Source organism: uncultured Friedmanniella sp. (genome assembly GCF_964244005.1).
GTDB lineage: Bacteria > Actinomycetota > Actinomycetes > Propionibacteriales > Propionibacteriaceae > Microlunatus.
Genome location: NZ_CAXTHG010000038.1, coordinates 1 through 40,553, shown reverse-complemented (window position 1 = coordinate 40,553; position 40,553 = coordinate 1). Strand labels below are relative to the sequence as shown.

The 40,553-nt window shown below is 71.2% G+C and carries 34 protein-coding genes, 2 tRNA genes and 1 pseudogene; 12 read left to right on the top strand and 25 right to left on the bottom strand.

Features of this window, described 5'->3' with window-relative positions:
* Window positions 1-456 precede the first annotated feature (456 nt).
* The 5 genes from ACFE76_RS18630 to ACFE76_RS18610 form a co-directional block, all read right to left on the bottom strand.
* Entirely contained in the window at window positions 457-1,416 is a 960-nt protein-coding gene (locus ACFE76_RS18630) for an ABC transporter substrate-binding protein (protein ID WP_375433281.1), read from the bottom strand.
* A 17-nt stretch (window positions 1,417-1,433) separates the two neighbouring features.
* Entirely contained in the window at window positions 1,434-2,222 is a 789-nt protein-coding gene (locus tag ACFE76_RS18625; protein WP_375433280.1) for an ABC transporter permease, read from the bottom strand.
* Window positions 2,219-2,953: an ABC transporter permease gene (locus ACFE76_RS18620; protein ID WP_375433279.1), complete on the bottom strand. Its 735-nt coding sequence runs from the start codon at window positions 2,951-2,953 to the stop codon at window positions 2,219-2,221. Before ACFE76_RS18620 ends, ACFE76_RS18625 begins: the two co-directional genes overlap by 4 nt.
* On the bottom strand, window positions 2,950-3,810 hold the full coding sequence (locus tag ACFE76_RS18615) for an ABC transporter ATP-binding protein (protein WP_375433278.1): 861 nt from the start codon (window positions 3,808-3,810) through the stop codon (window positions 2,950-2,952). Before ACFE76_RS18615 ends, ACFE76_RS18620 begins: the two co-directional genes overlap by 4 nt.
* 158 nt (window positions 3,811-3,968) lie before the next feature.
* Window positions 3,969-4,727, bottom strand: a complete 759-nt coding sequence (locus ACFE76_RS18610; RefSeq protein WP_375433277.1) for an SDR family oxidoreductase — start codon at window positions 4,725-4,727, stop codon at window positions 3,969-3,971.
* Window positions 4,728-4,853: 126 nt separating this feature from the next.
* Here ACFE76_RS18610 and ACFE76_RS18605 point away from each other — a divergent pair, with 126 nt between their 5' ends.
* Entirely contained in the window at window positions 4,854-5,642 is a 789-nt protein-coding gene (locus ACFE76_RS18605) for an SDR family NAD(P)-dependent oxidoreductase (RefSeq protein WP_375433276.1), read from the top strand.
* A 205-nt stretch (window positions 5,643-5,847) separates the two neighbouring features.
* Here ACFE76_RS18605 and ACFE76_RS18600 read toward each other — a convergent pair whose 3' ends face one another.
* Both ACFE76_RS18600 and ACFE76_RS18595 read right to left on the bottom strand, forming a co-directional pair.
* Window positions 5,848-8,334: an ABC transporter gene (locus tag ACFE76_RS18600; protein ID WP_375433275.1), complete on the bottom strand. Its 2,487-nt coding sequence runs from the start codon at window positions 8,332-8,334 to the stop codon at window positions 5,848-5,850.
* Window positions 8,335-8,388: 54 nt separating this feature from the next.
* Window positions 8,389-9,330, bottom strand: coding sequence for a ring-cleaving dioxygenase (locus ACFE76_RS18595; RefSeq protein ID WP_375433274.1), 942 nt, complete (start codon window positions 9,328-9,330; stop codon window positions 8,389-8,391).
* On the opposite strand from ACFE76_RS18595, the pseudogene ACFE76_RS18590 reads away from it, so the two are divergent.
* Window positions 9,329-9,814 (top strand): annotated as a pseudogene (locus tag ACFE76_RS18590) (peptide deformylase); the annotation flags it as partial. The gene ACFE76_RS18595 and the pseudogene ACFE76_RS18590 sit on opposite strands and share 2 nt — an antisense overlap.
* Window positions 9,815-10,017: 203 nt before the next feature.
* Here the strand turns inward: ACFE76_RS18590 and ACFE76_RS18585 are convergent.
* Both ACFE76_RS18585 and ACFE76_RS18580 read right to left on the bottom strand, forming a co-directional pair.
* Window positions 10,018-10,091: transfer RNA gene (locus ACFE76_RS18585), tRNA-Ile, on the bottom strand.
* Between the two features lie 244 nt (window positions 10,092-10,335).
* Entirely contained in the window at window positions 10,336-10,692 is a 357-nt protein-coding gene (locus ACFE76_RS18580; RefSeq protein WP_375433273.1) for a PRC-barrel domain-containing protein, read from the bottom strand.
* Between the two features lie 271 nt (window positions 10,693-10,963).
* Between ACFE76_RS18580 and ACFE76_RS18575 the strand changes: the two genes are divergently transcribed.
* The 3 genes from ACFE76_RS18575 to ACFE76_RS18565 are packed head-to-tail and all read left to right on the top strand — an operon-like array spanning window position 10,964 to window position 14,132.
* Complete coding sequence (locus tag ACFE76_RS18575; RefSeq protein WP_375433272.1) at window positions 10,964-12,292, top strand: ABC transporter substrate-binding protein; 1,329 nt, start codon at window positions 10,964-10,966, stop codon at window positions 12,290-12,292.
* Complete coding sequence (locus tag ACFE76_RS18570) at window positions 12,289-13,239, top strand: carbohydrate ABC transporter permease (protein ID WP_375433271.1); 951 nt, start codon at window positions 12,289-12,291, stop codon at window positions 13,237-13,239. Before ACFE76_RS18575 ends, ACFE76_RS18570 begins: the two co-directional genes overlap by 4 nt.
* Window positions 13,239-14,132 (top strand): carbohydrate ABC transporter permease, encoded by an 894-nt coding sequence (locus tag ACFE76_RS18565; RefSeq protein WP_375433270.1) that lies wholly within the window; start codon window positions 13,239-13,241, stop codon window positions 14,130-14,132. The genes ACFE76_RS18570 and ACFE76_RS18565 overlap by 1 nt, the downstream gene beginning before the upstream one ends.
* Before the next feature lie 10 nt (window positions 14,133-14,142).
* Here ACFE76_RS18565 and ACFE76_RS18560 read toward each other — a convergent pair whose 3' ends face one another.
* Window positions 14,143-15,012 carry an aminoglycoside phosphotransferase family protein gene (locus tag ACFE76_RS18560; RefSeq protein WP_375433269.1) on the bottom strand — a complete coding sequence of 290 codons (870 nt, stop codon included), beginning with the start codon at window positions 15,010-15,012 and terminating at the stop codon, window positions 14,143-14,145.
* A gap of 69 nt (window positions 15,013-15,081) precedes the next feature.
* Here ACFE76_RS18560 and ACFE76_RS18555 point away from each other — a divergent pair, with 69 nt between their 5' ends.
* Window positions 15,082-15,294, top strand: coding sequence for a hypothetical protein (locus ACFE76_RS18555; protein WP_375433268.1), 213 nt, complete (start codon window positions 15,082-15,084; stop codon window positions 15,292-15,294).
* A gap of 293 nt (window positions 15,295-15,587) precedes the next feature.
* On the opposite strand, the gene otsB is transcribed toward ACFE76_RS18555, so the two are convergent.
* Window positions 15,588-16,415, bottom strand: a complete 828-nt coding sequence (otsB, locus tag ACFE76_RS18550; RefSeq protein WP_375433267.1) for a trehalose-phosphatase — start codon at window positions 16,413-16,415, stop codon at window positions 15,588-15,590.
* 110 nt (window positions 16,416-16,525) lie between these two features.
* Between otsB and ACFE76_RS18545 the strand changes: the two genes are divergently transcribed.
* Window positions 16,526-17,956 carry a trehalose-6-phosphate synthase gene (locus tag ACFE76_RS18545; protein ID WP_375433266.1) on the top strand — a complete coding sequence of 477 codons (1,431 nt, stop codon included), beginning with the start codon at window positions 16,526-16,528 and terminating at the stop codon, window positions 17,954-17,956.
* Between the two features lie 167 nt (window positions 17,957-18,123).
* Complete coding sequence (locus ACFE76_RS18540) at window positions 18,124-20,964, top strand: S8 family serine peptidase (RefSeq protein WP_375433265.1); 2,841 nt, start codon at window positions 18,124-18,126, stop codon at window positions 20,962-20,964.
* 41 nt (window positions 20,965-21,005) lie between these two features.
* Here the strand turns inward: ACFE76_RS18540 and ACFE76_RS18535 are convergent.
* From ACFE76_RS18535 to ACFE76_RS18525, 3 genes are all read right to left on the bottom strand, one after another.
* A tRNA-Asn gene (locus ACFE76_RS18535) sits at window positions 21,006-21,078 on the bottom strand.
* Between the two features lie 64 nt (window positions 21,079-21,142).
* Entirely contained in the window at window positions 21,143-21,697 is a 555-nt protein-coding gene (locus ACFE76_RS18530; RefSeq protein WP_375433264.1) for a hypothetical protein, read from the bottom strand.
* Window positions 21,679-22,530 carry a sigma-70 family RNA polymerase sigma factor gene (locus tag ACFE76_RS18525; protein WP_375433263.1) on the bottom strand — a complete coding sequence of 284 codons (852 nt, stop codon included), beginning with the start codon at window positions 22,528-22,530 and terminating at the stop codon, window positions 21,679-21,681. The genes ACFE76_RS18530 and ACFE76_RS18525 overlap by 19 nt, the downstream gene beginning before the upstream one ends.
* Before the next feature lie 500 nt (window positions 22,531-23,030).
* Here ACFE76_RS18525 and ACFE76_RS18520 point away from each other — a divergent pair, with 500 nt between their 5' ends.
* Window positions 23,031-23,171 carry a hypothetical protein gene (locus ACFE76_RS18520; protein ID WP_375433262.1) on the top strand — a complete coding sequence of 47 codons (141 nt, stop codon included), beginning with the start codon at window positions 23,031-23,033 and terminating at the stop codon, window positions 23,169-23,171.
* 18 nt (window positions 23,172-23,189) lie between these two features.
* On the opposite strand, the gene dnaG is transcribed toward ACFE76_RS18520, so the two are convergent.
* Window positions 23,190-25,055, bottom strand: coding sequence for a DNA primase (dnaG, locus tag ACFE76_RS18515; RefSeq protein WP_375433261.1), 1,866 nt, complete (start codon window positions 25,053-25,055; stop codon window positions 23,190-23,192).
* 53 nt (window positions 25,056-25,108) lie between these two features.
* On the opposite strand from dnaG, the gene ACFE76_RS18510 reads away from it, so the two are divergent.
* Window positions 25,109-25,552 (top strand): thiol-disulfide oxidoreductase DCC family protein, encoded by a 444-nt coding sequence (locus ACFE76_RS18510; RefSeq protein ID WP_375433260.1) that lies wholly within the window; start codon window positions 25,109-25,111, stop codon window positions 25,550-25,552.
* On the opposite strand, the gene ACFE76_RS18505 is transcribed toward ACFE76_RS18510, so the two are convergent.
* The 10 genes from ACFE76_RS18505 to ACFE76_RS18460 form a co-directional block, all read right to left on the bottom strand.
* Window positions 25,439-26,398 carry a hypothetical protein gene (locus ACFE76_RS18505; RefSeq protein ID WP_375433259.1) on the bottom strand — a complete coding sequence of 320 codons (960 nt, stop codon included), beginning with the start codon at window positions 26,396-26,398 and terminating at the stop codon, window positions 25,439-25,441. The two genes, ACFE76_RS18510 and ACFE76_RS18505, sit on opposite strands and share 114 nt — an antisense overlap.
* On the bottom strand, window positions 26,395-26,853 hold the full coding sequence (locus tag ACFE76_RS18500) for a hypothetical protein (protein WP_375433258.1): 459 nt from the start codon (window positions 26,851-26,853) through the stop codon (window positions 26,395-26,397). The genes ACFE76_RS18505 and ACFE76_RS18500 overlap by 4 nt, the downstream gene beginning before the upstream one ends.
* A complete protein-coding gene (locus ACFE76_RS18495) occupies window positions 26,846-27,010 on the bottom strand; it encodes a hypothetical protein (RefSeq protein WP_375433257.1) in 165 nt (54 codons plus the stop codon). The genes ACFE76_RS18500 and ACFE76_RS18495 overlap by 8 nt, the downstream gene beginning before the upstream one ends.
* A 93-nt stretch (window positions 27,011-27,103) precedes the next feature.
* Window positions 27,104-27,580, bottom strand: coding sequence for a hypothetical protein (locus ACFE76_RS18490; protein ID WP_375433256.1), 477 nt, complete (start codon window positions 27,578-27,580; stop codon window positions 27,104-27,106).
* A 100-nt stretch (window positions 27,581-27,680) separates the two neighbouring features.
* On the bottom strand, window positions 27,681-29,876 hold the full coding sequence (locus tag ACFE76_RS18485) for an alpha-galactosidase (RefSeq protein ID WP_375433255.1): 2,196 nt from the start codon (window positions 29,874-29,876) through the stop codon (window positions 27,681-27,683).
* An 81-nt stretch (window positions 29,877-29,957) separates the two neighbouring features.
* A complete protein-coding gene (locus tag ACFE76_RS18480; RefSeq protein ID WP_375433254.1) occupies window positions 29,958-31,064 on the bottom strand; it encodes an HD domain-containing protein in 1,107 nt (368 codons plus the stop codon).
* Window positions 31,065-31,110: 46 nt separating this feature from the next.
* On the bottom strand, window positions 31,111-32,304 hold the full coding sequence (gene dusB / locus ACFE76_RS18475; RefSeq protein ID WP_375433253.1) for a tRNA dihydrouridine synthase DusB: 1,194 nt from the start codon (window positions 32,302-32,304) through the stop codon (window positions 31,111-31,113).
* Window positions 32,298-33,701: a glycine--tRNA ligase gene (locus ACFE76_RS18470; RefSeq protein ID WP_375433252.1), complete on the bottom strand. Its 1,404-nt coding sequence runs from the start codon at window positions 33,699-33,701 to the stop codon at window positions 32,298-32,300. The genes dusB and ACFE76_RS18470 overlap by 7 nt, the downstream gene beginning before the upstream one ends.
* A gap of 146 nt (window positions 33,702-33,847) precedes the next feature.
* Entirely contained in the window at window positions 33,848-36,112 is a 2,265-nt protein-coding gene (locus ACFE76_RS18465) for a glycoside hydrolase family 3 C-terminal domain-containing protein (protein WP_375433251.1), read from the bottom strand.
* Window positions 36,113-36,223: 111 nt separating this feature from the next.
* Complete coding sequence (locus ACFE76_RS18460; RefSeq protein WP_375433250.1) at window positions 36,224-36,547, bottom strand: antibiotic biosynthesis monooxygenase family protein; 324 nt, start codon at window positions 36,545-36,547, stop codon at window positions 36,224-36,226.
* Between the two features lie 283 nt (window positions 36,548-36,830).
* Between ACFE76_RS18460 and ACFE76_RS18455 the strand changes: the two genes are divergently transcribed.
* Both ACFE76_RS18455 and ACFE76_RS18450 read left to right on the top strand, forming a co-directional pair.
* Window positions 36,831-39,128 (top strand): glycoside hydrolase domain-containing protein, encoded by a 2,298-nt coding sequence (locus ACFE76_RS18455; RefSeq protein WP_375433249.1) that lies wholly within the window; start codon window positions 36,831-36,833, stop codon window positions 39,126-39,128.
* A gap of 56 nt (window positions 39,129-39,184) precedes the next feature.
* Window positions 39,185-40,504, top strand: a complete 1,320-nt coding sequence (locus tag ACFE76_RS18450) for a glycosyltransferase (protein WP_375433248.1) — start codon at window positions 39,185-39,187, stop codon at window positions 40,502-40,504.
* Window positions 40,505-40,553: the final 49 nt, after the last annotated feature.

The following is a 40,553-nucleotide window of genomic DNA, read 5'->3' as shown; positions in this document are numbered from 1 at the left end:
CCTACCCGGTGACCGACGCGCCAACCATCTCTACACCCTCACCTGCGAAGAGCCCAGATACCTCATCCTCCGCAACTGAGAGTGCACGAAGAGATCCGCTCCCCCGGGTCGGATCATGTCAGTTCCTTCTGTTGACGATCAACCCGCTTTGAGTTGAGCGGGGTGAAGGGTGCAGACCTGCAAGCCGAGGAATCACGTCCGCTCCTCGTCCATCTCGGCCGGTAACGCACCCAGCCGACTCGCGGCTGACTGAAGGAACGCAGTCCATCGTAGATAGTCTTGTCGCGGCGTGGTCGCCAGTTCTGGTGCCGAGCCGGCGACGCGTCCAGGGATCGCGGCGTCGTTCGTCGCGTCCCACTGACCTTCGGCTGACGGTGTCATCGCCGCGGTGGAAGGTCGGCTCGCCCACAGTCGTGCTGGCGTCCCGGCCGCGCGTCCGCGCGGCCGGGTCACCAGCTAGAGCAGACCCTTCTGGGTCAGCCACTCCTTGGCGGCGGCGTTGGCCGACGCCTTCTCCTTGCCCTCGACCCGGTCGCGCAGGGCGATCAGGTCCTCGGTGGTGAGCGCCGCGGACACCTTGTTCAAGATCTCGCCCAGCTGGTCGGTGTAGACCGAGTCAGCGACGAGCGGGATCACGTTCTGCGACGAGATCATGTTCTCCGGGTCACCGAGCACCACGAGGTTGTTCGCGACCAGGGCGGGCGACGTCGTGTAGATGTCGGCCACCTGCACCGAGTTGTCGACGAGGGCCTTCACCGTGTCGGGTCCACCGAAGTCCTCGATCGGGACGAAGGTGACCTCCTTGGCCTTCGTACCGACCCCGTACACGCCTTTCAGGCCCGGGATGCCGTAACCCAGCTCACCGAACTGCGGGTTGGAGCCGAGCTTGAACGGGACGATCTTGCTCAGGTCACCGATGGTGCTGAGCTGGTTGTCGTCCGCGGTCTTCTTGGTGACGACGTAGGCGTCCTTGTCCTCGGCCTTGGCCGAGTCGAGGACCCGCAGCTTGTCGGCGGTGACGGCGGTGTCGAGCGCCTTGTCCACGTCGGCGGTCGTCCGCTCGGTGTACTTCGGGTTGTAGAAAGCGAGCAGGTTCCCGTTGTACTCCGGGATCAGGTTGATCGAGCCGTCGCGCAGAGCGGGGATCGTCTGCTGGCGCGGGCCGATGTTGAACTTGGTCTCGACCTGGATGCCCTTGGCCGTGAGCGCCTGGGCGTAGATCTCACCGAGGATCTCACTCTCCGGGAAGGCGAACGAGCCGACGACGACCTTGCCGGCGGGCGCAGACGACGCGGGCGCGGTGGCGGTCGGGTCGCTCGACCCGCAGGCCGACACGGTGGTGAGCAGGGCGATCGCGGCGGCAGCGGCCGCCACGCGGACGGACCGGAGGACACGTCCTCGGTTGGGTGTGGGCATGGGTGGTTCCCTTCGTCTCACGCGGCGGTCCGCGTGCTGGTGTCCTGAGTAGCGGTGTTCGGGGTGGTGGGGTTCAGCGCGCGGGCGGGTCGGGCGCGACGTCCGGCCGGGCGGTCGGACAGTCCTCGGGTGGCGGTGGCTCGTTGGACCAGGGCGAACACCCCGTCGAGGGCGAGTGCGAGGGCGGTGACGAGCAGGGCACCACCGAGAATCAGATCGTAGTCGTTGAGCCCGATGCCGCTCGTGATGATCCGGCCCAGACCGCCGAGACCCGCGTACGAGGCGATGGTGACGGTGGCGACCACCTGCAGCACGGCGGCACGGATGCCGCCGACGATCAGCGGCAGGCCCAGCGGGATCTCGACCTGGGTGAGGATCTGCCACTCGCTCATCCCGTTGGCCCGGGCGGCGTCGATGGTCTGGCGGTCGACCGACTCCAGACCGGAGTACGCCCCGGCCAGCATCGAGGGGATCGCCAGGATGACGAAGGCGATGGTCGCCCCGATGATGGGTGCGGTGTTGTAGGACAAGAAGTAGCCGAACACCATCAGCAGGAAGAACAGCAGGCCGAGCGTCGGCAGCGCCCGCATGGCGCCGGTGAAACCGATCACGAACTCGCGGCCGCGGCCGGTGTGGCCGATGGAGAAGCCGAGCGGTAGGGCGATCAGCGCGGCGATGACGATGGCGATGGCGGTGTAGGTCAGGTGCTCGACCAGCCGGTCCTGGATCGGCAGCGGGCTCTGGCTGCCCGCGACCCAGTTGGTGGGGTCGAAGATCCAGGCCAGGGCACTGAGCAGCAGCTTCATCGCGGACCCCCGCCCACGGTGGCGGGTTCGGCGGCCGGGCTGGCCGCGGCGACGCGGGAGCCGACCGGCGTCCGCGGTCCCCTCGTCCGCTGCCGGCCGGAGCCTGCGTTCCAGGGCATCAACAACCGTCCGATCCCTACGATGATCAGGTCGAACGCCAGGGCCAGCAACAGGCTGATCAGGATGCCGACCACGACCTCGGCCAGGATGCCGCGCTGCTTGCCGTTCTGGAACAGGTAGCCGAGGTTCGCCGAGCCGATGATCACCCCGACCGAGACCAGGGCGATGGTGCTGACCGAGACCACCCGGATCCCGGCGAGCAGCACCGGGCCGGCCAGCGGAAGCTCGACCCGGAAGAACCGCGCTGCGGAGGAGAAGCCGATGGCGGTGGATGCGTCGAGGGTCGGCGCGGCGACGGAGGCGAGCGCGTCTGAGGCGGACCGGGCCATGATCGCCACGCCGTAGATGGTGAGCGCCACCACCAGGTTGGTCTCGTCGAGGACGCGGGTCGGGATGATCAGCGGCAGGATCACGAACAGCGGCAGCGACGGGATCGTGAACAGCAGGCTGCCTCCGGTGATCACGACCGAGCGCAGCACGCGGTTACGGTTCGCGAGCCAGCCCAGCGGGATCGACAGCACGAAGCTGGCGATGATCGGGATCACCGACAGCCTGACGTGGTTGAGGGTCAGCGTGCCGATCAGGTCGAGGTTCTCCAGGGCCCACCTCACGGGCCGACACCCTGGCCGGTACGGGTAGCGGCCGCGGCGTCGTCCAGGATGCCGAGCGGACGGCCGTTGCCGTCGACGACCAGGGTCAGCCCGTCGTCGCCCGGCCGCTGCTGCAGGTGCAGGTCACGGCCGCCCTTGTCGGCGCCGATGAAGCTGGCCACGAAGTCGTCCGCCGGGGCGGCGAGGATCTCCGCGGGCGTGCCCGCCTGGGCGATCACGCCGCCCTTCTTGAAGATGATGACCTGGTCGGCGAGCACGAACGCCTCGTCGATGTCGTGGGTGACGAAGATGATCGTCTTCCCGAGCTCGCGCTGCAGCCGGTTGAGCTCGACCTGCAGCTCGGCCCGCACGATCGGGTCCACCGCGCCGAACGGCTCGTCCATCAGCAAGATGTTCGGGTCGCTCGCCAGCGCGCGGGCGACCCCGACGCGCTGCTGCTGGCCGCCGGAGAGCTGGCGGGGATAGCGCTCGGCCAGCGACCGGTCGAGGCCCACGAGGTCGAGCAGCTCCAGCGCCGCCGCCCGGGCCTCGGCCTTTCCCTGGCCCTTGAGGATCGGCACCGTCGCGACGTTGTCGACCACCTTGCGGTGCGGCAGCAGTCCCGCCGCCTGCAGCACGTAGCCGATGCTGCGCCGCAGCTCGACCTTGTCCCGGCTCGCCACGTCGACGTCGTCGATCAGGATCGACCCGGAGGTGGGGTCGACCATCCGGTTGATCATCCGCAGCAGCGTGGTCTTGCCACAGCCCGACGACCCGACCAACACGGTCGTCTGGTGGGACGGAAGGACGAAGCTGAAGTCCTCGACGGCCGTCGTGCCGTCCGGGAAGGTCTTGCTCACGGACCGGAACTCGATCATGGGCAGCGCTCATTCTGTAGCGGGAGTCGTGCACCGTACCGAACAGGACAGCGAGCGAAACAATACGCGACCAGGTGCGGACGGGTCGTCGGCGCTCGCCGACGGTGGGAAAACCTACCGCGCCAGTAGGAATTGGAGCCAGCGAGGCCGGTTAGCGGTCAGCCCTGCTTCTTCGTGGGCGTGACCACCAGCTCGTTGATGCACACGTGGGACGGGCTGTCGAGGACGAACTGCACCGTACGGGCGACGTCGGCGGGACTGAGCATCAGGGCCCGGTCACCCTCGCCCGGCACGACCGGGCGCATCGCCAGGAACTCGGTGTCGATGTCGCCGGGGCAGACGGCGCAGGCGCGGACACCGTGGCTGTTCTCCTGGAAGTTCAGGTGCGCGGCCAACGAGGCGAGAGCGCTCTTGCTGGCGCTGTAGGCGACCCCGGCGTCCGGGAAGAACTGCCAGCCCGACACCGAGGACACGAAGACGACCACGCCGTCGCCGGCCGCCCGGAGATCGGGCAGCGCCAGGTCGACCGTCGCGGCGGCGGCCGTCAGGTTCGTCTCGACGATCGCCCGGAACTCGGTGATGGACTGGTCCCGCCAGTAGCGCTTCGGGTGGTTGAGGCCAGCCGCGAGCACGAGGTCCGTCGGCGGCCCCCAGGTACTGGTCAGCGTGGCGTACGCCTGCTGCAGCTCCTCGGACCGGGTCGCGTCGCCGACCAGCTCGAGCGCCTCGCCGCCCGCCGCCCGGACGAGCTCGGCCGTCTCGGCCAGCGCTGCGGGCCGACGCCCGGTCAGCGCGACCCGCCCTCCCCCGGCGGCGACCGAGACCGCGACCGCTCGGCCGACGCCACTACCGGCGCCGGTGACCCAGACCGTCCGGTCCGTGGCCTGCGGTCCGGCTGCTGTCTGCTCTGCTGACACCTGGCGCTCCTCGTCGTCGTGCGGGCTGCCATGGTGCAGCGGTCCGGCCGGGCTTAGTGTGCCCTGGTCGGTTCGCGGTCGCGACGGCAGTGGACCGGGCGGTGCCGTCCGGTGGGAGGAGTCGGCGTGCTCATCGACCTGCAGGGCCGGGTGGTGCTGGTCACCGGAGCCGGCCGGGGCATCGGCCGGGCCATCGCCGAGACGTTCGCCCACGACGGCGCGGTCGTCATCGCGCTCGACCTCGGCCGAGACGACCTGGACCAGTTCGCCTCCGATGCCGCCGCAGCCGGGGCGACGGTCGTGCCCGAGGTCGCCGACGTCTGTGACCCGGCGGCCATCGAGGAGGTCGTGGCCCGAACGGTGGAGCGGTTCGGCCGGCTCGACGTGCTGGTCAACAACGCCGGCATCAACGTCGAGGGGCGGCTCGAGGAGCTGGACGCGGCCGCCTGGGACCGCTGCTTCGAGGTGAACGTCCGCGGCACCTTCACCACCTGCCGCGCCGTCGCGCCGGTGATGAAGCGGCAGCGCTCGGGCCGGATCCTCAACGCGGCGTCCTTCGCCGCGATCGTGCCCAGCGTCGGCGCCTCGGCCTACGGCGCGTCCAAGGCCGCCGTCGTCCAGTTCACCCGCACCATCGCCGGCGAGCTGGGCCCGTGGGGCATCACGGCCAACTCCTACGCCCCCGGCATGATCCCGACGGCCATGAACGGTCTGACCGAGATGCCCCCGGCCGCTCAGGCCAAGAAGCTCGACACGTTGACGCTCCGCCGCTGGGGCACGCCGCAGGACGTGGCCAACCTGCTCTGCTTCCTGGCCAGCGATCTCGCGAGCTACATCACCGGCACCCTCGTCGACGTCAGCGGCGGTAAGCTCGCCACCCAGGACCCCACCGCGGCGTACGCGGACCTCGACTGATGCCGAGCGGCGCGCCTTGAGCCTGTCGAGGGCCAAGCTGACACGAAGATGCGAGCCCAGCAACGCGCCCCGAGCTTGTCGAGGGCCCCGAAGGGGTTGCGGCAACTCTTCCCGACGGTCAGCGCAACCCCTTCGGGGCCTTCGACAAGCTCAGGGCGCGTTCATCCGCGCCCTCGACCCGACCAAGACGCGTTCATCCGGGCCACTACGCCTCATCCCGCCAGCGGCGGAGGTGTTGGGCGGTCTCCCCCACGCCACGGCCGACCACGTCGGCGGGCGTCCCGACCGCGACCAGCCGGCCGCCGGCCTCGCCGCCGCCCGGACCGAGGTCGAGCAGCCAGTCGGCGCCGAGCAGCACCGCGGCGTCGTGCTCGACGACCACGACCGTGCTGCCGCCGTCGACGAGGGCGTGCCACAGTCGGAGCAGTCGCTCCACGTCTGCCGGGTGCAGTCCGGTCGTGGGTTCGTCGAGCAGGTAGAGGGTGCCGGCGAGCACGCTGCGCTGCAGCTCGGTGGCGAGCTTGATCCGCTGCGCCTCGCCGCCGGACAGCTCGGTGGCCGGCTGGCCCAGCCGCAGGTAGCCCAGCCCGACGTCGTGCAGCACCCGCAGTCCGCGCGCGGCGGCGGGCACGTCGTCCAGCACCTCCCGCGCCTCCTCCACCGTCAGGGCCAGGACGTCGGCGATGCTGAGGTCGCGGTAACGGACCTCCAGCGTCTCGGCGGAGTACCGGGAGCCGCCGCAGGTCGGGCAGCGTGCGTACGAGCCCGGCAGGAAGAGCATCCGGACGGCGAGGAAGCCTTCGCCTTTGCAGGTGGGGCATCGTCCGGCCGCGACGTTGAAGGAAAAGCGGCTGGCCGTCCAGGAGCGCCGGCGGGCCTCGGGCGTACGGGCGAAGGCGGCCCGGACGCTGTCGAAGAGACCGGTGTAGGTGGCCAGGTTGGAGCGCGGGGTCCGCCCGATCGGCCGCTGGTCGACCACGACGAGGCGGCGGACGCCCTCCAGCCCGGTGACGCTGCGGACCTGCGGGGCGGCCGTACGGTCGGGGTCGCTCAGCACCGTGCCGGGCTCGTCGTCGGGCTCCTCCTCCGGGTCGTCGTCGGGCTCGTCGACCTCCTCCTGGCCGAGGTGGCGACGCACCGTGTCGGCGAGCACGGAGGTGACCAGGGTCGACTTGCCGGCGCCCGAGCGTCCCGTCACGGCCGTGAAGGTGCCGAGGGGCAGGTCGACGTCGAGGTCCTGGAGGTTGTGCGCCGTGACGCCCCGCAGCCGCAGCCAGCCGGTCGCCGGCCGTTCGCGCGACGGCTCCAGCTCATGCCCTGGGGCCAGGAACCGACGGGTCACCGACGGAAGGACGTCCTGCAGGCCGGGTACCGGGCCGCTGTAGAGCACCTCACCGCCCGCCCCGCCCGCGCCCGGACCCACGTCGACGAGCCAGTCCGCGGCCCGGACGACCGCCCGGTCGTGCTCGACCACGAGCACGCTGTTACCGGACCCGCGGATCTCTTCCAGCACGCTCATCAGGGCCTCGGTGTCGGCGGGGTGCAGGCCCGCGGACGGCTCGTCCAGCACGTACACGACCCCGAACAGGCCCGACCGCAGCTGGGTGGCCAGCCGCAGCCGCTGCACCTCACCGGCGGAGAGGGTCGGTACGGGACGGTCGAGCCCGAGGTAGCCCAGGCCCAGGCCGACGACCAGCTCGCTGCGGGTGCGCAGGTCGCCCAGGATCGTGCCGGCGGCGCTGTCACGCGGACTCCCGGCGGCCGCGTCCTGCAGGACCTCCAGCAGCCGGCTCAGCGGCATCGCCGACAGCTCGGCGATGTCGTGACCGCCGAAGCGCACCGCCAGCGACGGCGCTCCGAGCCGTCGGCCGTCGCAGATCGGGCAGGAACTGGCCTCGAGGAACGCCCGCAGCCGGCGGCGGATCGGCGCAGACCTGGTCGTGGCGAAGGTCGTCAGCACGTACGCCCGGACGCTGGTCCATTTGCCCTGGTAGGGCCGCTGGATGCGACCGGCCTCCCGGACGGAGTGGACGGTGACCACCGGTTGCTCGTCGGTGTAGAGGATCCAGTCGCGGTCGGTCTGGGGCAGCTCACGCCAGGGCCGGTCGACGTCGTAGCCGAGCGTGTCGAGGATGTCGCGAAAGTTCTTGCCCAGCCACGCGCCGGGCCAGGCGGCGACGGCGCCGCCGCGGATGCTGAGGCTCGGGTCGGGAACCAGCGAGGACTCGCTCACCCCGTAGCGGACGCCGACGCCGGAACACTGCGGACAGGCGCCGGCCGGGGTGTTCGGGGAGAACGCGTCGGAGTCGAGGCGGGCGGCGCCCGGTGGGTAGTCCCCCGCGCGGGAGAACAGCATCCGCAGTGAGTTGGAGAGCGTGGTCAAGGTGCCGACCGAGGACCGCGCCGACCCGGACGCGTGGCCCTGCTGCATGGCCACCGCCGGCGGCAGCCCCGTCACGGCGTCGACGTCGGGGGCACCCACCTGGGCGATCAGCCGCCGGGCGTACGGCGCGACGGACTCGAGGTAGCGCCGCTGCGACTCCGCGAAGATGGTGCCGAACGCCAGCGAGGACTTGCCCGACCCCGACACCCCGGTGAACACCACCAGGGCGTCCCGCGGGATCGCGACGTCGACGTCGCGGAGGTTGTGCTCGCGTGCCCCGCGGACCTCGATGTACCCCGCGTCCGACACCCGGTCAGCGTAGGGGTCGGCGCTCAGGAGTGCCGCGAGGCACACTTCTCCGGGTCACGGGACGTCGAGCGGCGGCAGCGCGGCGGCGATCTGGTCCCGGCTCGGTTCGAGCCACGGCGGCAGCTTGAGGTGGCGGCCCAGCTCGAGCAGCGGCTCGTCGATGGCGAAGCCGGGCGCGTCGGTGGCGATCTCGAACAGCACCCCGCCCGGCTCGCGGAAGTAGATGGACTTGAAGTACTGCCGGTCCAGGATCTGGGTCACCGAGACCCCGCGCGACGACAGCTCTTGCTGCCACAGCGTCATCGTGTCCAGGTCGGGGGCGCGGAAGGCGACGTGGTGCACGGTGCCGCCGGCCTGCAGGCCGCGGTCCTTGACGCCGGAGAAGACGTCGACCAGCGCACCCGACCGGCCGCCGCCCATCGCGAACCGGGCGCGGTCGCCCTCCTCACCGGTCACGCTCATCCCGAGCAGCTCGGTCAGCATCGTGGCGGAGGGGTCGAGCTGCCGTTCGGACAACGTGATGGCGTGCAGCCCACGGACCGCGTGCTCGGCCGGAATGTCGGCGACGCCGTCCCAGCCTGAGCGGTGGTCGCCGTCGGAGGCCACCAGGTCGATCACGATGCCGTCGGGGTCGCGGAAGGTGAGGACGTCCTCCGCACCCCGGGTCTGCGGCGCCTCGGTCGTGACGCCCAACGCCGTGAACCGGTCGTGCCACCAGCCGAGGGAGGAGCCGGGCACGCTGAACGCCGTCGCTGTGCTCATGCCCGCGCCCTGGCGCCCACGCTGCACGCCGGGCCAGGCAAAGAACGTGAGCAGGGAGGCCGGGCTGCCGTGCTCGTCGCCGTAGTAGAGGTGATAGCTGTCCGGCGCGTCGAAGTTGACCGTCTGCTTCACCAGCCGCAAGCCGAGGGCTTGGGTGTAGAAGTCGACGTTGGACTGGGGGTCGGTCGCGATCGCGGTCACGTGGTGCAGGCCGCGGGGAGTGACGTCGGTCATGATCGGATGGTCACACGCGGTCTTCGCAGGCGGCAACCACACCACCAGAAGGAGCACCATGGCCATCCGACCGATCCGTCTGTTCGGCGACCCGATCCTGCGGCAGGAGTCGGTACCGGTGGTCGACTTCGACCTGGAGCTGCGCACGCTCGTCCGGGACCTGACCGACACGATGATCGACGCGAACGGCGGCGGCATCGCGGCGCCGCAGATCGGGGTGGGTCTGCGGGTCTTCACCTACGTCTTCGAGGGCCAGATCGGCCACGTGGTCAACCCGCGGGTCGAGCTCGTCGGGGACGAGGAGCAGTTCGGCGAGGAGGGCTGCCTGTCCATCCCCGGCCTGCCCTTCGACTGCCGTCGCCACCTGCAGGTGTTGACCAGCGGCTTCACGATGTACGGCGAGCCGCTACGGATCGAAGGGCAGGGTCGGCTGTCGGTCATCATCCAGCACGAGACCGACCACCTCGACGGCGTGCTGTTCGTCGACCGACTGGACTCCCAGACCCGGGAGGCCGCCGAGGCCGCCATCCGCGCGGCCGAGTGGAGCGGCGGCACCGTGCCGGAGATCCGGCTCAGTCCGCACGCCCCGCTCCGGGCGGGTCAAGCCTTCAGAGCGGTACCGCTGTGGCACGCATTCACGAGCTCGACGCCGGCGAGCAAGACGAACGCCAAGCCGGTGACGCTCGGTGGGGCGGGTGGGGCTCGAACCCACGACCCAGGGATTATGAGTCCCCTGCTCTAACCGGCTGAGCTACCGCCCCTGTCGACCGCCGAGCATAGTGCCGGCCGCCGCGCAGTCCGTAGACGAAGGGGTCGTACTCGCCGCCTTCGTTCACTTCTTCCTGACGGCCACGGCTCGGCGGTCCGTGCAGCCATCCGGCCAGCAACCGCAGCGCGTCGAACGGGGTCTGCACGCGGGCAACGGCGACATGACGGAGCTGGGCCGGCGTTTCACGGAGTGCTTCGTCCGCGCCGCTGACGACGCGGGTCTACCGACCGACCGAGTCAGCGGCGACCGAGCCGACGCTCTCCGCCGGGTCCGCGCTCGTAGCTGAGGCCGTAGTGGCCGTAGATGCCCGGCTCGGCGGCGGAGTCGAGCTCGCCGTCGGTGTCGATGAAGGGTGCGTCCTTGGCGAGCTTCTTGTCGGTCATCACCCGGATGTGCTTCGGCGCGACCTTGGCCCCGATCAGCGGGACGAAGACCAGCTTGCCGCCACCGACGAGCCCGACCTTGACCGTGGCGAACACGGCCTGGTCGCTGCCGGTGTCGAAGTAGACGGCCTCGAGCGACCCGATCTTGGAGCCGTTGCGGTCGACCACGGCCTGTCCACGCCAGTCACGGATGTCGTCGACGTCGAACATGGGCGTTCCTCCTCGTGAGCGGCACCGATACCCCGAGCGCCGTGCGAGCAGCGACTATACGCGGGCGACACGGCCGCCGAGGGATGGCGGTCGGCCGTCACGCGTGCCAAGGTGGCGACTCAGGCCGGCGACGGCAGGTCCCCCCGGCAGGTGCATCTGCCCGCCCCTCGCGGCGGGAACTCATCCGATGCGGCACGGGTGGGCCCTGGAGTCCGACTTGCCGCCATGCGGCCTCGCGGCACACCGCGGGGCACGGACGAAGGGGAACCAGATGACCATCAACCGACGACAGGTACTGCTGGGCGGACTGGGGCTCGGGGCCTCGGCGGGACTCACCGCCTGTGCCGGCCTGACCGGGAAGAAGTCCGCGTCCGACACCCCCTCCAGCTCAGGCTCGGGCGCGGCCCTCCAGGGTCAGCTGACCTTCGTCAACTGGTCCGGTGACGCGGAGAAGAAAGCGTTCGACGCCGTGATCGCCGCGTTCCAGAAGGCCAACCCGGGCGTCACGATCAAGACCGACACCGTCCCGTACGCCAGCATCCAGACCAACCTCGACTCCCGGTTCCAGGCGGGCAACCCGCCGGACCTGTTCCGGGTCTCCTACATCGACATCGGCCAGTACACCAGCCAGGACGTCCTGCTGGACGTCTCCAGCACCTTCGATGCTGCGAAGATCGACGCCTTCGTGCCCGGCCTGTGGGAGGGCATCGTCTACGACGGAAAGCCCTACGGCGTCCCGCACCAGATCGACACCACCGCGATCCTCTACCGGCTCGACGCGTTCGAGGCGGCTGGCCTGACCGCGCCGACCAGCCTCGAGGAGGCCTGGACCTGGGAGCAGTTCGCTGACGCGTCCCGCAAGCTCGCCGGCGTGGTCAAGGGCAAGCAGCTGCCCTTCATCTACGACTGGCAGAGCGCCGGCGCGTACCGCTGGCTGAGCTGGCTCTTCCAGGCCGGCGGCAACGTGCTCGCCGAGGACCTCAAGACCGCCGCCATCAACTCCGACGCGGGTCGCAAGGCGCTGGAGTTCACCCAGAGCTTTTTCACCAACAACTGGGTGGCCCGCAACACCTCGGTCAAGTCCGCGACCTACCCCGACGCCGCGTTCGCGGGCGGGACGGTGGCGATGGCCTTCGCCGGTGACTTCCTGGTGCCCTTCATCGACGACTCGGTGAAGAAGAAGTTCGAGTACGGCTCGATGCCGATGCCCAAGGACGTGACGGCGGCTTCCGACCTCGGCGGCAACGCGATCGTGGCCGCCAAGGACGGCAAGAACACCGAGGCGGCGGCCAAGTTCCTGGAGTTCCTGGTCAGTGAGGAGCAGCAGCAGACCTACTGCGAGGCGACCGGTGAGCTGCCGACGCTGAAGTCCCTCACCACCGCCGACCTGAAGTTCCAGACGCGGCCGGACCTGATGAGGACCTTCGTGGAGCAGGCGACCACGATCACCCCGGAGCAGGTCAAGCAGGTCACCGTGCCGCAGTTCGCCAAGATCAACGCGGCGCTGCAGAGCGAGCTCGAGAAGGCCTTCCTGGGTGGGGCGTCAGCGGAGGACACCCTGACCGCGCTCGCGACGGCGGTGCAGAAGGCCGGGGCGTGACCGCGGTCTCCGCGCTGCCGACGACGTCGGCGAGCGGGACGCGCCCGCCGGGTTCCGGCCCGGCGCGGCGCCGACGTCGCCGCTGGGACCGGTCCGCGATCGGCTTCCTCTCCCCCGCGCTGGTGCTGGCCGTCGGGTTCTTGATCATCCCGATGGCGGCCGCGTTCGTGTACTCGACGGCCAAGATCGCCCCGCTCAGCGGCAAGATCACCTGGGTCGGGATCGCCAACTACGCCACGATGTTCACGGACCCGACCTTCTACCGGTCCTTGATCAACACTGCCCTCTTCATCGTGCTGACCGTCCCGCTGAGCATGGCGGTCGGCTTGGCCCTGGCCGTGCTGATGAACTCGGTGCTGCCGGGCCGCCAGGTGGTCCGGACCCTGATCTACCTACCGCTGGTCATCTCCGGCGTCGCCGTCGGCCTGATCGGCACCTTCTTGTTCAACGAGACGGTCGGGGTCTTCAACGGCTTGGCCACCTCGCTCGGGTTGCCGAACGTCAACTGGCAGTCCGGCGGTGCCGCGGCTTTCCTGTCCCTGGTGCTGATCACGTTGTGGATCCGGGTCGGGTTCACCATGATCATCTACCTGGCCGGGCTGCAGGCCGTGCCCGTCGAGCTGTACGAGGCCGCGCAGGTCGAGGGCGCCAACGGTTGGCAGCGGTTCCGGTTCATCACCTTCCCGCTGCTCGGCCCGTCGACGTTCTTCCTGCTCGTGATGAACGTCATCTACTCGTTCCAGGTCTTCGACACCGTCTTCGTGCTGACCAACGGCGGCCCGGGCAACGCGACCGAGGTGCTGGGCACGTACGCGTACAAGACGGCCTTCGGCGCCACCCGCGACCAGGGTTACGGTGCCGCGATCGGCGTGGTGATCTTCTTCCTCACGTTGATCTTCACCGTGGTGCAGTGGCGCACCAACCGCAACCGGGACGAGGCAGCCTGATGGCCATCACCGCACCCCGCCCGCTGGTGCCGACCCGGGTCGAGACCCGGTCTCGCCGCACCCCCGGCGGACACCGTCGCCGGTCCTCCCTCGGCCTCGTCGTCCGGATCGTCCTGGCCGCCGTCACCGCGATCGTGATGGCGTTCCCGCTCTGGGTGATGCTGACCACCGCCTTCTCGGGCCAGCAGACCTTCGACGCCAACGTCAGCGTCATCCCGACCCGGTTTTCGCTCGACAACTTCACCCGGGTGTTCGACGCCTGGCCGGTCGGCACCTGGTTCGGCAACTCGGTCGTGATCACCGCGATCACGACGATCCTCACCGTGGTGGTCAGCGTGCTGGCCGGCTACGCCTTCGCCAAGCTGGTCTTCCCGGCCAAGAACGTGCTGTTCCTGCTGCTGCTCGCCACGATGATGATCCCCACCCAGGCGATCTTGGTGCCGCAGTTCAGGATCGTGAACGGGCTCGGACTGGTCGGCACCTTCTGGGCGGTGATCCTGCCCGGGGCGGCGGCGACGTTCGGGATCTTCCTGGCCCGCCAGTTCATGCTCGCCATCCCCAACGAGATCATCGAGGCCGGCAAGATCGACGGAGCCGGCAGCCTGCGGATCTTCTGGAGCATCGTGCTGCCCCTGTGCAAGCCGCTGCTCGCCGTGCTGACGCTGTTGACCGTGATGTACCAGTGGAACGACTTCCTCTGGCCGCTGATCGCCTTGAAAGACCCGACGCTCTACACGCTGCCGATCGGGCTGCAGTTCCTGCAGGGCCAGTACCAGGCTGACTACGGCGCCCTGATGGCGATGACCCTGATCGCCGTCGTCCCCCTGGTGGTGCTGTTCCTGGCGTTCCAACGCTTCTTCGTCCAGGGCCTGGCCACCACCGGCATCCGCTGACGGGCTGCGGTCAGCGCAGCCCGCCCGGGCGCTCGTCGTCGCGGTCGGCCATCCGTCGCGACCGCGGCCGCTTGGCGTAGAACTTGTGCCGGTGACCCTGGCCCCACAGCACGGCGCGGTGCTCACGGTCCAGCTCGCCGTTGGCGATCAGCTGTTGCTGGCGCGGTCGACCCTGCTCGGCGAGCGTCCGCATCAGGTCGACGCCGGCCTGCTGGGAGGCGAGGACCTCGTCGACGAGCTGCTCGTCGACGTCGATGCCGTACGCCTCGGCGAACACCGCCATCCGGTGCCGGCGACGGGGTTTCACCGGCATCCCCAGCACCCACTGCCAGTAGCTGCGGTCGCGAAACGGCACCAGGTAGTGCAGCGCGTAGGCGATGTCGGTACGCCGGGTGCCGATGGTCGCGTACTCCCAGTCGATCAGTCCGACCAGACTGCCGTCGCGCCAGACCAGGTTCCACGGGCCCACGTCGCCGTGGCAGACCAGGTGGTCAGCGCCGTCGCCGGTACCGCGCTGGCCGTCGAACCAGACCGGCTCGACCTCGGGCCGCCACGCCGCCACCACGTCGTGGTAGCGCCGCAGCAGCTGCGCGACCGCGGCCACCGCCTCGTCGCTCGCCACCAGCTGGCACGCCGCGTCGCCGCCGACACCCTCGATGTAGCCGACGTCGTCCCACTCCCGGTCGGTCCCGTCCTCCTCGAGCGCGACCGGGACCGGAGACTCGGGAAAGCCCGCCTCGGCGAGATAGCCGAGCAGCGCGTGCACCGAGACCGACCACGGTTGGCGGGGGTGCCGGACGACGTCGCCGATCCGCAGCACGGGGCGGTCGGCCCGGTCCTGCAGCACCTCGCTGTCCGCGGGGACGGGGTCGGCGCTCACGGCCGGGTCCAGAGGGTGAGGAGCACGCGCGGAGCATACCGACTACGGCGGCGCACTACCGTGGGACGCGTGACTGACATCGACAACTCCGACCAGGTGGCCGAACGCGCGCACCTGTTGCCTGAGGAACTAGCGGCCGGCAGTGACGACCCGACCGCCCAGGCCGAGGTGATCCTCGCCGAGTCCGAGCGACGGACCCTCGAGCCGGAGGCGACCCAGCAGGAGTCGGTGCAGAGCGACCAGAGCACCTCCGAGGACCGGACCGTCGCCGACCACGCCTAGCGGTCCGTTCCCGAGCTTGTCGAAGGGCGCGTACTCCCCAGCAGGGGGTCTTGGGCTACGTCAGCAGCGCGCGGTCTTGAGCTACGCGTCCCGAGCTTGTCGAGGGCCTCGAAGAGGTTGCCCTTCGTCCAGCAAGAGGAGGCAGCGCAACCCCTTCGGGGCCTTCGACAAGCTCAGGGCGCGTACTCCCCAGCAGCGCGCGGTCTTGGGCTATGCGTACTCCCTCAGCAGCGCGCAGTCTTGAGCTACGCGTCCCGAGCTCGTCGAGAGGCGCGTGCTTCAGTCCGGCCCCGTCAGCTGAGCTGGTCGGCCAGGGCGGCCAGCCACTGCGCGACTCCCGCGGGTCCGTCCACCACCAGGTCGGCGCGCTCCCGCAGCGCGTCTTCTTCGGCCGAGGCCGAGCAGACCAGCAGCCCCGGGGTGCCCTCGGCGCGCAGCCCGGTGACCGCCTCGAACGCGGGCAGGTCGCCCAGGTCGTCGCCGCCGAAGACCACCACCCGCGCCCCGGTCTCGGCCACCAGCGACCGTAACGCAACCCCCTTGTCGGTACCGGCGGCCCGGATCTCGATCACGTAGCGGCCGGGCTCCAGCTGCAGGTCGTGCCGGTCGGCGAGGGTGCGCAGCGGACCGAGCAGCCGGGCGAAGGCGCCCGCCGGGTCGGGCAGCTGGCGGGTGTGGATACCCAGTGCGCGGCCCTTGTGCTCCACGTGTGCGCCGGACAGGTCGAGCGCAGCCAACAGCTCCGGCAGCTCCGCACCGGCGGCGGTGACCGCCGCCGGCTCGGGCGGGATGTCGTAGGAGTCGTCAGCGGCGTTCCAGCGCTCGACGCCGTACTGGCCGAGCACCACCAGTGAGCCGAGCCCGGCGTGACCGGCGAACCCGCCCAACCGGACGGCCGTCCGTGCCGGTCGGCCGGTGATCACCGCGACGGTCCCGATCAGCTCACCGACCCGGGCCAGCGCGGCGATCGCGGCCGGGTGCGCGACGGCCTGCTCGGGATCGTCGATGATCGGCGCGAGCGTGCCGTCGAAGTCGAGAGCGAGCAGGGTGCCGCGCGGGTCGGCGAGGACCGCGCGCAGCCCGGCCGCCCCTGACTCGGTCTGGGGAAGGTCGACGGTCATGGGCTGAGCCTGTCAGACCGGGACAGGTCCGGGCAGCCCAGGCCGGATCGGTCCTCTGTCGGCGGCAGCGGTTAGGGTTTCGAGGACCGCCACCCAGAAACACGAGGCTCATGAGCTCGCCAGATCCGACCGTCCCCCGCTCGACCGCCTCGTTCGTCGTGGTGGCCAACCGGCTGCCCGTCGACCGGGTGGAGCACCCCGACGGCAGCGTCGACTGGCGTACGTCCCCCGGCGGCCTGGTGACCGCGTTCGAGCCGGTGATGCGCCGGCACGACGGGGCCTGGGTGGGCTGGCACGGCGCGCCGGACGAGCAGCTCGCCCCGTTCGAGAACGACGGCCTGCAGCTCGTCCCGGTGCCGCTGTCGGCGAGCGAGGTCGAGGAGTACTACGAAGGCTTCTCCAACGCCACCCTGTGGCCGCTCTACCACGACGTGATCGCCACCCCGGAGTTCCACCGCGAGTGGTGGGACGCGTACGTGGTGGTCAACCAGCGCTTCGCCGACGCCACCGCCGCGGTGGCGGAGCAGGGCGCCGTGGTGTGGGTGCAGGACTACCAGCTGCAGCTGGTGCCGGCGATGCTGCGCTCTCAGCGGCCGGACCTGCGGATCGGCTTCTTCCTGCACATCCCGTTCCCGCCCACCGAGCTCTTCCAGCAGCTGCCGTGGCGCGACAAGATCCTCGAGGGCCTGCTCGGCGCCGACCTGGTCGGCTTCCAGGTCTCCGGCGGCGCCCAGAACTTCCTGCGGCTGGTCCGTGCCCGGCTGCGCCAGGAGACCTACCGCGACGAGATCCGGACCGCCGACGGGCGCACCGTCGTGGCCCGCTCGTATCCGATCTCGATCGACACCGCAGGCCTGGCCGAGCTGGCGGCGGCCCCCGCGACCGCGGAACGGGCGACAGAGGTCCGGCGCGACCTCGGCAACCCGAAGGTGCTCTTCCTCGGCGTCGACCGGCTGGACTACACCAAGGGGCTGCTGGCCCGGTTGCGCGCCTTTGGCGAGCTGATCGACGACGGCGCGGTCGCGCTGGACGAGGTGGCCTTCGTGCAGGTCGCGACGCCGTCGCGGGAACGCGTCGAGGAGTACCGTCAGCTGCGCGACGACCTGGACCGGCTGGTCGGCCGGATCAACGGCGACATCGGCCGGATCGGCCGGCCGCCGATCACCTATCTGCACTCCTCCTATCCGCGGCAGGAGATGGCGGCGCTCTACCGCGCGGCGGACGTGATGGTCGTGACGCCGCTCCGGGACGGGATGAACCTGGTGGCCAAGGAGTACGTCGCCTGCCGCCAGGCCGACGACGGAGCGCTCGTGCTGAGCGAGTTCGCGGGCGCGGCGCGGGAGCTGCGGCAGGCGTACCTGGTCAACCCGTACGACATCAACGGGATGAAGGACAAGCTCGTCGAGGCGATGCAGGACTCGGCCCGCAACAAGGCGCGGCGGATGCGGGTGATGCGACGCCAGGTGGCCGAGCACGACATCGACCACTGGGCGAGCGCGTTCCTCGACGACCTCGCCCGGGCCCGCCCCCAGACCCCCTGAGGGGTAGCGCCGGGGCGAGACCCGGGTCGCCGCCGACCGCCCGCGCGGTCGGCGCTCGTGGAAGCTCCAGAGGCGCTACTGTCCTGGTCAACACCCGTCGCGGGGCCAGGCAGGCCTCGCGACGTTCGGAGGAAAGGCACGTCCCCCCAATGAGCCTGCGCTCCCCCGTGCGCGCGCGACGAACCCGGCTGCTCGCCGTGGTCTCGGCCGCCACCCTCACCCTCGGCCTCGTCCCGGCGGCGCTGTCACCGGGCGTCGCGCACGCCGAGACCGGCGGTGGGCTCCCCGTCCGTGCCCGGGCCCAGATCGAGGCGCTCGCCGCCGCCAAGGCCGCCCGCACCCCCGCCGAGAACAAGCTCGACAGCGCACTGCTGACCGCAGTCCAGCTGAGGGCTGGTCGTACGCTGCCCGGCGGCGTGGCCGTCGCTCCGCCGTTGACGCTGGACCGCGCCGGTCGTACCACGGTCGACATCCGGGGGACGGTGACGGCGGACCTGGTCGGCAGGGTCACGTCCCTCGGCGGCGTCATCCGCCACAGCTCGGTGGCGGACGGGGTGATCCGCGCCGATCTGCCGCTGGTGGCTGCGACCACGCTGAGCCAGTCGTCGCAGGTGCGCCGGATCTCCTCCGTGGCCGCGGGCGCCCAGTCACGTCGGGTGGGCGACCCTGTTCCGCTCGACAAGCGCCAGCGCGACGCCGTCCTGCAGCAGCGGCTGGCCGGAGCGGTGGCGGTCCCGAACGCGACGAGCCGCCGGTCGAGCACTGCCGCCACCCCGCAAGGATCGGTGGTGTCCGAGGGCGACCGGACGCACGGCGCCGACGTCGCCCGCGCGCGGCGGCACGTCTCGGGCGTCGGGGTCACCGTCGGGGTGCTGTCCGACGGTGTCGACTCCCTCTCCACCTCGATCGCGACCGGCGACCTGCCGGCCGGCACCCGGGCTCTCCCCGGCACCGCCGGCGCCGGTGACGAGGGCACCGCGATGCTCGAGATCGTGCACGACGTCGCACCCAAGGCGAGGTTGCTCTTCGCCACCGCCACCGACGGAGCTGACCGCTTCGCCGCGAACATCCGGGCACTGCGGGCCGCCGGGGCCGACGTCATCGTCGACGACTTCCTGTACTTTGCCGAGTCGCCTTTCCAGGACGGCCCGATCGCCCGAGCCGTGCTCGACGTCACCCACGACGGCGCCCTCTACCTGAGCTCGGCCGGGAACGACGGGAACCTCGACGACCAGACGTCCGGCACCTACGAGGGCGACTTCCGGTCGTCTGGACAGCCGCTGGGCGCCGAAGCCGGTATCGCCCACGACTTCGACCCGGGCCGCGGCGTCCAGCTGGTCGACCCGCTGTCACCCGCGTCGACCGGTGTGCCGGTGGTGCTCTGGTGGGCCGACCCGCTCGGCCGCGCCCGCGACGACTACGACGTCTACGCGGTCGACCCGGCCGGCGACGTCGTCGACTTTTCCAACGCCCGCCAGGACGGCGACGACGACCCGACCGAGATTCTCTTGAACCCCCTGGTTGAGGGCGGGACCCGGCTGGTGGTGGTGAAGTACGCCGGCGCGGACCGCTACTTCCAGCTCTCGGCGCTCCGCGGCCGCTTCGTCGGCGACGGCACCGTGAAGGCGTACGCCACCGCAGGCGCGACGCGCGGTCACGCGACGGTGCCGGCCGCGCTGGGCGTGGCGGCCGTCCCGGCAGCGGCCCCGCTGCCCGTCGAGCTCGAGCCTGGCGACCCCGCGTCGCCGGCCGGGCCCTACCCCGGCCGGTACACCCGCGCCCAGCTCTCCGAGCGCTTCACCTCCGACGGGCCCCGACGGATCTTCTTCTCCCCGACCGGCCGGCCGCTGACGCCGGGCAACCTCAGCTCCACCGGCGGAGTGCTGCGCCGGACCCCACGGCTCACGGCCGCGGACGGGGTGCAGACCTCCGTCCCGGGCTTCGCACCGTTCTTCGGCACGTCGGCGGCGGCGCCGCACGCGGCCGCGCTGGCGGCCCTCGCGCTCTCCGGCCATCCCGGGCTGAGACCGGCCGCCATCCGCCGCGCGCTGGCCCGCAGCACCCTCGACCTGGAACGCCGCGGCCCCGACCGCGACACCGGCGTCGGCGTCGTGGACGCCCCGACCCTGCTGCGGACCGTCCGGGCGACCGGACAGCCGTACGCCGAGGCGGCCGCCCCCGTCGTGGTCACCTCGACCGACGGCGACGCCTACCTCGAGTCAGGCGAGTGGGCCCGGGTGTCGGTTCCGGTGAGCAACACCGGCGACGTCACTGCCACCTACGTCCGGGTCAGGCTCACCAGCCCCACGGCCGGGGTGCGGGTTGGGCCGTCGGTCCGACGCTTGGACAACGTCGGCGTGGGCCGCTCCGCGTCGCGGACCTTCACCGTACGGGCGCCGGCCTCGCTGCCGGCCGGGTCACACGTCGCGCTGACCGCTCGGGTGGCGTTCCGGGGCGGGTTCAGCCCGCAGGTCGCGCACTCGGTGCTGCTCGTCGGCGAACCGTCGAGGACCATGGTCACCAGCACGTACGCGGGACCGCCGGCCGACATCCCCGACATCGACCCCGCGGGCACGAGCGTGCCGATCGAGGTACGCGGCGTGGGACCGGTCAGCGACCTCACCTTCTCGATCGACGGGTCCGCCTGCAGCACCGACCCGGGCAGCCCCACGGTCGGTATCGACCACACCTACGACGCCGACCTGGCTGGCACCCTGACCGCTCCCGACGGTACCGCCGTCCGCGTGTTCAACCGGGTCGGCGCTCAGGGACGCAACTTCTGCCAGACGGTGTTCAGCGACGCCGCGTCGCGGCCGATCCAGGCCGTGCTGGCCGAGGAGGCGCCGTTCACGGGCAGCTGGCGGCCGACCGAACCACTGTCGGCCTTCGACGGCCGGTCCGCCGACGGGACCTGGCGCTTCTCGGTGAGCGACGCCGCCCCGGCCGACGTGGGCTCGATCCGCGCCGTCTCGCTGCACGTCCGGGGGTTCGCGGCGCCGAGGCGCTGAGCGGGCGCGGTGTTGCGGCCAGTCAGGCTGGCCGGAGGTTGCTCCCCCGACTGGACTCGAACCAGTAACCTGCCGGTTAACAGCCGGCTGCTCTGCCAATTGAGCTACAGGGGATCGCGCCGAGGCGCGGATGAAAACATTACCAGCCGATCGGCTGGTGCCCTACCGGGACCAGGCGTCAGCGGAGGTCGTACTCGGCCCGGGTCTCGGCCAGCGCCAGGTCGACCGCATCGGCGATGCCCGGGGTGGCCAGGCTGAGTCCGCGAGTCAGCCGGGTGTGCCAGGAGATGGTGCCGGCGGCACCCAGGTCACGGCGGGCGCTGACCAGGACTCCGCGGTCGCCGGCGAGCGAGACGTACCGCTTGACCACGATGGTCGCTTCGACCCGCTCGCGGAACAGCTCCGGCAACCGGCCGGGGTCGTCGGCCTGGACCGCACCGCGGTGACCGTCGAGCAGCGCCCAGCTCAGCTGGCGCAGCTCGGCGTTCCAGCCGCCGTGCTCGATCACGTGCCAGCCGACGTGACCCCAGCCCGACGCGCCGCCGGCCGACAGCACGCTGGGGCTGCCGATGCAGAACTGGTCTTCGCCGTCTCGGGGCCGGACCGGCGCCCAGGCCAGGACGCGCGCCGACCGTCCCGGTTCGGCGCTCAGCGAGTCGACCCAGGAGTCGTAGGCCGGCCGGGGCAGCCCGCGCGCGCGCGAGAAACGGGAGGTCAGCGCAGGTCCAGGCACACCTCCAGTGTCTCTTGCCGGCACAGGACGCGGAGCCGCTCGAGCCCGCACTCCTCCAGCCGCCGTACCCGGGCCACCGACACCGACAGCCGGCGCGACGTGTCGGCCAGGCTGCAGACGCCGGCCTTGGTGAAGCCGAGCCGCAGCTCAAGGACCTGGCGTTCCGGCCATTCCAGCCGGCTCAGCAGCACCCGGACGTCCTCGGAGTCCGAGACCGGCTCGGCCGTCGGCGCCGCCCACGACCGTTCGACGTCGAGGCCGTCGAGCGGCTCCGGTGCGCGGTGGGCCAGCAGCGCCGCGGTCCACCGTTCCGGTCGGCCGAGCGCCGCGGCCACCTCCGCTACCGTCGGGTTCCGGCCGAGGCGCTGACCGAGCTCGACCTCGACGCCGCGGGCCGCCCGCAGCTGCTCCGCCCGGCTGGCCGGCAGGTTGAGGGCGCCCAGCCGACGGGCGCTCGCCGACCCCACGTACGCGCGGATCCACACCAGCGCGTACGTGGCGAACGCCAGCCCGCGGCGGTGGTCGAACCTCATGATCGCGATCATCAGGCCCAGGCACCCCTCCTGGAACAGGTCGGCCTCGCTGAGCCGGGTCCGGTTCGCGTACTGGCGGGCGACCATGGCCACGAGCCGCAGGTTGGCCCGGACGAACCGCTGCCACGCGCGTTCGCCCCGCTCCTCCAGGGCCCGCAGCTCCTCGGCCGTCGCCGTGGGACAGCCTTGCCGCCGGGCTTCTCGGGCCAGGACGCCCACCTCGATTTGACCGGCCAGCTGCACCACCTCCTCGGGGGTGAGCAGCGGTTCGGCGGTCAGGGCGGGGGCGTACGCGGGCATGTCTCCAGCCTCTGACGCGATCGCCCCTCGTAGGGCCGATCCGCCTCGGCTGTGGATGACCGTCAAGCACGCGGAAGGCTGTGGACAGCGCACTCTCGTCGGTAGGACGAAGCGCAACCCCTTCGGGCCCTCGACAAGCTCGGGACGCGTTAACCGGGCAACGCGCCCTGAGCAAGAGGGCGAGGGTGGCGCCATGGGAGCCGAAGATGCGCGGGCGCCGCCGGTCGGCACGGTGAGTCCGAAGGGCTCACCGGTTGGCCGTTCCTTGCCGACAGTGCCGAGGAAGCCGCTGACGGATGCTCCCGCTCCGACGTTTTCAGGCCTGTGAGCCTGGAAATGGCGATCTGCGGAGCATCGGTCAGCGGTCACGGCACACACACCCGCGTCGGTCACGAGATTTTTCGTTCACCCGTAGAGGCGGACCGAGTCCACCTTTCCGGCGCAACTGTCCATCTTCGTGTCAGCAAAGGAGCGTCTGCGGCACGTAGTGGATCCCGAAGATGCGCGCGGTCTCAGCCACCCGCGCCCTGAGCTTGGTCGTTGGCCTCGAAGAGGTTGCGCTGACTGTTCGGACGAGCTGGCGCAACCCCTTCGGGGCCCTCGACAAGCTCGGGACGCGTTACCCGGGCAACGCGCCCTGAGTCCGCCTACCCTGCGGGTCAGTCCAGGGCGCCGAGGCTGCGGGACTGCAGCTTTTTCCGGCGGGCCTCGAGCACGACCAGCTCGGAGAACATCTGGTTGTACTTCTGCTGGGCCTCGACCGGGTTGGTGCGCTGCAGCTTGGACTTGAGCTCGGCGATGGCCCGCATCACCGTCAGCAGCTGCAGGCCGGCGGAGTGCGCGACCACGAAGCGGGAGGTCACCGCCCCCTGCACGGGCAACGGCTCCACGGCCAGCGACACGATCAACGACGTGAGCTGCTCGTGCTCGGCGGCGGCGGTGATCCGGTGCACCCAGTCCTCGGTCCCGCCGTCCTCGGTGGCGGCCTTCTCGACCGCGGTGAAGACCGCCGCGTACGCAGGGTGGGTGAAGTCGCTGCTGCTGATGCCGTCCCAGCCCGGCCGGAACAGGTCCGGGGCCTGGATCAACAGCTTGGCCGTCTCCCGTTCCGTGGCCAGCAGCCGGTCGTGCGGGTCCGGTAGCACCGCACGGGCGGGACGCTGCTCGGTCGGCTCCGGGACCGGCTCGGCGGCCCTCCGGCTGGAACGGCTGGCGGCCCGCAGCACCTCGGTCCGGATCTCCTCGAAGTCCTCGTTGCCGAGCAGCTTGGCCAGCTCGCGCACGTACCGCTCGACCATCACCTTGTCGCGGATGCTCGCCACCAGCGGGGCAGCCTCCCGCAGCGCCGACAACCGGCCGTCAGCCCGGTCGAGGTCGTGCTTGGACAAGACGTTGGTCATCACGAACCGGTACAGCGGCACCCGCCGGCCGACCAGCTCGCGGACGGCGGCGTCGCCGTGCTGCAACCGCAGGTCGCAGGGGTCGAGGCCGGTCGGCTCGATGGCCACGTAGGTCTGGGCGACGAAGTTCTGGTCACCGGAGAACACCTTGAGCGCGGCCGCCTGGCCGGCCGCGTCCCCGTCGAAGGTGAAGATCACCTCGCCGCGGAAGGCGTCGTGGTCGCCCATCAGCCGCCGGAGCAGCTTGGCGTGGTCGTCGCCGAACGCCGTGCCGCAGGAGGCGACCGCGGTGTCCACGCCGGCGAGGTGCGCCGCCATCACGTCGGTGTAGCCCTCGACGACCACGGCCTGGCTCTTGCGACCAATCGGCTGCCGGGCCAGGTCGAGCCCGTAGAGGACGTGAGACTTCTTGTAGAGCGGGGTCTCCGGGGTGTTCAGGTACTTGGCCGGCATCCGGTCGTCGTCGAACAGCCGCCGGGCGCCGAAGCCGATCACCTGACGGCCGGAGTCGCGGATCGGCCACAGCAGCCGGCTCTGGAAGAAGTCGTAGCCCGACTCGCGGACGAGCCCGCCCGCCACCAGCTCGCGGTCGGTGAAGCCGCGGCCGCGCAGGTGGGCCGACAGCACCCGGCCGCCCCGCGGCGCGAAACCGACGCCGAACAGCTCCGCGGCCGCACGGTCGAAGCCGCGTTCGGCCAGGAACTGCCGGCCCACCAGGGCGTCAGGGCTGGCCAGCTGCTCGGCGTAGAACTCGGCGGCGGCGAGGTGGGCCTCCATCAGCCGTAGCCGCATCCCCGGCTCGGGCCGGGGGCCGGAGTCGTCGGTGTAGCGGAGCTGGATGCCGACCTGGTCGGCCAGCCGCTCGACCGTCTCGGCAAAGCTCAGGTTGTCGACCCGCTGCACGAAGCTGATGACGTCGCCGCCCTCGCCGCACCCGAAGCAGTAGTAGAAGCCGCGGGACGGGGTGACCTGGAAGCTCGGCGTCTTCTCGTCGTGGAACGGGCACAGGCCTTTGAGCGACCCGCCGCCGGCGTTCCGCAGCGCCACGTACGCGCCGACGACCTGTTCGATCTTGGCCCGCTCACGGACGGCGACGACGTCGTCGTCGTTGATCCGGCCCGCCACGCCGCTGAGTTTACGCCGCTCCGCCGACCGGGCCCGCCGCCTACGCTGGGGTTGTGGACAACCTGCCTCCGACGACCACGAACCCCCGGACCGTGCCCTGGCTGGTCTTCGACGGGGACTGCGCGTTCTGTACGACGAGCGCCCAGTGGGTCGCTGGCCGGCTGCACCGGCCAGGCGGTCCGGACGCCCACCTGGTGCCCTGGCAGTTCACCGACCTGGCCGCCCTCGGTGCGACCGCGGAACGGGCGCAGACCGAGGTGCTGTGGGTGACGCCGGACGGCGCCGTCAGCGGTGGAGCAGCGGCGTTCGCGGCGTGGCTGCGCTTCCGCGGCGGGCCGTACGGCCTGGTCGGTCAGGCGATGACCGCCCCGGGCGTCCGGTCGCTAGCCGCGCTGGTCTACCGGTTCGTCGCCCGGCACCGCGACCAGATGCCCGGCGGGACGCCCGCCTGCGCGCTGACGCCGCCGGGCTCGCACCCCGCTACCCCACGGCACTAGCCGCTCCAGCGGCGCGAAGGCCAGCCAGCAGACCAGGGTCGGCGCGAAGTGGATGTACAGGATCGCGAGGGTGAAGACGTGGAAGCCCATCCAGAACAGGGCGGCCGCGAGCAGGGCTCGGCCGCGGAGCCACAGCACCACCCACGACGTCAGCTCGGCGGCGAAGGCGAACCACTGCATGACGTGCAAGAGGCCTGGGAAGGGCAGCAGGAACTGGCCGAGCCCATGCGGCCGGCGGACGATCGCCCAGGTGAGGATGAAGCTCTCCGGCCACGAGGTCAGGCTCCAGCCGCCGCTGCGGATCTTGGTCAGCGCCGACAGGAAATAGGTGCTCATCACCGCGATCTGGACGACCTTGAGCACCCAGCCGGCCTGGGCGGACGCGTCCCGGCTGCGCCAGCGGTCCCGGACCGGACCGACGGTGGGCAGCAGCCAGAGCGCGATCACCAGCGCCATGTGGTCGTGGTCGACCTTGCCGTAGCTCATCCCGATCGCCGTCCACCACGTGAACGCGGCCGCGACCACCCAGCCCGCCAGCCGAGGCAGCCGGTTGGCGGCGGCGACCAGCGACCCGACCACCAGCACCACGTACAGCGTGACGGTGAGCGGCACGCTCGGTGGCGGCAGCGCGAAGAGCCGTTCGACCGTCAGCGGGGCGTAGAGCTCGGGGTGGCGGCTGAGCGGGATCGGGTCCCGGACGAAGGCGTTGATGTCGAGCACGACGAACAGGTAGACCGCCGTCCGGAACACGGCGAGGCGCGCCTCGGGCATCACCGGGGCGAACCAGCCGACGATGCGCGCGCCCGTCGACGGGCTCTGCGAACGTGAGGGCAGCAGGGTGCTCACCGGGGCACCGTCCAGGTGGCCAGCTCGTGCAGCTCGGTCGCGCCTCGGCGCCCCTGCACCAGCTGGGTCTCGTCCTGGACGAGCCAGACCCGCTGCAGGGCGGGCTCGTCTCGGTGCCGAGACGTCCAGCCGTCGGTGATGGACTGGAGCAACGACGGGTCGGCCTCGATGGCGGGGATCCGCGCCTCGACCTCGGCGCGGCCGATCCCGACCGAACCGTCCCGCAGCGGCAGGTCGATCCGGCGACCGTCGGCCAGCAGCCCCTCGACCCGGGTGATCACCACGGTGTCGTTGGCGGGCGGGGAGAACGCGTACTGCGACATCGGTCCGAACGGCCAGACGTCGTCGCTCATCCGCAACGAGCCGTTCAGCAACAGCCCCGCCACGACCAGGGTGAGGGCCACCCGCCAGACCAGCCCGGCCCGGCTGATCGGCCGGATGCGGACCTCAGACACTCGTCTCCGCCGCCAGCAGGGCCGTGATCAGCGGTCGCAGCAACCGCCCGTTGGGGACCGGCCGGGTGATGTCGCAGATCAGGATGCAGGCGCTGCGGCGGCCGCGGCCGTACGCCAGGTCGACCTCGCGCACCGGGCCGGCCAGCGTGCTGCTCACCGGGTCATCGTACGGCCGTCCGCCGAGACCGCTGGGCAACATCGAGTAGAGGACGGCCGCATAGTCGCGGCCGTTCTCTACTCGATATCGACCTCAGCTGCAGGACGGAGCCGGTAGGTCCTCGCGTACCGCGGCGGCGTCGGCGGGGTAGATCTGGGTGATGGCCAATACGGCGGGCACGGCGTCCGGGTCGCCGGTCCGGTAGAAGTTCCGGACGTAGTGCGGGGCCACCTCGGTGAACGACTGCCCGGCCGTCCAGGTGTGGCGCTCGCGGCAACCGACCTGCTGGACGATGGTGCCGGAGACCACCGTCGCCACGACGATCCCCGGGTGCTGGTGCCAGCCGGAGTACGCGCCGGCGCCGTAGGTGAGGGTGAAGCTACGCACCTTGGTCGCGCCCTGGGTCCTGAGCGTGACACCGTCCTGAGCGGCTGTGGTCGGGCCGGCGAGGGTGCCGGTCGTGTCGTTCGTCGGCGTAGTGCCTTTGCCGGGCGTCGCTGTCGCGCTCGAGCCGGCCAGTCCGCAGAACAGCAGCGCACTGGCGATGGCGAGGGCCAGAACTCTTCTCACGATCACTCCTCGGTGTCGGGGGACATGAATACCGAGGCTCACTATCGTGCGGCCGGGGCCGACCCGCCAGAGGTTCGCACGCAGGAAATAGCGCCCCCGCTCAGTCGACCGCGTCCAGCCGGTAGAGCACCGCATGGTCGGGGTCGACGCTGGCGGCGGTCAGCCCGGCCGAGGCGAGCACGGCCCCGTTCAGCACGACCCCCGACCGCGGACCGTCGGCGTCCCACCAGGCGGGCGGGTGGAGTCCGCTCGGGGTCGCCCCCACGTCCAGCGGGACGACCCGGTAGCGCCGCGTCGGGTCCAGCCCCGGGAACCGCAACCGGCCGAGCGAGGCGACCGCGGACCGCGCCACCGAGGCGAAGGCAAAGATGGCGGCCGATCGGTCAGGCGCCACCACGCCGTTCGCGATCAGGGCGTCGTCGGGGAAGTCGAGCCGAACCACGTCAGCGCCGAGCAGCAGCTGTCGGTTCCCCCGGTAGAAGGCGATCCACTCCCCCAGCTCCGTCAGCTCCTCGGGACTCGCCTGGGCCAGGTCCCACTCGATGCCCAGGTGGCCGAAGACGGCCGTCGCCGCGCGGAAGGAAAGGTCGTGCACCCGACCGGTGGTGTGGGAGCGGCCGGACGCGATGTGGGCGCCCATCATCTCCGGCGGGATCAGCTGGGTCGTCCAGCGGTGCATCTCCTGCCGTTCCAGCGGGTCGATGCAGTCCGACACCCAGACCCGTTCGGTCCGCTGCAGCACCTCAAGGTCGACCCGGGCGCCGCCGGAGGAGCAGGACTCGATCTCGAGGCCGGGGTGAGCCGCCTTGATCTCGTCCAGCAGCCGGTAGAAGGCCAGCGTCTGCTCGTGCACGCCCGGCCGGCCGCTCGGCGCCGTACCGGCGTCGATCAGGTCGCGGTTGTGGTCCCACTTGATGTAGCCGATGGCGTACTCGTCGAGGATGGCCAGGATGGCGTCGCGGATGTAGACGTAGCACTCGGGGATGCCGAGGTTGATCACCTGCTGCTGACGGGACTCGACCGGCCACCGGTCGCCGGTGGCCATGATCCACTCCGGATGGGCGCGGGCCACGTCGGAGTCGGGGTTGACCATCTCGGGCTCGAACCAGAGCCCGAACTCCATCCCGAGCTCGCGCACCCGGTCGATGAGCGGGTGCAGGCCCTCGGGCCACACGTCGGGCGACACGGTCCAGTCGCCCAGCCCGGCGAGGTCGTTGCGCCGGGCCCCGAACCAGCCGTCGTCGAGGACGTAGCGCTCGACACCGAGCACGGCGGCTCGTTCGGCCAGGTCCAGCAGCCGTTCGAGGTCGTGGTCGAAGTACACCGCCTCCCAGACGTTCAGGGTGACCGGGCGGTCGCGGTCAGGGTGCTGCGGCCGCGAGCGCAGGTAACGGTGGAAGCGGTGGGCGACCTCGTCCAGCCCGCGCCCGTACGAGCCGTACAGCCACGGCGAGGTGTAGGACTCCCCGGGGGCCAGGCGCACCTCACCGGGCAGCAGCAGCTCGCCGCCGCCGATCAGCTGGTGGCCGGTGAAGACCCGCTCGGCGTAGTGGGTGTGGTTGCCGCTCCACGCGGTGTGCACCGCCCAGATCTCGCCCTCGGCGAAGCCGAAGCCGGGTGTGCCCAGGTGCAGCACGGTCGCGGCGTCCGGTCCGGTCCGGCCCTTGCGGCCCTCGCGGACGTGCTGGCCGACGGTGAGCGGGCTGCGGTGCGGCGTCCGCTCCTTGCCCCAGCGCCCCGCGAAGTCGAGGATCTCGCGCGCGACGGTCGGCACCGGGTACGCCAGTACGAGGTCGTCGAGCTGGTACGCGTCCGCGCCGGTGTTGGTGACCCGAGCCCGGCTGCGCAGCAGTCCGCCCGCGGTGAGCTCGACGGTGAGAGTCAACGCCAGACCGGCGGCGGTGTCCTCCGCGTCGACCTCGACCGCGGCCGTACTCGCCTCGACCAGAGTGGGGCCGTCGGCGGCGCCCTCGACCGCGTTCCCTTCCAGCCGGACCGCGGTGGAGGTGAAGCGGGGCGACCAGTCAGCGCCGCCGCGGGAGCCGCTCAGTCCCGGTCGCCCGACCCAGCCGGTCCAGTGCTCGGGCAGCAGCGCCACCCGGATGGTCTCGTCCACCTGGTTGTTGTCGGCGTGGGTGTAGCCGCCCTGGACCAGGGCGACGACCTCGTCGAGGCTCTGCACCCCGAGGTCCGGCCCCCAGTGGGCGAGGGCCGGCAACCGGCCGTCGGCGACGTCCAGGACGGCGCACACCCCTTCCGCGCGCAGCACGACGTACACGTTGGCGGGGTTGGCCACGATGCCTCTTCTTCGAGCTAGTTTGTTGTGGATCCGGGTTCTTCGAGCTGGACGGCCCTCGCGGACCGAGAACGCCTCAGCCTACCGAGCGCTGGACCTCGGCTCACGGAGGCCGTGCTCGCCACCGATCCCGGGCGGCAGCCGGTCCGCGGGCCAGTCGAGGTGGTGCACGGCCATGTCGAAGGCGTAGCGGTCGGTCATCCCGGCGACGTAGGTGACCGCCGCCCGGACCGGGTCGTCGGCTGCGGTCGGCCCTTCGGTCAGCGGCAGCGTCTCGGGCTGGCTGACGTAGAACTCGACCAGGGCCCGCAGCACCTCGACGACGGCCTGCGACTGGGCAAGGGACTCCGGGCGGACGTAGATCCGCTCGTAGTTGAAGGCACGCAGGACGCCGAGCGCGGACGCCTGCGCTGCGGGCATGCCGACCTCGCCGTGTTCGGCGATCCCGCGGACCACCGCGCGGACGAAGGTGCCCAGCTGCTCGCGCCGGTTGCGTCCGGCGACCTCGGCGACCTCGGCGGGCAGGTCACCGGCGGCGACGATGCCGGCGTGCACGGCGTCCTCGAGGTCGTGGGCGCAGTAGGCGATCCGGTCGGCCCAGCTGACGATCTCGCCCTCCACCGTCCGCGGCGCCGGCCGCGACCAGGAGTGGTTGCGGATGCCGTCGAGGGTCTCGGCGCACAGGTTGAGCCCGGTCAGCACGACGTCGGCCCCCCAGGGTCCGTGGTCGTAGCCCTCGGGCAGGAAGGTGTCGAACGCGTCCTCGCTGGCGTGCCCGCCGGGGCCGTGGCCGCAGTCGTGGCCGAGCGCGATCGCCTCGGTCAGGCTGACGTTCACCCCGGCCCCCCGGGCGATGGAGGTGGCGACCTGGGCGACCTCGAGGGCGTGGGTGAGCCGGGTTCGCTGGTGGTCGCTGGGATAGACGACGACCTGGGTCTTGCCCGCCAGCCGGCGGAAGGCCGTCGAGTGCACGATCCGGTCCCGGTCCCGCTCGAAGCAGGTCCGTTCCACGTCGGGGGCCTCGGGCACCGCGCGGTGCCCGGCGCCGCGGGCCAGGGTCGCACCCGGCCGCAGCAGCTCGTGCTCGCGCTGCTCCCGCAGCTCGCGGCCCACCAGCGGCCCCGGACCGACCTCGGCCCGCGAGCCCGCGTGGGCGCGCACCAGGTCGCCGTCGCCGTACCCGGTCATGGTGCCGGCCCAGGCTCGGGCTCGCGGTGACGGCCCCCCGGCGCCCTCAGCCACCCGAGACGCCCAGCTCGGCGTCCGCCAGGTCGAGGTCGGCGCCGGAGGTGTCCTCGAGCCAGTGCTCGGGCAGCGACACCTTGTCCTTGGGGGCGCCCTGGCGGCCGCGCGGGCTGCCGAGCTCAGACACCGGGTAGGGAGCGCTCGGGTCGAGCCGGGCGAGCTGGGCGTCCAGGTCGGCGAGGGAGCTGATCAGGCCCAGGCCGCGGCGGATCTCGCTACCCACCGGGAAACCCTTCAGGTACCAGGCCATGTGCTTGCGGAGCTCAGTGCAGCCGTACCGCTCGTCGCTCAGTCCGACCAACAGCTCGGCGTGCCGACGGATCATCGCCGCCACCTCGCCGAGGTCCGGGAGCGTCCGGGTCGCCCGGCCCGCGAAGGCGTCGGCCAGGTCGCGGAACAGCCACGGCCGGCCGAGGCAGCCGCGGCCGACCACGACGCCGTCAGCTCCGGTCTCGGCCACCATCGCCAACGCGTCGGACGCCTCCCAGATGTCGCCGTTGCCGAGCACCGGGATCGAGACGTGCGCCTTGAGGGCAGCGATGGCCGTCCAGTCGGCGACGCCCGAATAGGCCTGCTGGGCCGTGCGGCCGTGCAGGGCGATCGCCGCAATCCCTGCCTGCTCAGCGATCCGGCCCGCATCGAGGTAGGTCTGATGATCATCATCGATCCCGATCCGGGTCTTGATCGTCACCGGGACGCCGTACGGGCTCGCGGCCGCGACCGTCGCGTCCAAGATCATCTTCAGCCGGTCCCGCTTGTACGGCAGGGCTGCGCCGCCGCCCTTGCGCGTCACCTTGGGCACCGGGCAGCCGAAGTTGAGGTCCACGTGCCCGACCCCGTGCTCGGTGATCAAGATCTCCGTGGCCTGGGCCATGATCATCGGGTGCACCCCGTACAGCTGCACCGACCGGACCCTCTCACCCGGGTCGAACTGCAGCATCTGCAGGGTTTTCCGGTCCCGCGCGACCACGCCGCGGCTGGTGATCATCTCGCAGACGTACAGTCCGGCGCCCTGCTCCCGGCACAGCTGCCGGTACGCCGCGTTGGTCACGCCAGCCATCGGGGCGAGCACCACCGGTGTCGGCACCTCGATCCGGCCGATCCTCAGACCCGTCGGAGGTCCAGGAAGCGCAACCTCTGACGAGGCCTTCGACAAGCTCAGGACGCGTGATGCGGTCAGCATCCGAGGAGCCGGGCCCCGAGGTAGGCCTCCACCTGGCTGAGCGAGACGCGTTCCTGCGACATGCTGTCGCGCTCGCGGACGGTGACGGCGTCGTCCTCGAGGGTCTCGAAGTCGACGGTCAGGCAGTACGGGGTGCCGATCTCGTCCTGGCGACGGTAGCGGCGACCGATCGCCTGGGCGTCGTCGAAGTCGACGTTCCAGTGTTGGCGCAGGGCGGTGGCCAGGCCGCGGGCCTTCGGCGACAGCGCCTCGTTACGAGACAGCGGCAACACGGCGACCTTGACCGGCGCGAGCCGCGGGTCGAGCTTGAGCACGGTCCGCTTGTCGACCCCGCCCTTGGTGTTGGGGGCCTCGTCCTCGGTGTAGGCCTCGATCAGGAAGGCCATCAGCGACCGGGTCAGACCGGCGGCCGGCTCGATCACGTACGGCAGGTAGCGCTCGCCGCTCGCCTGGTCGAAGTAGGACAGGTCGGTGCCCGAGTGCTCGCTGTGGGTCCGGAGGTCGAAGTCGGTCCGGTTGGCGACGCCTTCCAGCTCACCCCACTCGCTACCGGCGAAACCGAACCGGTACTCGATGTCCACGGTCCGCTTGGAGTAGTGCGAGAGCTTTTCCTGCGGGTGCTCGAAGTGCCGCAGGTTGTCTGCGGCAATGCCGAGCCCGGTGTACCAGCGGGTCCGCTCGTCGATCCAGAGCTGGTGCCACTCCTCGTCGGTGCCCGGCACCACGAAGAACTCCATCTCCATCTGCTCGAACTCGCGGGTACGGAAGATGAAGTTGCCGGGGGTGATCTCGTTGCGGAACGACTTGCCGACCTGGCCGATGCCGAACGGCGGCTTCTTGCGGCTGGTCTGCACGACGTTCGCGAAGTTGACGAAGATGCCCTGCGCGGTCTCGGGCCGCAGGTAGTGCCGGCCCGACTCGTCCTCGACCACGCCGAGGTAGGTCGAGAGCAGGCCGTTGAACATCCGCGGCTCGGTGTACTGGCCGCGGGTGCCGCAGTGCGGGCAGGGGACCTCGGTCAGCGCCACCGCGTCGGGGTCGGGCAGCCCCTTGCGCTCGGCGTACTCCTCCTGCAGGTGGTCGGCGCGGAAGCGCTTGTGACAGCTCAGGCACTCCACCAGCGGGTCGACGAACGCCTTGAGGTGGCCCGAGGCCGCCCAGACCGGCGTCGGCAGGATGACCGAGGAGTCGAGGCCGACGACGTCGTCGCGGCTCGTGACCATCGAGCGCCACCACTGACGCTTGATGTTCTCCTTCAGCTCGACCCCGAGCGGCCCGTAGTCCCAGGCGGAACGCGTGCCCCCGTAGATCTCCCCGGACGGAAACACGAAGCCCCGTCGCTTGCACAGGCTGATGACGCTGTCGAGACGGTTCTGGGCGGTACTGGTCGGGGCCACGGTTTGACTACTCCAAGCTGCATGACGGGCGCGCCGATCCCCGGCTGGGATGGCGGAGGTGTCGCCTCCTGGACGCGGAGACAGCCACCCCAGCCTAACGAGTCCCGGCCGATCACCTCACGTGAGCGCGGCCCGGGCGGACCGGCTCAGCCCGCCTTGGTCTGCCGCTGCCACTCGGCGGCGATCTGGTCGAGGGCGTCGTGGTCGAGGCTCATCCCGGCGAAGTTGGCCAGGGTGCTCATCGGCATCGTGCCGATCACCTCGAGCAGCTCGTCCTCGAGCACGGTCGCGGGCTGGCCGTCCTTGACCTGGCGCTCGACCAGGTCACGTCCGACCGGATCGCTCATCCACTCCTGCAGTGTCGAGTCGCGGCTGAGGGGCTCGGCCAGCCGCGGCGCGGCGACGTAGACGGTCGCGGTGAGCGGCAGGTCCCGCGAGCTCGACCCGACCTCCACCCGGAAGTCACCCTCCTCAACGGCCCAGCGACCGTGCCGGATCGACCAGAAGGCGAACGCACGCTGGTCGAGCTCGATGCTCACCCGCTGCGAGGCCCCAGCCTCCAGCGTGACCTTGGCGAAGCCTTTGAGCTCGCGGACGGGGCGGGCGACGCTGGACTCGACGTCGGAGACGTAGAGCTGCACGACCTCGGCCCCGGCCCGGTCGCCGGTGTTCGTGACGGTCACCGTGACCGTGGCCGCCAGGGTCCCCTCGGCGACCGACCCGCGGCTGCTGACCGTCAGGTCCGCCATCGCAAAGGTGGTGTAGGACAGCCCGAACCCGAACGGGAACGCGACGTCCTGCGCGGACTGGTCGTAGCCGCGGTAGCCGATGAACAGCCCCTCGCCGTAGTGGACGACCTGGGAGTCGCCCGGGAAGTTCAGATATGAGGAGTTGTCCTCGAGCCGGTGCGGGATGGTCTCGGCGAGCCGGCCGGAGGGGTTCACCGCGCCGCTGAGCACGTCGACGATCCCGCCGCCGGCGGCCTGGCCGCCGAGCCAGGCCTCCACCAGGGCCCTCGCGTGCGGCGTGACCTCCCCGAGCACCACCGACGAGCCGTTGACCAGGACGACAGCGACGTTGGGGTTCACGGCCGCGACCGCGGCCAGCAAGGATCGCTGGTCAGCCGGCAGGTCGAGGTGCGTCCGGTCGAAGCCCTCGGACTCGTCCGCCCCCGGCAGCCCGATCACCACCACGACCGTGTCAGCGGCGCCGGCCACCCGTTCCGCCTCGGCGACCAGCCCAGTCTCGACCTCAGCGTCGTCGCCGGGCTCACCGACGGTGTAGCCGGGCGCGAAGGGTACGTCGCCGTAGACCGCCCGCAGCTCGTCCAGCAGGGCGTCCAGGCGGGTCGGGGTGACCTGCGAGGAGCCGGCGCCCTGGTAGCGCGGGGTGCGGGCGAACTCGCCGACGACCGCAACCGACCCTGTCGCGGGCAGCGGTAGCAGGCCGTCGTTCTTCAGCAGCACCACCGACGCGGCGGCCGCCTCGCGGGCCAGTGCGTGGTGGGCGTCGGGGTCGTACGACTCGTCCAGCTCGAGCACGGGCATGCCCTTGGCCACCAGCTCCAGCACCGTCCGGACCCGCTGGTCCAGCACCGCCAGCGGCACCTCGCCGGCCTCGACGGCCGCGATCACCTGCTCGGGGCTGCGGCCCAGCGCGGGCGGCATCTCCAGGTCCGTACCCGCCAGCAGTGCGGGCACCCGGTGGTAGACCGCGCCCCAGTCCGACACGACCAGGCCCTCGAAGCCGAACTCGTCGCGCAGCACCGTCTGGAGCAGCCACGGGTTCTCCGAGGCCGACTGCCCGTTGACCTTGTTGTAGGAGCACATGATCGTCCACGGCTGCTCAGCGCGCACGACCCGTTCGAAGGCGGGCAGGTAGATCTCGCGCAGGGTCCGCTCGTCGACCCGGGCGTCGACGCGGAGCCGGTCGGTCTCCTGGTTGTTGGCGGCGTAGTGCTTGACCGAGGTCCCGACGCCGCGTGACTGGATGCCGTGCACGATCCCGACGGCGAGCTCGCCGGCCAGGAAGGGGTCCTCGGAGAAGTACTCGAAGTTGCGACCGCAGAGCGGGGACCGCTTCATGTTGATGCCCGGGCCGAGGATCACCGACAGGTTGCACGCCCGGGCCTCCTGGGCCAGCGCCTCACCGATCCGCGTCAGCAGCGCCGGGTCCCAGGCCGAGGCGATCGCCGAGGCCGTCGGGAAGCAGGTCGCCGGCAACGACCCGCCCAGCCCGAGGTGGTCGCTGTCGCCCGGTTGGGCGCGCAGGCCGTGCGGACCGTCGGAGACCATGATCCTGGGGATCCCCAGCCGTTCCACCGGCGCGGTGTACCAGAAGGCGGAACCGCTGGTCAGCGACGCCTTCTCCGCCAGTGTCAGCTCGGTCAGCAGTCGGTCGATGTCAAGCATCGCGTCCCCTCAGGTCAGGTTCAAGCAGGAGGTCGACGCCGAGCGCAAGGTCGGCATCGACTTCATCCCACCGTAGGGGTTTTCGCGTTCTGGCTCTAGTGGCGCGCTGTCTCACCAGCCCGGCGCAGGCGCCCCGCGGGCCCAGTTCTCCCCCACCAGCTCGGGACTCTCGTACGCCGAGGGCTCATCGACCGCGAGCGAGAGCAGCGGCACCACCACCGACTTGGACTCGATCCCGCTGAGCGCCCGCCGGTATGACCCCACGTCGGCCCAGCGGGTGGTGATGGTCCACAGCTCCGGCTCGTCGAGGTTGCGCCCGAAGTCCAGCGACAGCAGACCATCCCGGCGCCGGAGCACGGCGATCGCCGCCTCAGCCTGGTCTCGGAAGCGGTCCTCCGCCTCCGGAGGGACGCGGAACCTGCTGAGCACGATCACGAGGTCAGTATCGCTTGCTCGTAGGAAACGCGCCCTGAGCTTGTCGAAGGCCTCGAAGAGGTTGCGGGGTTCCGTCAGCAAGAGCCAGCGCAACCCCTTCGGGGCCCTCGACAGGCTCGGGAGGCGTTCGTGGGGTCGGGCGGGAAGACATAGTCTCAGGCACTTCTCAACCTCGCGACACACGGACGACATCTGGCGCCCTTAGCGTTCTGCCACGAGCCGACCTGTCGGACGCAGCTGAGCTCACGCACCCACCATCTCGACCAGCCCGGCAGGAGGACCGATGATCGAGCACGTCGACCCCTTCGTCGGAACCTCTGCGACCGATCTGCCGCCTCAGACCGGGCTCGCCGCGACCTGGTGGTGGCCCAAGCCGCAGGTCGGCAACACCCATCCCGGGGCCACCTACCCCTTCGGCATGGTTTCGGCCTGCGCCTACTCCGGCGCCTACCCGACCGGCTACGGCCTGTACGAGCTGAACACCGAGGGCGTCCCGCCGCAGCTGCACGACCGCCAGCTCGCGTCCGGCTTCACCCACTTCCAGCAGTCGGGCACCGGCGCGATCCGCAAGTACTACAACTACTTCCGCGTCACCCCGATGATCGAGCCGCTCGACAGTCTCGGCCAGCAGTGGGACCTGCGCGACGAGCGGGCCGAGCCCGGCTACTACGCCGCCACCCTCAGCTCCGGCATCCGGGCCGAGCTGACGGTCGGACCCAAGAGCGCGGTGCACCGCTACACCTTCCCCGCCCACAAGGACGCGCGGCTGGTGATCGACTTCTCCGCCGGCGGGCTCGGCATCCCGTACGGGACCACGGTGCCGCTGCGCGCTCACCTCGAGGCGCTCGCCCCCGGGGTCGCCCAGGCCGAGATCGTGGTCGAGGGAGCCCCACTGGCGGTGCACCTCGAGTGCGACGTCGGCGACTGGCGCCAGCTGCTCTGGTACGACCGGCGGCTGATGCCCGGCGGTACCCGACTGGACTTTGACCGGATCCGGCCGACCACGCTGCGTCCCTTCGGGCTGATGTGGCGCGGCAAGGCCGAGCCGGGCCGGGTGATCGAGCTGCGGTTCGGCTTCTCGTTGCGCGGCGTCGAGCAGGCCAAGGCCAACCTGGTCGCCGACTGCGGGGCCACCGCCACGACCGCGAACCTGCCGACCGTCGTCGGAGCCGCCCTCACGGGGACCGCCGTCACCTCGACCTCGTTCGACGCCCGGCACGCCGAGACCTCGGCTCGTTGGCGCCAGCACCTGAGCAAGATCCGCGTGGAGACCCCGTCGGTCGACCGGCAACGGGTGTTCGCCACCGCGCTGTACCACTCCCTGATCAAGCCGTGCTTCGCCGCCGACGAGAGCCCGTTCTGGCCGACCGACGGGTCGTTCGTCTTCGACCTCTGCACGATGTGGGACATCTACCGCACCCAGCTGCCGCTGATCACCGCGCTGTTCCCCGAGCGAGCGGTCGAGCTCGCGAACGCTCTGCTCAACGTCAGCGAGGAGGAGGGCAACCTGCCGATCGGCTACCGGATGGCCAAGGGCGCCGACCGCTTCTCCCGCCAGGGCAGCGCCTTGGCTCAGACGTTCCTGGCCGACCTCTGTCAGCTCGGGGTCACCGAGGTCGACTGGGACTGGGCGCTGGTGCACATGGACCTCGATCTCCGCCGTGGGTACGGCGAGGAGTACCTGCTACGCGGCGTCGCCCACCCGGTCACCCACACCCTCGACCTGGCCTTCGGCTACCACTGCACCGCGCTGGTCGCCCGTTACGTCGGCGACCTGCAGCTCGCCACCCAGTGCGAGGCGCTCGCCACCCAGTGGCGGAACGCGTTCGACGCCGAGTCGGGGCTGCTGGTCGACTCCTCCTTCTACGAGGGCGGCAAGTGGAACTACTCGTTCCGGGTGCTCCACGACATGCAGGCCCGGGTCGACCTCGCCGGTGGCGACGACGCGTTCCTCGCGCTGCTCGACGCGTTTTTCGGCTACGGCGCGGAGCCGGTGCAGCAGGTGGGCGTCCGACCCAGCGTGGCCGAGCTGCTCGCCGGCTACGGGCTGAACCGCTTCGAGGGTCTCAACAACGAACCCGACATGGAGGTCCCCTGGGCCTACCACTACGTCGGCCGGCCCGACCGCACCGCCGAGGTGGTGCACGCCGCCGTCCACGGCCAGTTCGGCCTGGGACGCGGCGGGCTACCCGGCAACGACGACTCCGGGGGCTTGAGCTCCTGGTACGTCTGGGCCTCGCTCGGGCTGTTCCCGATCGCCGGCCAGTCGCTCTACCTGGTCAACGCCCCCTCGTTCTCCGAGGCCCGGATGGACCTCGGAGGCGAAGAGCTGGCGATCGAGACCAGCGGCTTCGTCGAGCCGCACGCGGGCGGCCCGGTGCAGTACGTCCAGTCGGTCACCTTCAACGGCACGCCCGTGACGCAGAGCTGGATCAGTGCCCGCGAGCTGCACCGCGGCGGCCGGCTGCTGATCGACCTCGGCCCGGAGCCGTCCGGCTGGGGCACCACCACCCGGCCGCCGTCGGTCAGCCCGCCTGACCCGATCCCCTCCCCCTCCCCCTCCCCCTCCCCACCAGCGTGAGCCACCACCCGACCCCCGCCCGGTCAGACCGACCGGGCCAGCAGAAAGGCCGGAGCATGAACCGACGAGGACGTCACGTCCCCCAGCCCCGCCGCCGACTCGTGATCGTGGTCCGGGCGGACCCGGTGATCTGCGGGCACTCCGGTGAGGCCCGCAACCTCGCCGAGGCCGCCCTGGAGCGCGGCTTCACCGAGGTGCGGATCGTGACCTGGCCGCTCGACCGGCTGGTCGAGACCGGCCTGCCGCTGAAGCCGCTGGACGGGGTGACCCCGTACAGCGTGGGCATCGAGGTGGAACGGCCCGCGCCGGTCGGGGACTACAAGGTGCCCGACGGCCGCTATCTGGCGGGCCTGATCGGCCGGTTGGTGGAGCTCTTCACCGACGGCGTGCCGACGGTCTGCATGTCGCTCTACCTGAGTCCGCACACCATCGCGGTCTCGGACGCGGTCCGGGTCGCCCGCGCGACCGGTCTGCCGGTCAACGTGACCACCATCGCCGAAGCGGTCGGCTCCGACGTGACCAACGTCGTCCGCCACTGTGCCGACGAGGGCCGCTTCGGGGCGGCCGCGCACGTCCTCACCGCCTACCTCGGCAGCGACGTGCCGGTCGCGGTATCGGAGTACACCCGCCAGCTGATCATCTCTTCGGCTGAGGAGCTCGACGCCATCCACGGCACCCGCTTCGCCGCCGAGTGCCGCAAGCGGGTGCAGATCTCCTACCCGGCGATCAACACCGCCGACTACCTGACGCTGGACCTCGACCGGTTTGCCGCCACCCTGGAGCACCGCGGGCTGCACCGCAACGGCTACGTGTTGTTCCTGTCGCGGCTGGCGAACGCCAAGGGCGTGGACGAGCTGATCGCCGGCTTCGCCACCAGCGAGCGGGCCGCCGGGCTGACCCTGGTCATCGCCGGCAACGGACCCGAGGCGGGACACCTCCGCCGGGTGGCCGCCGCCTCGTCGGTCGCATCTCGGATCGTCTTCCTCGACGACGTCGACGACGAGGAGAAGCCGTACCTGATGGCCGGCAGCGCTGCCTTCGTGCTGCCGAGCAAGCCGCGGCCCGAGTTCGTCGAGACCTTCGGGATCGCCCTGGTGGAAAAGATGCTGGCCGGCGGCGGTCCGCTGATCACCACCGACACCGGCGGCATCGGCGAGGCCGTTGGCGACACCGCCCTGATCGTGCCCGTCGAGGACCCGGCCGCGATCGCCGCCGCCCTGGACGAGGCCCTCAGCCTGCCCGAGCACGAGCGGGAGGCGATGGAGCTGCGGGCCCGCGAGCACGCGCTGCAGTTCGACCGCGGCCGCGTCTTCGACCGGCTGATCGCCCGGCTCAGCCCCGAGACCGCGGCGGTGGGCGCGCTGAGCACGCTCTAGAGCCGGATCGCGCGCCTCCGTCGAAAGGAGGAGCCGGTGAACACGCTTT

Coding starts and splice junctions, on each gene's coding strand:
- ACFE76_RS18480 (WP_375433254.1), bottom strand. CDS start 31,064: ATGACCGGGTACGGCGACGGCGACCTGGTGCGCGCCCACGCGGGCTCG.
- ACFE76_RS18525 (WP_375433263.1), bottom strand. CDS start 22,530: ATGCCCGCGTACGCCCCCGCCCTGACCGCCGAACCGCTGCTCACCCCC.
- dusB (WP_375433253.1), bottom strand. CDS start 32,304: ATGCTGACCGCATCACGCGTCCTGAGCTTGTCGAAGGCCTCGTCAGAG.
- ACFE76_RS18595 (WP_375433274.1), bottom strand. CDS start 9,330: ATGACCGACGTCACTCCCCGCGGCCTGCACCACGTGACCGCGATCGCG.
- ACFE76_RS18630 (WP_375433281.1), bottom strand. CDS start 1,416: ATGCCCACACCCAACCGAGGACGTGTCCTCCGGTCCGTCCGCGTGGCG.
- ACFE76_RS18520 (WP_375433262.1), top strand. CDS start 23,031: ATGCGCGCGGTCTCAGCCACCCGCGCCCTGAGCTTGGTCGTTGGCCTC.
- ACFE76_RS18615 (WP_375433278.1), bottom strand. CDS start 3,810: ATGATCGAGTTCCGGTCCGTGAGCAAGACCTTCCCGGACGGCACGACG.
- ACFE76_RS18565 (WP_375433270.1), top strand. CDS start 13,239: ATGGCCATCACCGCACCCCGCCCGCTGGTGCCGACCCGGGTCGAGACC.
- ACFE76_RS18575 (WP_375433272.1), top strand. CDS start 10,964: ATGACCATCAACCGACGACAGGTACTGCTGGGCGGACTGGGGCTCGGG.
- ACFE76_RS18580 (WP_375433273.1), bottom strand. CDS start 10,692: ATGTTCGACGTCGACGACATCCGTGACTGGCGTGGACAGGCCGTGGTC.
- otsB (WP_375433267.1), bottom strand. CDS start 16,415: ATGACCGTCGACCTTCCCCAGACCGAGTCAGGGGCGGCCGGGCTGCGC.
- ACFE76_RS18450 (WP_375433248.1), top strand. CDS start 39,185: ATGAACCGACGAGGACGTCACGTCCCCCAGCCCCGCCGCCGACTCGTG.
- ACFE76_RS18455 (WP_375433249.1), top strand. CDS start 36,831: ATGATCGAGCACGTCGACCCCTTCGTCGGAACCTCTGCGACCGATCTG.
- ACFE76_RS18625 (WP_375433280.1), bottom strand. CDS start 2,222: ATGAAGCTGCTGCTCAGTGCCCTGGCCTGGATCTTCGACCCCACCAAC.
- ACFE76_RS18545 (WP_375433266.1), top strand. CDS start 16,526: ATGAGCTCGCCAGATCCGACCGTCCCCCGCTCGACCGCCTCGTTCGTC.
- ACFE76_RS18465 (WP_375433251.1), bottom strand. CDS start 36,112: ATGCTTGACATCGACCGACTGCTGACCGAGCTGACACTGGCGGAGAAG.